General features: G+C 65.6%; 51 protein-coding genes and 1 pseudogene (2 of these 52 only partly in view). 25 read left to right on the forward strand and 27 right to left on the reverse strand.

The features are described from left to right. Positions 1–239 precede the first annotated feature (239 nt). Complete coding sequence (locus tag FHJ30_RS01980) at positions 240–803, forward strand: dihydrofolate reductase family protein (protein WP_139027603.1); 564 nt, start codon at positions 240–242, stop codon at positions 801–803. 309 nt (positions 804–1,112) lie between these two features. Here the strand turns inward: FHJ30_RS01980 and FHJ30_RS01985 are convergent, their stop codons facing one another. Further along, a complete protein-coding gene (locus FHJ30_RS01985; RefSeq protein WP_139027604.1) occupies positions 1,113–1,412 on the reverse strand; it encodes a DUF4193 domain-containing protein in 300 nt (99 codons plus the stop codon). A gap of 220 nt (positions 1,413–1,632) precedes the next feature. On the opposite strand from FHJ30_RS01985, the gene FHJ30_RS01990 reads away from it, so the two are divergent. Beyond that, the gene (locus FHJ30_RS01990) at positions 1,633–2,184 is read left to right on the forward strand and encodes a TetR/AcrR family transcriptional regulator (protein WP_171058887.1); all 552 of its coding nucleotides are present in this window, start codon (positions 1,633–1,635) and stop codon (positions 2,182–2,184) included. Continuing rightward, entirely contained in the window at positions 2,181–3,245 is a 1,065-nt protein-coding gene (locus tag FHJ30_RS01995; RefSeq protein ID WP_139027606.1) for a DMT family transporter, read from the forward strand. Before FHJ30_RS01990 ends, FHJ30_RS01995 begins: the two co-directional genes overlap by 4 nt. Here the strand turns inward: FHJ30_RS01995 and FHJ30_RS02000 are convergent. After that, a complete protein-coding gene (locus tag FHJ30_RS02000) occupies positions 3,231–4,289 on the reverse strand; it encodes an aldo/keto reductase (protein ID WP_139027607.1) in 1,059 nt (352 codons plus the stop codon). The two genes, FHJ30_RS01995 and FHJ30_RS02000, sit on opposite strands and share 15 nt — an antisense overlap. 181 nt (positions 4,290–4,470) lie before the next feature. Between FHJ30_RS02000 and FHJ30_RS02005 the strand changes: the two genes are divergently transcribed. Continuing rightward, complete coding sequence (locus tag FHJ30_RS02005; protein WP_139027608.1) at positions 4,471–5,205, forward strand: GAF and ANTAR domain-containing protein; 735 nt, start codon at positions 4,471–4,473, stop codon at positions 5,203–5,205. Between the two features lie 221 nt (positions 5,206–5,426). After that, the gene (malQ, locus tag FHJ30_RS02010) at positions 5,427–7,622 is read left to right on the forward strand and encodes a 4-alpha-glucanotransferase (protein WP_240793544.1); all 2,196 of its coding nucleotides are present in this window, start codon (positions 5,427–5,429) and stop codon (positions 7,620–7,622) included. Between the two features lie 115 nt (positions 7,623–7,737). Here malQ and FHJ30_RS02015 read toward each other — a convergent pair whose 3' ends face one another. Both FHJ30_RS02015 and FHJ30_RS02020 read right to left on the reverse strand, forming a co-directional pair. Continuing rightward, complete coding sequence (locus FHJ30_RS02015; RefSeq protein ID WP_139027610.1) at positions 7,738–10,812, reverse strand: alpha-amylase family glycosyl hydrolase; 3,075 nt, start codon at positions 10,810–10,812, stop codon at positions 7,738–7,740. Positions 10,813–11,026: 214 nt separating this feature from the next. Then, positions 11,027–12,085, reverse strand: coding sequence for a beta-propeller fold lactonase family protein (locus FHJ30_RS02020; RefSeq protein ID WP_139027611.1), 1,059 nt, complete (start codon positions 12,083–12,085; stop codon positions 11,027–11,029). Between the two features lie 122 nt (positions 12,086–12,207). Between FHJ30_RS02020 and FHJ30_RS02025 the strand changes: the two genes are divergently transcribed. Further along, positions 12,208–13,029 carry a putative protein N(5)-glutamine methyltransferase gene (locus FHJ30_RS02025; RefSeq protein WP_139027612.1) on the forward strand — a complete coding sequence of 274 codons (822 nt, stop codon included), beginning with the start codon at positions 12,208–12,210 and terminating at the stop codon, positions 13,027–13,029. A 67-nt stretch (positions 13,030–13,096) separates the two neighbouring features. On the opposite strand, the pseudogene FHJ30_RS21950 reads toward FHJ30_RS02025, so the two are convergent. Further along, positions 13,097–13,282: pseudogene (locus tag FHJ30_RS21950) on the reverse strand (HNH endonuclease); the annotation flags it as partial. Positions 13,283–13,421: 139 nt separating this feature from the next. Here FHJ30_RS21950 and FHJ30_RS02035 point away from each other — a divergent pair. After that, the gene (locus FHJ30_RS02035; protein ID WP_205677027.1) at positions 13,422–14,699 is read left to right on the forward strand and encodes a recombinase family protein; all 1,278 of its coding nucleotides are present in this window, start codon (positions 13,422–13,424) and stop codon (positions 14,697–14,699) included. A 164-nt stretch (positions 14,700–14,863) separates the two neighbouring features. Here the strand turns inward: FHJ30_RS02035 and FHJ30_RS02040 are convergent, their stop codons facing one another. The 10 genes from FHJ30_RS02040 to FHJ30_RS02085 all read right to left on the reverse strand — a co-directional run bounded on the left by FHJ30_RS02040 (position 14,864) and on the right by FHJ30_RS02085 (position 24,378). Beyond that, on the reverse strand, positions 14,864–15,643 hold the full coding sequence (locus tag FHJ30_RS02040; protein WP_139027613.1) for a hypothetical protein: 780 nt from the start codon (positions 15,641–15,643) through the stop codon (positions 14,864–14,866). A gap of 427 nt (positions 15,644–16,070) precedes the next feature. Then, positions 16,071–16,337: a hypothetical protein gene (locus FHJ30_RS02045; protein ID WP_139027614.1), complete on the reverse strand. Its 267-nt coding sequence runs from the start codon at positions 16,335–16,337 to the stop codon at positions 16,071–16,073. A 125-nt stretch (positions 16,338–16,462) separates the two neighbouring features. Beyond that, positions 16,463–17,137, reverse strand: coding sequence for a DUF4145 domain-containing protein (locus FHJ30_RS02050; protein WP_139027615.1), 675 nt, complete (start codon positions 17,135–17,137; stop codon positions 16,463–16,465). A gap of 133 nt (positions 17,138–17,270) precedes the next feature. Then, positions 17,271–19,097 carry an HNH endonuclease signature motif containing protein gene (locus FHJ30_RS21560; protein ID WP_240793545.1) on the reverse strand — a complete coding sequence of 609 codons (1,827 nt, stop codon included), beginning with the start codon at positions 19,095–19,097 and terminating at the stop codon, positions 17,271–17,273. Positions 19,098–19,637: 540 nt separating this feature from the next. Continuing rightward, positions 19,638–20,123, reverse strand: a complete 486-nt coding sequence (locus FHJ30_RS02060) for a hypothetical protein (RefSeq protein WP_139027616.1) — start codon at positions 20,121–20,123, stop codon at positions 19,638–19,640. Positions 20,124–20,234: 111 nt separating this feature from the next. Further along, positions 20,235–20,501 (reverse strand): GlsB/YeaQ/YmgE family stress response membrane protein, encoded by a 267-nt coding sequence (locus FHJ30_RS02065; RefSeq protein ID WP_104996554.1) that lies wholly within the window; start codon positions 20,499–20,501, stop codon positions 20,235–20,237. Positions 20,502–20,634: 133 nt separating this feature from the next. Next, on the reverse strand, positions 20,635–21,468 hold the full coding sequence (locus FHJ30_RS02070) for an aldo/keto reductase (RefSeq protein ID WP_139027617.1): 834 nt from the start codon (positions 21,466–21,468) through the stop codon (positions 20,635–20,637). A 70-nt stretch (positions 21,469–21,538) separates the two neighbouring features. After that, the gene (locus FHJ30_RS02075) at positions 21,539–22,567 is read right to left on the reverse strand and encodes an SDR family oxidoreductase (protein WP_139027618.1); all 1,029 of its coding nucleotides are present in this window, start codon (positions 22,565–22,567) and stop codon (positions 21,539–21,541) included. Beyond that, positions 22,561–23,532: an aldo/keto reductase gene (locus FHJ30_RS02080; RefSeq protein WP_139027619.1), complete on the reverse strand. Its 972-nt coding sequence runs from the start codon at positions 23,530–23,532 to the stop codon at positions 22,561–22,563. The genes FHJ30_RS02075 and FHJ30_RS02080 overlap by 7 nt, the downstream gene beginning before the upstream one ends. Before the next feature lie 24 nt (positions 23,533–23,556). Next, complete coding sequence (locus tag FHJ30_RS02085) at positions 23,557–24,378, reverse strand: aldo/keto reductase (RefSeq protein WP_139027620.1); 822 nt, start codon at positions 24,376–24,378, stop codon at positions 23,557–23,559. A 194-nt stretch (positions 24,379–24,572) separates the two neighbouring features. Between FHJ30_RS02085 and FHJ30_RS02090 the strand changes: the two genes are divergently transcribed. Together FHJ30_RS02090 and FHJ30_RS02095 are read left to right on the forward strand one after the other, a co-directional pair. Beyond that, positions 24,573–25,475, forward strand: a complete 903-nt coding sequence (locus FHJ30_RS02090) for a helix-turn-helix transcriptional regulator (RefSeq protein WP_139027621.1) — start codon at positions 24,573–24,575, stop codon at positions 25,473–25,475. A 128-nt stretch (positions 25,476–25,603) separates the two neighbouring features. Next, positions 25,604–25,819, forward strand: a complete 216-nt coding sequence (locus FHJ30_RS02095) for a hypothetical protein (RefSeq protein ID WP_139027622.1) — start codon at positions 25,604–25,606, stop codon at positions 25,817–25,819. Positions 25,820–25,912: 93 nt separating this feature from the next. On the opposite strand, the gene FHJ30_RS02100 is transcribed toward FHJ30_RS02095, so the two are convergent. Both FHJ30_RS02100 and FHJ30_RS02105 read right to left on the reverse strand, forming a co-directional pair. After that, positions 25,913–26,125, reverse strand: coding sequence for a dodecin (locus FHJ30_RS02100; protein ID WP_139027623.1), 213 nt, complete (start codon positions 26,123–26,125; stop codon positions 25,913–25,915). A 120-nt stretch (positions 26,126–26,245) separates the two neighbouring features. After that, positions 26,246–26,950, reverse strand: coding sequence for a FadR/GntR family transcriptional regulator (locus tag FHJ30_RS02105; RefSeq protein ID WP_139027624.1), 705 nt, complete (start codon positions 26,948–26,950; stop codon positions 26,246–26,248). Positions 26,951–27,107: 157 nt separating this feature from the next. Here FHJ30_RS02105 and FHJ30_RS02110 point away from each other — a divergent pair, with 157 nt between their 5' ends. From FHJ30_RS02110 to FHJ30_RS02135, 6 genes are all read left to right on the forward strand, one after another. Continuing rightward, positions 27,108–28,586, forward strand: coding sequence for a four-carbon acid sugar kinase family protein (locus tag FHJ30_RS02110; RefSeq protein WP_139027625.1), 1,479 nt, complete (start codon positions 27,108–27,110; stop codon positions 28,584–28,586). A 19-nt stretch (positions 28,587–28,605) separates the two neighbouring features. Next, positions 28,606–29,505, forward strand: a complete 900-nt coding sequence (locus tag FHJ30_RS02115; protein ID WP_139027626.1) for an NAD(P)-dependent oxidoreductase — start codon at positions 28,606–28,608, stop codon at positions 29,503–29,505. 213 nt (positions 29,506–29,718) lie between these two features. Further along, positions 29,719–31,185 carry a GntP family transporter gene (locus FHJ30_RS02120; protein WP_139027627.1) on the forward strand — a complete coding sequence of 489 codons (1,467 nt, stop codon included), beginning with the start codon at positions 29,719–29,721 and terminating at the stop codon, positions 31,183–31,185. Continuing rightward, on the forward strand, positions 31,185–32,036 hold the full coding sequence (locus FHJ30_RS02125) for a class II fructose-bisphosphate aldolase (protein ID WP_139027628.1): 852 nt from the start codon (positions 31,185–31,187) through the stop codon (positions 32,034–32,036). Before FHJ30_RS02120 ends, FHJ30_RS02125 begins: the two co-directional genes overlap by 1 nt. A 149-nt stretch (positions 32,037–32,185) precedes the next feature. Further along, positions 32,186–33,496, forward strand: a complete 1,311-nt coding sequence (locus tag FHJ30_RS02130; protein WP_139027629.1) for an acyltransferase — start codon at positions 32,186–32,188, stop codon at positions 33,494–33,496. Positions 33,497–33,729: 233 nt separating this feature from the next. Then, the gene (locus tag FHJ30_RS02135) at positions 33,730–34,053 is read left to right on the forward strand and encodes a GNAT family N-acetyltransferase (RefSeq protein ID WP_139027630.1); all 324 of its coding nucleotides are present in this window, start codon (positions 33,730–33,732) and stop codon (positions 34,051–34,053) included. A gap of 46 nt (positions 34,054–34,099) precedes the next feature. On the opposite strand, the gene FHJ30_RS02140 is transcribed toward FHJ30_RS02135, so the two are convergent. Then, a complete protein-coding gene (locus FHJ30_RS02140; RefSeq protein ID WP_139027631.1) occupies positions 34,100–34,417 on the reverse strand; it encodes a hypothetical protein in 318 nt (105 codons plus the stop codon). Positions 34,418–34,669: 252 nt separating this feature from the next. On the opposite strand from FHJ30_RS02140, the gene FHJ30_RS02145 reads away from it, so the two are divergent. After that, positions 34,670–35,476: an SDR family oxidoreductase gene (locus FHJ30_RS02145; RefSeq protein ID WP_139027632.1), complete on the forward strand. Its 807-nt coding sequence runs from the start codon at positions 34,670–34,672 to the stop codon at positions 35,474–35,476. Here FHJ30_RS02145 and FHJ30_RS02150 read toward each other — a convergent pair. Together FHJ30_RS02150 and FHJ30_RS02155 are read right to left on the reverse strand one after the other, a co-directional pair. After that, complete coding sequence (locus FHJ30_RS02150; protein WP_139027633.1) at positions 35,426–36,535, reverse strand: FUSC family protein; 1,110 nt, start codon at positions 36,533–36,535, stop codon at positions 35,426–35,428. The two genes, FHJ30_RS02145 and FHJ30_RS02150, sit on opposite strands and share 51 nt — an antisense overlap. Before the next feature lie 289 nt (positions 36,536–36,824). Continuing rightward, on the reverse strand, positions 36,825–38,441 hold the full coding sequence (locus FHJ30_RS02155) for an MFS transporter (RefSeq protein ID WP_139027634.1): 1,617 nt from the start codon (positions 38,439–38,441) through the stop codon (positions 36,825–36,827). Positions 38,442–38,961: 520 nt separating this feature from the next. On the opposite strand from FHJ30_RS02155, the gene FHJ30_RS02160 reads away from it, so the two are divergent. Then, the gene (locus FHJ30_RS02160; RefSeq protein WP_139027635.1) at positions 38,962–39,222 is read left to right on the forward strand and encodes a hypothetical protein; all 261 of its coding nucleotides are present in this window, start codon (positions 38,962–38,964) and stop codon (positions 39,220–39,222) included. A gap of 175 nt (positions 39,223–39,397) precedes the next feature. On the opposite strand, the gene FHJ30_RS02165 is transcribed toward FHJ30_RS02160, so the two are convergent. After that, positions 39,398–41,968, reverse strand: a complete 2,571-nt coding sequence (locus FHJ30_RS02165; RefSeq protein WP_139027636.1) for an ATP-dependent DNA ligase — start codon at positions 41,966–41,968, stop codon at positions 39,398–39,400. 40 nt (positions 41,969–42,008) lie between these two features. Here FHJ30_RS02165 and FHJ30_RS02170 point away from each other — a divergent pair, with 40 nt between their 5' ends. The 3 genes from FHJ30_RS02170 (at position 42,009) to FHJ30_RS02180 (ending at position 44,681) form a co-directional block, all read left to right on the forward strand. Further along, complete coding sequence (locus FHJ30_RS02170; protein WP_139027637.1) at positions 42,009–43,187, forward strand: Ku protein; 1,179 nt, start codon at positions 42,009–42,011, stop codon at positions 43,185–43,187. A gap of 218 nt (positions 43,188–43,405) precedes the next feature. Continuing rightward, positions 43,406–44,260 (forward strand): class I SAM-dependent methyltransferase, encoded by an 855-nt coding sequence (locus FHJ30_RS02175; protein WP_139027638.1) that lies wholly within the window; start codon positions 43,406–43,408, stop codon positions 44,258–44,260. Continuing rightward, positions 44,253–44,681: an SRPBCC family protein gene (locus tag FHJ30_RS02180; RefSeq protein WP_139027639.1), complete on the forward strand. Its 429-nt coding sequence runs from the start codon at positions 44,253–44,255 to the stop codon at positions 44,679–44,681. The genes FHJ30_RS02175 and FHJ30_RS02180 overlap by 8 nt, the downstream gene beginning before the upstream one ends. Before the next feature lie 173 nt (positions 44,682–44,854). On the opposite strand, the gene FHJ30_RS02185 is transcribed toward FHJ30_RS02180, so the two are convergent. The 5 genes from FHJ30_RS02185 to FHJ30_RS02205 all read right to left on the reverse strand — a co-directional run bounded on the left by FHJ30_RS02185 (position 44,855) and on the right by FHJ30_RS02205 (position 49,695). After that, a complete protein-coding gene (locus tag FHJ30_RS02185) occupies positions 44,855–45,133 on the reverse strand; it encodes an HPr family phosphocarrier protein (RefSeq protein WP_013599585.1) in 279 nt (92 codons plus the stop codon). 65 nt (positions 45,134–45,198) lie between these two features. After that, a complete protein-coding gene (locus tag FHJ30_RS02190; protein ID WP_139027640.1) occupies positions 45,199–47,286 on the reverse strand; it encodes a fructose-specific PTS transporter subunit EIIC in 2,088 nt (695 codons plus the stop codon). 2 nt (positions 47,287–47,288) lie between these two features. After that, on the reverse strand, positions 47,289–48,296 hold the full coding sequence (locus FHJ30_RS02195; RefSeq protein ID WP_139027641.1) for a 1-phosphofructokinase family hexose kinase: 1,008 nt from the start codon (positions 48,294–48,296) through the stop codon (positions 47,289–47,291). After that, positions 48,293–49,099: a DeoR/GlpR family DNA-binding transcription regulator gene (locus tag FHJ30_RS02200; protein WP_139027642.1), complete on the reverse strand. Its 807-nt coding sequence runs from the start codon at positions 49,097–49,099 to the stop codon at positions 48,293–48,295. The genes FHJ30_RS02195 and FHJ30_RS02200 overlap by 4 nt, the downstream gene beginning before the upstream one ends. A 338-nt stretch (positions 49,100–49,437) precedes the next feature. Continuing rightward, positions 49,438–49,695 (reverse strand): DUF6458 family protein, encoded by a 258-nt coding sequence (locus FHJ30_RS02205; RefSeq protein WP_133349335.1) that lies wholly within the window; start codon positions 49,693–49,695, stop codon positions 49,438–49,440. A gap of 243 nt (positions 49,696–49,938) precedes the next feature. On the opposite strand from FHJ30_RS02205, the gene FHJ30_RS02210 reads away from it, so the two are divergent. The 3 genes from FHJ30_RS02210 (at position 49,939) to FHJ30_RS02220 (ending at position 54,208) form a co-directional block, all read left to right on the forward strand. Then, the gene (locus FHJ30_RS02210) at positions 49,939–50,583 is read left to right on the forward strand and encodes an alpha/beta hydrolase (protein WP_139027643.1); all 645 of its coding nucleotides are present in this window, start codon (positions 49,939–49,941) and stop codon (positions 50,581–50,583) included. A gap of 397 nt (positions 50,584–50,980) precedes the next feature. Next, entirely contained in the window at positions 50,981–51,733 is a 753-nt protein-coding gene (locus FHJ30_RS02215) for an HAD family phosphatase (RefSeq protein WP_139027644.1), read from the forward strand. A 132-nt stretch (positions 51,734–51,865) separates the two neighbouring features. Next, positions 51,866–54,208 carry a glycoside hydrolase family 65 protein gene (locus FHJ30_RS02220; protein WP_139027645.1) on the forward strand — a complete coding sequence of 781 codons (2,343 nt, stop codon included), beginning with the start codon at positions 51,866–51,868 and terminating at the stop codon, positions 54,206–54,208. 14 nt (positions 54,209–54,222) lie between these two features. On the opposite strand, the gene FHJ30_RS02225 is transcribed toward FHJ30_RS02220, so the two are convergent. Then, entirely contained in the window at positions 54,223–55,548 is a 1,326-nt protein-coding gene (locus tag FHJ30_RS02225) for an MFS transporter (protein WP_139027646.1), read from the reverse strand. 168 nt (positions 55,549–55,716) lie between these two features. Between FHJ30_RS02225 and FHJ30_RS02230 the strand changes: the two genes are divergently transcribed. Next, positions 55,717–56,513, forward strand: partial view of a hypothetical protein gene (locus FHJ30_RS02230; protein ID WP_139027647.1) — the 5' portion only. It continues 16 nt past the right edge of the window; the window shows 797 of its 813 coding nt (coding positions 1–797); its start codon is at positions 55,717–55,719; its stop codon lies beyond the right edge, outside the window. Next, position 56,513 carries a 1-nt sliver of a LamB/YcsF family protein gene (locus tag FHJ30_RS02235; RefSeq protein WP_139027648.1) on the forward strand. 749 nt of this gene lie beyond the right edge of the window, so only 1 of the gene's 750 nt is visible here; the start codon is cut by the window's right edge — 1 of its three bases falls inside, at position 56,513; the stop codon falls past the right edge of the window. Before FHJ30_RS02230 ends, FHJ30_RS02235 begins: the two co-directional genes overlap by 17 nt.

Consider the following 56,513-nt stretch of genomic DNA (forward strand, 5'->3'; position numbering starts at 1 on the left):
CGACAAGCCCGGGATCGGCGTCGAGTTCAACGAGGAAGCCGCAGCCGCGTTCCCGTACCAGCAGGCCTACCTGCCCTACAACCGCCTCATCGACGGAACGGTCCACGACTGGTAGTTGGCTGGCCCAAAGGCCCGCAGATTACCGGACTGGGCGGCATTGGCCCGGTGTTGCCTGGCCGATGATTTTCCGCCCCGTGCCGGCCTGTACAACGGATACCGACTCACGGGAGACTGGCGCCATGCGCACCCTGACCTTCGGCATGAACGTGAGCCTGGACGGCTACATCGCCGCGCCCGGTGACGACCTCGGCTGGAGCGTACCAAGCGATGAGCTGTTCCAGTGGTGGTCTGACCGGGTGGGGGCGACGGGCCTGGCGCTGTACGGGCGGAAATTGTGGGAGACGATGAGCTCCCACTGGCCCACCGCCGACCAGCAGCCCGGCGCCACGCCGGCGCACATGGAGTTCGCCCGCCGCTGGCGGGACATGCCGAAAGTGGTGTTCTCCTCAAGGACCAGCACAGTCGACTGGAACACCCGCCTGGTCACCAGCAACGCGGTCGCCGAGATCACCCGCCTCAAGGCGGACGACGGCGGCTCCATGGACATCGGCGGCGCCACGCTCGCCGCGGCAGCCATGCGGGCCGGGCTGATCGACGAGTACCTGATGCTCACCCATCCGGTCCTGGTGGGCGGCGGCACGCCGTTCTTCACCACCCTGGACAACTGGGTAAACCTGGACCTGGTGGAGTCCCGGATGTTTCCCGGCGGCGTGGTCCTGACCAGGTACAAGACCCGGCGCTGACTGCGGGAGGGCCCCAGGCGAGGAACCGTTACCGAGACATAGACGGTTCAGCTATGGCCAAGGGGATGAGCTACAGTAGCGCGCGATCTCTATCGGCCTGCTTAGCCGCAAGGATGCCATCTCGTGTCGCCGCCCGGATTACTCGCCCTTTGATTTGAAGTGAAGCCCATCCATTGCCGCGTAACTGCCGTTTTCAACGTTCAAAACGACACCTACGGAGCAATCGATGGGGTTTTTGGAGGCACTAGGAGATTTCCAGGCCGGGGCGGAGGCGGTGGAGCGCCAGCCTCCGCCGGACTGCCCGGCCCCCTACGACTCGCACTCCCTGCAGTACTTCTTGCCGTCCTTCTCCCTTGCCAGCTGGCTGCGGTGGTGCACCAGGAAGCAGGACATGCAGGTGAATTCGTCGGCCTGGACCGGCACCACCTGGATTAGGAGCTCCTCGTTCGAAAGGTCCGCCCCGGGCAGTTCGAAGCTGTCCGCGAGCTCGGCCTCGTCTACGTCGGTTGTCGCCTCCCTTCGGCCCGACTTCTCGGTCTTCAGCTCCTCAAAGCCGCTGTTCGGCTCTTCCTCGGGCGTCACCCGTGGAGCGTCATAGTCAACTGTCATTAATGCGTTCTCCTGTCGGCTGGTTGCAGTTCGTTCTGAACAGAGCAACAACATGGACGCGGGCACGGATATTCCCGGCGTGGCACCTTGCGCTGCGGTAGGTAGACTGATCTAACTACTTACGAAGCAAGGAGCCGCGTTGCCCCTCCCGGATGCCGCACCAGCAAGCGCTGAGGCAAGCGCGCCTTCCGCCGCAAAATCACCGAAGCGCCCGGCCCGGGTGCTGCTGCTTGAAGCGGCAGCCCGGCTCTTCTATGCCCAAGGCGTGGGGGCCACCGGGATCGATGCCATCACCGCTGGGGCCGGCGTTGCCAAGAAGAGCCTCTACAACAATTTCGCCTCCAAGGCGGAACTTGTGGCCGCCTATTTGGAAGCGCGGCACGCGGAGTGGCTTGGCCTGTACGGCAAGCGGATGGAGACCGCCCAGACTCCGCGGGAACGGGTGCTGGCTGTTTTTGACGCATATATGGACCACGCCAACCTCGCCTACCAGGACGGGTTCAGGGGCTGCGGGCTGCTTAATGCAGCGGCGGAACTTCCCGCGGGGGCGGCCGGGCGGGTTGCGGTCCGGAAACACAAGGAAGAGGTTGAGGAACTGCTGGCCCGGCACGTGGCCGAGCTCCTGCCGGGAGAGGATGGGCGCGCCGCCGGGCTGGCCAGGCACCTGGCCTTCCTGCTCGAAGGTGCCATGGCCAGGGCCGGGCTGGAGGGGAATGACCAGCGCCTGAAGGACGGCCGGACCATCGCCGCCCGGCTGTTGGAGGGGCTGTGAACCCGGACGCCGGAAACCACAGAGTGCCGCTGTGGGGTGCTTTATGCGTTGCCGCCGCATCCGTGCTCTGGGGAACCACGGGAACGGCTGCCACCTTCGCCCCGGCCGTGAGCCCGTTGGCTGTTGGCGCAGTTGCCATGGGCGTCGGCGGCCTGCTCCAGGCCCTCTATGCCGTCAACGCCATCACCGGGCAATGGCCGGGCCTGCTGGACCGCTGGCGCCTGGTGTCCTTGGGTGCGGTGGCGGTGGCGGTCTACCCACTGGCCTTCTACAGCTCGATGCGCTTGTCCGGCGTTGCGGTGGGAACCGTGGTTTCCATCGGTTCGGCGCCGGTGGCAGCTGCACTCATCGAGCGCTTCGCGGATGGAAAGCCGCTCAGCCGCAGGTGGGCGGCCGGAGCTTTCCTGGGTGTCATGGGCGCGGCACTGCTGTCCTCGGCCGGGCAGGGGCACGAACAGGCCGCCACTTCCGGCTCTCCTGGTGAGACGTGGACCCCGTTGGCGGGGATAGCCCTGGGTCTGGTGGCCGGTGCCACATATGCCCTGTACTCCTGGGCGGCCCACCGCATTATCGGCGGCGGCATATCTTCACGGGCAGCGATGGGAACTGTCTTCGGCCTCGGTGGGCTCCTGCTGATGCCCGTGCTCCTGGCAACCGGCGCGCCCCTGCTGGAATCCTGGACCAATTTCTCCGTGGGAGCCTACATGGCCCTGGTCCCGATGTTCGCCGGCTATGTGCTGTTCGGCTGGGGACTGGCCAGGGTCCGGGCCAGCACTGCCACCGGTATTTCCCTGCTTGAAACGGTAGTGGCTGCGGTGTTGGCGGTGCTGGTGGTGGGAGAGCGGCTGCCGCTGCACGGTTGGCTTGGCGCCGCCGTCGTCATTTTCAGCCTTTTCATCCTGACGCCGGGCAAGTCCGCCGGTGTCCTGCCCGCGCCGCCCGCCCCGGCCGTTGACATGCGCGACGGGCAGGACACCCGCAGCGGGCAGTCAACGCCCGCCGGGCAATACACGCCGCCGTATCAGGAAAGTTCCGCGCGAAGCCCGCTACCGCCGTCGTAATTCCGCGAACTCAATGGAGGGAACGATGGTCCCCGCGTCCCGCTCCACAAAGTTGGTTCCGGGCGGCACCACGTCATCGATGGCGTCCAGGACGGATTCGCTGAGCCGGACTTCCGCTGCCTGCAAGTACGCCTGCAGGTGTTCCTCGCTGCGTGGCCCGATGATGACGCTGCTGATGGCGGGGTGGGTGAGGGCGAAGCCGATGGCCAGGTCCACGAGCGAGAGCTCCAGTTTGTCCGCCAGCCGCGCCAGGGCGTCCGCGGCGTGCAGCTTCCGTTCGCTGGAGGGGCCTGAGATGTCGTACCGGCCGGGCAATGAATGCACGCGGGTGGGCGCCTTTCCGGATTCGAGGACGAAGCTGCCGGACAGCCAGCCGCCGGCCAGCGGCCCGTACGCGAGGACGCCCAGCCCGTACTGCTGGGCGATGGGCAGCACGTCGCGTTCGTTGCCGCGCACCAGCATGGAATACGGCACCTGGTTTCCCAGGGGCGGGATCAGGTGGTTTGTGGTGGCCAGCCACTGCGCCTCCACAAGCTGCGCCGGGGTGAAGACGGACGTGCCGTAGTAGAGGATCTTGCCTTGGCGGATCAAGTCGTTGAGCGTGGTGATGGTTTCGAGGACATCGGTGTTGTAGTCCGGCCGGTGTGCCTGGTAGAGGTCGATCCGGTCTGTCTGGAGCCTGCGGAGGCTGCCCTCCACTGCCTGGGTGATCCAGCGGCGGGAGTTTCCGGAGTGGGCGGGGTTGGCGCTCATCTGCCCATGGAACTTTGTGGCGAGGAAGACGTCGTCGCGCCGTCCCCGCAGCGCGCGGCCCACTACCTGCTCCGACTCGCCCTGCGAGTAGACATCGGCGGTATCGACGGCGGTGATCCCGGCGTCCAGCGCCGCCTGGATGATCCGGATGCTCTCATCGGCGCCGGTGGGGGAGCCGTGCGCGCCGCCGTTGGGGCTGCCGTTGCCCTCGCCAAAATTCATGGTGCCCAAAGTGAGCGGGCTGACCGGGGTCCCCGACCGCCCGAATACCCGCAGTTCGCTGAGGCTCATCCCCGGTCCCTCCAGTTGCGTTGCCACTGATGCCTTCGATCGTCATGAGGCTACACAGCTTCGTGTGGGGGCGGCAGGTTTATGCCTTAGTCCTTCGCTTTTCTTCGCACGGAGTAACGCAGGGGCCCGGCGTGACGAATTGTGGCGGGCGTTTCCCCGGCGGTAGCGCCTATATTGAGGCATGGGCACTCCAGGCGATGACGAACAATTCGTTAGGTTGCACGACCTGATAATTGGCAGCAGCAACGTGAACGACTTCCTCACGGAGCTCTCCGGAGTGGCAGCTTCGGCCCTGAGTGAGTCTGCGGGCTCGCGGGTTGAATGCGGTGTGACACTGCGCCGGCGCAAGCGCAGCATGACCGTGGCGGGCAGCAGCGACCGGGCCAAGGAGCTGGACAGGCTCGAGCAGGTCCTCGGTGACGGGCCGTGCCTTGCCGCGCTGGAGACCATGCGGCCTGTAGTCCTTGCGGATGTATACGCCGATACCCGCTGGCCGGAGTTCCAAAAGATCCTGGCCGCCAACGGCTGCAGGAGCGTGCTGGGCGTACCCCTGGCCCTCGACGACAGCCAGGCGGCCGCCTTGAACTTCTTCTCCTCCGAACCTGATGTCTTCACGGGAGCGGTCATCAGCAAGGCACAGGGGTTTGCCGACCAGGCCGAGCGGGCGCTGCGGCTGGCCCTGCAGATCGCTGACGCCCGGAACGTTGCCGACGACCTTTCGGCTGCCATGGAGAACCGCACCACCATCGACTTGGCGTGCGGGGTGATTATGGCCCAGAACCGCTGCTCGCAGGAGGAGGCCATGGCGATGCTCACTAAGGCGTCCAGCCACCGGAACCAGAAGTTGAGGGACCTCGCGGCGGACGTCCTGAGCCGTGTGAGCTCGGGCTCGGTCAGCACGCACTTCGATCCGTAGGCTGCGGGCATGACCTGAAGGCAAGTCAAAGTTGTTGCTGGGACGATCCGGTTTCGTCTCCGCGCCGCCCTGCAATAATCTGAACCAACGGTTGTGCGCGGGGGTGCAGGCGCCCGGTACACCATGCAGCAACAGGCAGCACGTAAGTTCGGGCCACATCACACCAGACGAGGCGGACACGCATGACGGCTTCAGACCAGCAGCATTCATATAGTCCAGGGATGCCAACAGATCCTCCAGGCCCTGCGGCCGCTGCGGTGGAAGCTGCCGACGGCGAGGCCGTAGACCCCCACCTGCTCCAGAAACTCGCGGACGCGCACGGTGTGGGAACCTCCTTCCAGGGCTGGGACGGGCTGCCGCACACCGTGGCCGAAAGTACCCTGATCAAGGTCCTGGCCGCCCTTGGCGTAAAGGCGGACACCAACCCGGCGATTGAGGCCGCGCTGGCGGAAGCGGAACTGGCGCCGTGGCGGCGCATGCTGCCTCCCGCCGTCGTTATCCAGCAGGGCGAGCCGGCGCTGGTCCCGGTCCATGTGCCGGACGGTGCCGCCGTCCAGCTAAGCATTGCCCTCGAGGACAGTGCAGGCACTGTGGACGCCGTCCAGCAGGACGTCTGGGAACAGCCCAAGGATATCGGCGGCGTGTCCATCGGCCGTGCCACGTTCGCCCTCCCGCAGGACCTGCCGCTTGGCTGGCACACCCTGACCGCCGAGTCCGGTGGCACCACTGCCGTGGCCACCCTGGTGGTGACGCCGCGCCAGCTGACAACCGCCAAGCCACTTGAACAGCGCCGAGGCTGGGGGCTTGCCACGCAGCTCTACTCCGTCCGCTCCCGGCGGTCCTGGGGTATTGGCGACTTCGCCGACCTGGCCGACCTTGCCGCCCTCAGCGGTGAGCGCGGGGCGGACTACGTGCTGGTGAATCCGCTGCACGCCGCAGAGCCCGTGCCGCCGGTGCAGCCCTCGCCCTATTCCCCCTCCACCCGGAGGTTCTTCAACCCGCTCTACATCCGGGTGGAGGCGATACCCGAACTGGCCTACCTGAAGCCGCGCCGGCGTGCAGCGGTGGAGAAGCTTCGGGAGGAAGTCGCGGGGCTCAACAAGGACGCAGGCAGGCTGGACCGGAACGCCGTCTATGCCGCCAAACTCCAGGCGCTGGAACTGCTCTACCACGCGCGCCGTTCCCCTGCCCGTCAGGCTGCGTTTGATGAGTTCTGCCGGATCTCCGGGACCGGACTGGACGATTTCGCGCTCTGGTCCGCCATCCGTGAAGACGTTGCGCCGGACGATCCCCTGTGGACGGATCCGGCCACTTCCCTGGGGACACCCCAGGCCGAGGTGCTGCGGGAAAAGCTTGCGGACAGGATCGGGTTCCACCGCTGGCTGCAGTGGATCTGCGATGAGCAGCTTGAGGAGGCCCAGAAGGCTGCGCTGCGGTCCGGCATGCGCCTGGGTGTGGTGCACGATCTCGCCGTCGGAGTGGACCACAGCAGTGCCGACGCCTGGACCCTCCGCCACGTGCTCGCTCCGGCCACCAGCGTGGGCGCCCCGCCGGACATGTACAACCAGCAGGGCCAGGACTGGGGACAGCCGCCGTGGCACCCCGCCCGCCTGGCCGAGGCCGGCTACCAGCCGTTCCGGAACATGCTGGCCACGGTCCTGCGGCACGCCGGCGGCATCAGGGTGGACCACATCCTCGGCTTGTTCCGGCTCTGGTGGATCCCGGTTGGCAATGCCCCGGGCGATGGCGCCTACGTCCGTTACGACCATGAGGCGCTGATCGGCATCCTTGCTTTGGAGGCCCAGCGCGCCGGAGCCGTGGTGATCGGGGAGGACCTGGGAACTTTCGAACCGTGGGTGCGTGACTACCTTGCCGCCCGCGGCATCCTGGGAACGTCCATCCTTTGGTTTGAGTACGACGGCGATTCGCCCCTGGCGCCGGAAAAGTACCGGACGCAGGCACTTTCCAGCGTCAACACCCACGACCTTCCGCCCACGGCAGGCTACCTTGCCGGCGATCACGTGGCACTGCGCAGCCGGCTCGAGCTCCTGGAGCGGTCCGAGGAGGAGGAGCGGGCCGAACACAACGCCTCACTGGAGAAAATGCTGGCCCTGCTGCGCGAACGCGGCTACCTGCCCGGTGACGCGGGCGCGCTGGCGGAGACCGAGGAACGGACCATCGAGGCGCTCCACCTCCTGCTCACCCAGACGCCGTCGGTCCTGCTGGGCGTTGCGCTTGTGGATGCGGTGGGCGAGCGGCGCGTCCAGAACCAGCCCGGCACCACCGAAGCGCTGTATCCGAACTGGCAGGTTCCGCTGGCCGGGCCGGACGGCAAGCCCGTGCTCCTTGACGACCTTCCCGCCAACCCGCGGTTCAACTCGCTGCTGGCCGCCGTGGAAGGTGCCCTGCGCAGCTAGCCCGCCGCCGGGGGATCGGCTGGCACAGCAGCGCGGGGCCCCTTCCCGCCGTCCGATGATTCGGGACGGGCTGGAAGTGGCCCCGCGCTGTCCGCTTTTTTCGCGGAGGACTCCGCTAGCCCGCGGTGATCAGGTGGGTGACGTGGTCATAGCGGAAGGTGACCGGGCCGCCGTCGTGCTTGAACACAATGTCGCCACCGGGGGAGGCTCCGCCTGCGCCGTAGTTAACGTTCCAGGACCGGTCAAGGGCGGCCTTGAACTCGTAGGTGCCCGCGTCCAGGTTCGGCACGGCCAGCTTCCAGATGAGGTCGGCCGGGTCCAGTGCCAGCTGCGCCTGGTCGCAGGCGGGATCCCAGTCCGAGGCGCAGCCCATTTCGGTGTTCATGCTCCCGGCAGCCGCAACGGCGCCGGGCTGTTGGGAGGCGTACACGGCCGTGATCAGGTGGGTGGTGTTGTCATAGCGGAACGTCACCGGGCCGCCGGGATGGTCCAGCGTGATGTTCGGCCCGTTGGCTGCGCCGCCGGCTCCGTAGTTCTCCGCCCAGCCGCCGTTCAGCGCGGCCTTGTACTCGTACTGGCCCGGGTCAAGATCCACCGTGAGCCGCCAGACCTTGTCGGCAGGGTCCAGCGTCATCATTGCCTTCGGGCAGGTCGGATCCCACTGGCCCGTGCAACCCATGGCCTGGTTCAAGGACCCGACCACGGTCACCGAATTCGGCTGCGGGGCGTCGCCCACCGTGACGGTCCGGATGTCACTGGCCACGCTGAAACCGGGGCCGGCCATCGTGGCCCGGTACGCCACCTTGGTGCCATCCTCAAGGCTCGAGATGTCGTCCGAGGCCGAGTAGACGGGTGAGGACTCGTCGGTGGCAACCGTGGTCCACGCGCCGCCGGCGACGCTGCGTTCGAAGGTAACCACGTGGCTTGCCTTCTCGGGATCGGCTGTGGCGCTGAGCTCCACCGAGCCTTTCACGTTGCTGCCCTCTTCCGGTTTCTGCAGCGTGAGGACGGGCGCGGGAACGCTTGCCGCGCGGGACTGCGACGTGGCGGTGTGCCCGCCGTTGTCCAGGACGGTGGCGCGGTACTCCACCGCCGTGCCGGCGTCGAAGGCCGCGACGTCGTGGAACACCTGGTACGGGGCAGTGTCGTCAGTGCCGATGGTCGTCCAGTCCCCGCCTGCTGCCTTGGCTTCGAAGGTGACCTCGTAGAACGAGGAGCCGTCGACGTCGGCCGTCACCTTGAGGCGCCCGTTGTCACCCTGTGCAGGCGCCGGCTCCTGGAGGACGACGGCGGGCGCCGCCTTGGAGTGCGGGATCCTCCCGGACGACTCGTACACCACGGCGGAAAGCGGCGGGACGGTGACGGTCAGCTTGCCGTCCGCCGAGGTTTTGGCCTCGTCCGCGCCTTCGCCGTAAATCCGGGTATAGGTGCGCTTGGCGATGTACGTGGGCACCTCGGCAGTTTGTGGCTGTTCGCTGTTGTTCAGCGCCACAACGTACTCGCGCTGGTCTTCCGCATCCGTGCGGGAGAAGGCGTAGATGCCGGCGCCGTCGGAGGCGTAACGGTGCTGGTGGGCGCCGTCCCGCAGGGCCGGGTGCTCCTTGGTGAGTGCGGCAAGCTCGCTGATCTTCGTGTACAGCGGGTGCCCGGGATTGAAGTTGTCCTGGGCGTGGGTGGCGTCGGTGCCCAGTAGGTCGTCGTCGAGGTATGCCTCCACCCTGCTGCGGAAGAGGGTCTGGCGGGCGTCCTGGTCCCCGCCAGGGCCGGTGAAGCCCTGCTCGTCTCCGTAGTAGATCACGGGGTTGCCGCGGGAGAAGTACATCAGTTCGTGGGCCAGCTGGTCGCGGGCCACCTTCTCGGCGTCCGTTGCTCCGGGGTTGTCCGCTGCGACGAAGCTGCCGATGCGGCCCATGTCGTGGTTGCCCAGGAACGTGGGCAGCTGGTACACGTTCGAGTCTGCGTCCGTGTACCAGTCATCGCCTGCGAAGAAGGTCTCCAGCGTCCGGGTGTTCTGGCCCTTGGACGCGAAGCTCCGCGCTGCCTCCTGGAACGGGAAGTCCAGGACTGCCTGCATCTGGTTGCGGGTGGTGAACTGGGAGGTGAAGCTCTTGGTGGTATCAAAGACCTCGCCGAACATAAAGAACTCGTCCTTGCCCTGGGCCTTTGCATAACTGAGGACGTCCGGGCCGAAATCCTGCCAGAACTCGTTGTTGACGTGCTTCATGGTGTCGATCCGGAAGCCATCCACGCCGAAGTCCCCGATCCAGGTCTTGTAGATGTCCTTCATCCCGCTGACCACCTTGGGGTGCTCGGTGAAGAGGTCATCCAGGCCAAAGAAGTCGCCGTAGTACGCGTCCTCACCGGCGAAGGTAGTGTCGCCCCGGTTGTGGTAGAGCGTGGGATCGTTCAGCCAGTCCGGAACCTTCAGGTTCTGCTCTTCGCCGGTCAACTCGGGAATGTAGGGGAATGATACTTGTGGATCGAGTTTCGGGAAGCTTTCCGAGCCGGCGTAGTCGCGGTCATCGAACTCCACTCCGTCCGCAGTTTTGTACGGCGCTTCGTCCTTGGAGACGTACCCCTGGCGTGCCTTGTCCTGATAACTGATGACATCCGCGGTGTGGTTGGTGATGATGTCGAAGTACACCTTCATGCCGCGGGCGTGAGCCTCGTCGATGAGGGCCTTGAGCTCGGCATTGGTGCCCAGGTGCGGGTCTATCTGGGTGAAGTCCGTGATCCAGTAGCCGTGGTAGCCGGCCGAGTTGTCCTCCTTCTGTACCGCCTTGTTCTTGAAGCTGGGGGTGAGCCAGATGGAGGTGGTGCCCAGGCCCTGGATGTAGTCGATTTTGTCCAGCAGGCCCGCCAGGTCTCCGCCGTTGTAGAACCCTTTGTTCGTGGGGTCGAAGCCGGACACCATGGGATCGCTGCCCAAGCCGCCCTGGTCATTTGCGGTGCTTCCGTTGCTGAAGCGGTCCGCCATCACGAAGTAGAAGTTCTCGTCCGTTACGGGGGCCCGGAGTGAGTGAAGGGCCGACGCCGATCCTGGGTCTTTCGGGCCAGGCGCGGCTTGGGCGGGGAGGACTGCGGCCGAGACGGCGACGGCGGCTGCCAGCAGCCCGGCGGCGTAACGGAATGCGGGAGTAGGACAAGTTCGGGCGCGTGGGGGCGCGCTGGGACGGGTGCGGTGTATCAAGGCTGAGACCTTCCTGGGAGCGGCGCTGCTGTACAGGCTTGCCGCCGGGGAAACAGGCGGCAATCGTTGCGTGCCTCAAACAGGTAAGCGTGCTTCCTGTGAGTCACGCCACAACTGTAAGCGCTTGCACCGAATAACTCCAGCGTTTTGGCCGCGCGATCCTTGATCCGCCGCCACCGCTTGGATTACGCCCGCTGGCCCCTTCTCGGAACGTTTAGCTGGCGGGCGCCAAGGCAGGGACCAAGGCAGTCGGTGAGGGGGTCTGCACGTCGTCGATCATCCTGGCGGGAATGCCGGTCACGTCATCAAGGGCGAACGTTGCGACGTTGTCCGACCGCTCGTGGGCGACATGCAAACAGGTCCCCCTGACAAGGTGGTGGCGCGGCCAGTTTCCGCCGCTGGGCGTGTCCTTGACCGGGACCAGTTCCGTCCCACCGGACACCACTTCGAGGGTGCTGATGATGTTGGAGCCGCGAACGCCCACATACGCGAAACGGCCGTCATGGCCAAGGCAGATCTCGGCGGCGGAGTCGCCCGGAGCCTTGCCGCCGAAGGTGGCCGGACCACGGAAGATCAGCTCGAAGGTCCCCGCGTCCGGCCGCACGACGAACACCTCAACGGAGTATTCGGACACCACGAACACGTTGCCGTTCTGGTGCTGCACAAGATGGCGCGGACCGTTGCCGAAGGGGAGGGCTACCTGGTGGTCAGCCACCAGGCCGGTGCCGGGCACGTAGTTCCAGACCCGAAGGGTGTCATGGCCCAGGTCCGTCGTCATGACGCGTCCGTCCGCCAGCATCAGGCTGGCGTGGGCACGGCTTTGCCGAGGTTCACCCGGGGTGAGACTGGCGTGCGGATCCACCGATGGTGCCGCCGGGAAACAGCCGGTCATCCCGCCGTCGCCATCCAGTTCGTAGAGCAGGACCTGGCCGTCACCCCAGCAGGCTGCAGTGATGAAGCGGCCCAGGGGGTCCACAGCTACGTGGCACGCCGCTTCCCCGGCTGGTTGTGGATCTCCCAGTGGTTCCAGGCCAAAGTCGCCGGTGCGGCGGAAAGCCCGGACCATCCCGCGCTGTTCCCCTACCGCGTACACCACGGGCAACGTGGGATGAACGGCAAGGAACGACGGCGAATCTGCCTTCACCGCCGTCCCCAGCCATCCGAGGCTTCCGTCCTTGTGCGCGGCGAGGGCACCGATGCCATCGGCGCGGCCGCCTCCGTCGGAGGTGTAGGTGCCGGTCCATATAAGGCCGTACTGGGCAGGTGAAGTCATAGGTCCATACTGCCAACAAGGTGCTGCCGTGCGGTGTAATTGCGGATTAGCATTGGACACCATCCGCCCCAGGTCCGCCGGCCCAGAGAAAGCCGGCTCGTAGCTCGTAGATCGGAGTGCCTATGCCGGCTTCCGGGACATCCGCACCCCTCACTCTTGCCGCCATAGTTTCCGCATTGCGGGCCGCCGGTTGTGTTTTCGCCGAGGATGAGGCGGGGCTGCTGGTCAATGAGGCGTCCAGCGCTGCGGCACTTGCTGGTTGGGTTGCCCGGCGCACCTCCGGCGAACCCCTGGAGTACATTATTGGCTGGGCCGACTTCGACGGACACCGCATGGCGGTGAATCCGGGGGTTTTTGTGCCCCGGCGCCGGACCCACCTGCTGGTCAATGAGGCAGTGGGACTGCTGCAGGCCGGCCGCTTTCCTTGTCCCCGAGTTGTCGTTGACCTGTGTTGCGGGTCTGGAGCAGTTGGTGCGGCCATTGCCCGGCGGGCCCCCGGCGCCGAGCTGCATGCCGGGGACGTGGACCCGGAGGCCGTGAAGTGCGCCCGCGTCAACGTGGGAGCGGTGGGCGGACACGTGTACGAAGGGGACCTGTTCTCAGCGCTCCCGCGCAAGCTCCAGGGCCGGGTGCATGTCATGGCCGTTAATGCCCCCTATGTCCCCACAGATGCGATACGAACCATGCCGCCGGAAGCCCGTCTTCATGAATCGCGGACAGCACTCGACGGCGGCGCGGACGGGCTCGACTTTCACCGTCGCGTGGCAGCCGGTGCCCTGGACTGGCTCTCCTCCAACGGGCATCTGCTCATTGAGACCAGTGAGCAGCAGGCTGAGGGAACAGCATCCATTGTGGCTGCGTCAGGCCTAACCGTCCGGATAGTCCACTCGGACGAACTCAACGGCACGGTGGTTATTGGCAGCGCCGGTTTCGGCGCCTCTTAAGCTTGGCTGTGCCGGCGTTGGCACCTCTTAAGCTTGCCCCACCGGAGTGATTGCGCCCTTGGGCTCCTCATGCCCGGGGCGCCGCAGGAGGCGGGGGTAGTTTGAAGTATCGGTTCTGTTGGGGTTTCTGGTGAGGATCGATGTGGCGTGGGGGTATGAACCAGGGGGTGCCATGGCGGGTGGCGATGGTCCACTGCTCCTTGTGTATGAGGTGGTGGTGATGTGCGCATAGGAGTGCGCCGTTACTGACGCTTTGTTAGTCTGACCCCATGAAGAAGCCCCGCTCGGCCGCGATCTACGCCCGCATCTCCTCAGACCAGACGGGGGAGGCCCTGGGCGTGACGCGCCAGCTGGAGGACTGCCGAAAGCTCGCCGCCGATCACGGCTGAACTGTGTGCGAAGAGTACGTCGACAACGACATCAGCGCTTTCAAAGGTAAGCCCAGGCCGCAGTACCAGCGGATGCTTGATGATCTCGCCGGAGGCTACCGGGACGCCGTGATCGTCTACAACATGGACCGGTTGACCCGGCAGCCGATGGAGTTGGAGCAGTTCACCCGGCTGTGTGAGCAGGCCGGGGTGACACAGGTTAAATCCGTGACAGCGGACATTGATCTCGGCAACGATGACGGCCTGTTCATGGCCCGCATTCTGGCAGCGATTGCCTCCAAAGAATCCGGCCGGAAGTCCCAGCGACTCCAACGCAAGGCCCGTCAAACCGCGGAACAAGGACTACCGAACGGTGGACACCACCGCCCGTTCGGATACGAGCAGGACCGTATGACGGTCATCGAGGCCGAGGCGGAAATTCTTCGGCAGGCTGTGGCCCGGTTCCTGGCCGGGGAATCATCACGTTCCATCTGTGTCTGGCTCAACGAGGCAGGGGTGCAGACCACTGCCGGTGGCCAGTGGCAAACAATGACACTGAACGCGATACTCAAATCCGGAAGAATTGCAGGGCTGAGGGAACACAAAGGAGTCGTGGTCGCGACCGCTCAATGGCCAGCGATCATCACGCCCGAACAACGCCAGCAGATTCTTGGCCACTTCGAAACCAAAAGGCGCACGAACACCCGAGCACCGCGCCGGTATGTGCTGTCCGGGCTGTTGAGGTGCGGCAAATGCGGAAATAAGCTGTTCTCCGCTGTTCGTGTCGACACCCGCCGTTACGTGTGTCTCTCTGGACCTGACCATGGAGGTTGCGGCGGGATTGCTATCGTTGCCGCCCCACTGGAAGAGTTCCTTGCCGCGGGGGTGCTTATGCGTCTCGATACGACCGAGATGTCCGAAACGCTGCAAGGCCGCCGCGCAGCCGACGACCGACAAAGCACATTACTGGGGTCGCTGGAAGAGGACCGAAACCAGATGAAGGAACTGTCTGAACTTTGGGCCGCGAAAGAAATCTCGAGCGCGGAGTGGAAGGCCGCACGAGGCCCCATTGAAACCAGAATTAAGGCCACCGAGCGGCAGCTGGCGCAGGCGTCAAACTCGACAGCACTAGACGGCCTGATCGGCACCGGTGGCCAGCTGAAAGAGAAGTGGGAGACGCTGAACCTTGACCGGCAGGCTGCGATCATCAAAGCCGTCCTGGACTATGCGACCATTCTGCCCGGAACACCCGGGGCACGGTCACTGGACCCGGCACGGATCCAGCCCGTGTGGCAGCTATGACGCCGCGGCGGTACTCCGGCCGCTGCCGCGTCCGTCCGTTCCGGGCGCGGCGCCCATAAGTACGCCAACCCGGGCAAGAACACCGGGATCAGTCACCCGAACCGGAACACCCTGGGCAGCGCACGTGGCCTCCACCCACTCAGCAAGCACCCGCTGATCGACCATCATGCACCCCACTGCGCCCAGATAGCAGGGGCACCCGCCCAGTCCTCCACGGAGGCCGAAGACCATTGCGTCACCGGAGGCCCGTTCAAGTAGTCAGAAGCCTGGGTGAGAACATCGCCGGGGGAGTGGCCGCTCAGGGCGAGCTTGACCGGTTGGAATCCCTGCGCCACGTCGTAACGGTGCAGCCCAAACACGCGGGAAGACGGTTCCGTGAAGCTCTTGGAGACGTACTTGGACAGATATCCGGCAGCTCTTCGTGCCTCCGACAACGCCCCGGAACCGACCGGCAAGTCACCCAGCAGCTTGATATGTACATGTCCGCGGCCCCAAGCCTCCTTGATTAGCTTGCGGTGGATATACCGGCCTACAGCAAAGTGAGCGTGCAGGCCATGATCCGTCTTATGCCACTCAGGAACCCACGCGTACGGCAACGCTTCACCACCCAGACCAGCGCGCAGGTCCCGGAAAAACTGACCCAAATGTGAGCGCAGTTCCTGCGGATCATGACAACCACCACCGCCATAGGTCAGCGTCCCAAGACGGTTGAGACGGTTCGCCGCGCAATAGCGCCTGAGCTTGGACCCCGCACGTCTCCCGGCCTCGGCAGCTGCACGCTCAGGATCGGCAGCAGCACCTTTTGCCACGAAGGCCCGGTTTGGTTTGTACGACGACCGGAACCCGCCGCCGCCCTCGCCGGCATCCGGATACAACGAGAAGAACCAGCCGGCATCAGCAGCGATAAGTCGGCCAAGAGAAGTATTGATTGCTGACGAAGACATGGGACCCCAAGAGAACGAAACCGACAAAGGAATCGCCAAGGTCCACTGACAAAAATGAGTTGATGATCGACAGGGGCCTCAGCATCCGGTCTCGCTCCGGCGGGCCCAACTCTGTCGTTTAACCGTGAGCATTCCTAATGGACGCGGGCCTACCACGCTGCTCGACCCCTCAGGAAGGCCACCTGCTAAGTATCTATACCGGCCCTGAGTTGGTTCTGCCGGGTCCTGCAATGCGCCCATCTTGCCACACGAATTACACGGCTGTCACTACCTGCCGCGGAACCGTTCGTCCTCGGACGCTAAGCGTCCTCCGGGCGCTGCGTCCCTTGCCGCGGACACCCGCTGCCGCCGCGTCGCTGCCGAGGGGAACACCAGAACCCCAGTGCAACGGTGGTCGTAGGTAGCTAGGGCGCCGGATCAGCTTCGCTTATGTAAAGAAGTCATCCGCTGCTTCGGCGACGGCCCATTTCATGTTCTCGACAGTGACTACCTCAATAACGAGCAAGCGCCTAATTGTGAATAGACGATCAGACTCGATGTCGTCCGCAATTTCTTGTTGCAAGCGGACTGGGTCATAGAAGCTCACAGGTATCAGCGAATCGCCGAGACGCACAGCGGCGTCGAAGTAACCTTTCGACTCAACTTCCCAGGCGTAATCACTGAAGTCCTGGGGAAGCACGAGTTCTCTAGTCATGGCAACTATTCTCCCCTAAGCCCCACCCGGGCAGTTGCTGTGGCTCCCATACGAGGAGTCCGAGTTATGTTGCTATTTCAAGTAAAGAGGCGCCGCTTTCGCGGCGCCTCCTCGCCTCTCCTTATTTAAACCTCAGCGGTCGCATTTGCTGCTTCATCACTCGCGGATTCAGCAACGAGAAGCTCGAGTTCGCCGGGCACCTCAAATACATTTCTCAAGAATTGAGTTGTAAAACTTAAAGCCCTGTCTACCTCGGTGGCTGTTAGCTTCTCGTCCGAAGCATGAGCGCCGATATTACCCAGTTTTCTAACGTGTGTGAGGACGTCTCGAAAATCTCGTGTTACCAGCCCGTCCGCCATCATCTGCTCAACACTTTGAACAAGCGTCTTCTTACTGGCGCCTTTATGCGCCGCTGCGGCTTCAAGCGTGCGCCTGAGTTGTACGGCTGCCGCGTCCGGAACGCCAGCTTCCATCACTACAATTGCATCGGAGAAGAATCTGGCAACGTCCTCTGGCAAATGGTTGATCTGATACTGCTTTCGGTCCAGTTCAGGAACTGCCCGAACTTCATACCCATCAAGTTCGTCAGGGATCGGCTGATTATCGGACAGGTGGTGGAACGAAGTTACCTGCACCTCAACGGTTATAAGACCACCGCAGCGCGGACAAGCCATAGCGACCCAAGACCGCTGATTGTTATTTGCATCTCGAACTGCCATTCGGGACCACATAGGGGACATGGCTGCGTGCTTAACACCGCACCATGGACAATCTCTAAAAAACACGGCTTTTATACTCATGTCGGCAAGCGTACCCGGCGCCGACTATGTAGTCGGTTTCGACAGTCTGTTGAGTGAGGCCGTTCATCTCGCCCCCAGTGACAAACGTCGGATGAGACGTTCGATCCTACCCATGGGCTTTTTAGAGGTCCTATTAACAATTTGTCCCGTTATCCAGGTTTGTGGGTCCGCCTTGTGACCAGTAGGTGATGTGGTGGGCTTCGCACCACGGCGCCGGGATGGTGCAGTTGGGGAAGGTGCAGCCTTGGTCGCGGGCGATGAGTGCGAGGCGTTGGGCCGCGGTGAAAAGCCGGGTTTTCCGGCCGAGGTCCAGGATCTCCCCGTTGGTGCCGAGGAGCGCGGGGATGATGTCGGCATCGCAGGCAATTTTGCGCAGCGTTTCGGCGGCGACGGGACCTGTGAAGGCGAAGTTTCCCGTCCCTGACAGCTGCCCCGTGCTTAACCTACTGCCTGTCCCGGACCCACTGCCTGTCCCGGACACCTTGCGGGTTCCTGACGAGTCTCCCGGCCGGGACAGCGTGCGTGGTCCTTCGCAGACCTTTGGGTTGGTTCCCTCTCCTGTTCCCGTTCCTGCAGCGCCTGCTCCCGGGTCTGTTGTGCTGGCTCCTTGCTCTGCGGAGGGGAGGTGGGGGAAGAGGTCTTTGTAGTTGATGGTGGCGATGATTTGGGGCCGGTTGCCGCCGGTGGCTGGCAGGGCGTTGGTGGTGAGGCCAGCTTTGACGGTGCCGATGATGCCGTCGAGTTGTTGTTGGGGCCTGGTACGCCGTTCCAGGTCCGGGCCGGTGCCTTCGCGGGTGTCGTTCCAGACGGCACCATGGCCGGTGCTGTCTCCAGCCAACCCCACACTGTTGGCAGTACAGGAACCCGGCCCCTCTGTGCTTTCCTCGCCCATGCTGCTCTCCGCGCCCATGCTGCTCTCCTCGCCCATGCTGCTGGTGGTGCCTCGGCTGGTTGCGGCGCCGGGGCTGGTGTTGGCGGCGGTGTGTGTGGCCGTGCCCCTGGAGTTGGTTGTGGTGCGGGGGTTGGTGGCGGCGTTCATGGCGGTAAGGAGGTGTTCGTATTGTTCGGTGGTCGCGAAGATTTCAACGTGGTGCAGGCCGTGGCGCGGCTTGCGGAGGAAGGCGCCTTGGTTGCGGCGGAGGGCTTCTTCGCTGGGTTCGGCGCCGTCAGCGCCGATGGCCTCAGTCCAGCGTTGGACGAGCCTGGCCAGGAAATCGGGGTCGGCGGTAACTGCGGCGCTGGTGAGGTCCCTCTCGATCAAGTCCAGGGCCTCGGGTGTAGTGAACCGCTCGAGCCGGTCCAGTGCGGTGGCAATAATGGTGCTGGCGTAGGAGGACACCACCGGCGAGGAGGACTTTCCCTGCTCGGGGACGCGACCGGTTACTGGGGTGAGGGCGGTGGCCAAGCGTGGCCGTGCCGGTGCGAGGGGTTCGCCGGTGAGGCTGGTCCCCGGCAAAGTCTGGTGGGCCAGGGCGAGGCGGCGGCGGGCTTCACGCAGGGGGATACGGAGCCGAAGACGGAGGAATTCGGCCGTGTTCCTGCACCCGTCGTCGGCCGGGGAGGTCACGACCTGCCCGGCGCTGCTTGCAGGGCCGGTCGCGTCAGGGCAGGCAGCCGGGGTGGCAGGTGCCGGCCAGTCGGCGTCGGTTTCGTCCAGGGTCTCGGCGCCGTTGTTCCAGCCGGTGACCCACGAACGGGAACGGTTGGCACGCGCAGCTGCGGCTGCGGCGATCGCTTCCGTACGCGTCCGGTCCACGGCGCCGACGGCAAGCAGCTGAAGGTGCTCAATAGTCCGCGCGAACTCCTCAATGTGACCCGCGAACTGAGCAACCGCCGGGTAGCTGGCTCCTCGCAAGGCCTCTGCGGCCTCCGCGGCGACGCCGTTGAGCCGATTCCCGAGGCCGGCGAGGCCCAGCGATGACAATTCGTTCGCTTCCGCACCACCGGATATCGGGAGCATTTCCGGGCCTGCGGGAGCCGGGAGTATTTCGGAGCCGACGGGAGGCGGGGTGCTGTCCGCGGGTACGGCCTGAAGGCGACCATGCCTCGCAGGGAGCCTTCCGGCTGTAGATGTGCTGCCGCTGGTTTGAATCTTTGTGCCCCGAGGAAACGAGTCAGCGCGGGCACGAATACGAGTGCCAGGAGGCAGGGGATCAGCGCTGGAGGGCAGGGCAGCTAAACCGCCGAACTCCTCAAGGTGCTCCCCAATGGCCTCCATGGGATAACTCTGCCAACGACCACTGACAAAAAACGCTGCTGAATGCGCTATGTGGAAAAACCGGGGGAGGTGCGTCACCCGGACGCTTAAAGCAAGGGGGAAAAAACCGCTAAGGAACGGGAAGGAGGAACCCCCTGACTGGCAAATTCAGCCGAGACGTCGCTGGCCGCCGCGTCCCCCAAGGATCGCGACGGCCAGCAAAGCCATTCAGTTGTAGCACAAACCTGCCAGTTTCCCGCTGTCAAGTGCTACCGGCCACTGCAGGCCGGACGGGATGCCGGGCTAGGCTTTCGAATCGGTCTCGTCGGAGGTGCCGAGGTTCAGGGTTTCCGGGTGGGTGGAATGCGCGGGGATGTGGTCCTCGCCAAGGTCGTCGCCACCCAGGGTGCCTGAAGTGCCGGTGCCTGAGGCCCCGGCCGAAGTACCCGGAACTGAGGTGCCGAAAGCACCCGCCGTCGTGGCGCCGTCGGACGTTGAGGGCGACGCCGAAGACTTTGCCTCACCGGAGGAACCGGAGGAGCCTTCACGGTGCACTGCCGAGCCAATCACCGTACCCGCCCGCCGGGCGGCTTCACTCAGCTGATCCGCGACCTCGGGAGCCTTTTCCTTGATGGCCTCCGTGGCAACGGCAACCTTGTCCTGTACAGGCTTACTGTCCCAAATGCCCGCAGCACGGGCCTTGAGCTTGTCGTAAGCGGCGCGGCCGGAACGCGAACCAAGCACATATCCGGCGGCAATTCCAACGCCCAAAAGAAGTTTGTTTTTCATGCTGAACTCCTGCTCACTGAGAAGGTTTCACTTCCGGCCAGAGAGGCCGGGAGATAGGAAAACCGGCCTGGGGATGTTGTCCCCGGGCCGGTTTCCTGGCTAGCGCGGGATTTAGCCGCGCGCGCCGCGCTTGGTGACCATGCCGTAAACCAGCAGCACGATAAGCGCACCGCCGATGGCCAGCAGCCACGTCTGCAGGGAGAAGAACTCCTGCAGTCCGCTGCCGAAGATCATTCCGCCGATCCAGCCGCCGAGGAGTGCTCCAACGACGCCCAGGACGAGGGTGATGATCCAGCCGCCACCCTGCCGGCCCGGGAGGATCGCCTTAGCGATCGCACCAGCAATAAGTCCGAGAATCAGAAATGCAAGAAATCCCATTTTTCGTTCCTCTTCCTAAGTAAAGGAGGCCTCCGGATCCCGGAAGCACTTCATCCTTCTGCCTCAATAGTAATCATGCTTACTATCTGTTTGCCAACCCCGGGTTCATGGAAAGGCCCTCTTCAGGCCCCTTTCAGTGCCCCGTCACGTCGGAATCATTGCCTGCACCGGGACCTTCATCCAGGACGGATAATTCCGCTAGATCCTGCGGATCCAGGGCGAAATCGAAGATGTCCAGGTTTTCCCTCATCCGGTCCGGATTCGCCGTTTTCGGAATCGTTACAATTCCGTTCTGAACATGCCAGCGAAGGACCAGTTGGCCGGGCGTTTTTCCGTGCTTTTCGGCAAGTTGGGAAAGGATGGGCGCACCGAGGAGGTTGGCCCCGGCGCCTCCCAACGGGCTGTAGGACTCCGTGACAATGCCGTGTTTTTCGTGGAATTCCCGCTCGGCAGCGCGGGTGACCGCCGGAGTCAGCTGGATCTGGTTGACGGCGGGGACCACTTCCGTTGCGGCCATCAGCCGCTCCAAGTGGGCGGGTTTGAAGTTGGAAACGCCGATGGAGCGCACTTTTCCCTCCGCCTGGAGCCGCTCGAAAGTTTTCCACGTGGAGATGTACTCGTCCCGGGCAGGCAAGGGCCAGTGGATCAGCAGCAGGTCCACATAATCGAGCCCCAGCCGCCTCAGTGACCCTTCCAGTCCTTCCACCGCCCTGTCGTTCCCCTGGAACTGGCCATCCAGCTTGGTGGTGATGAACAGCTCGGCACGGTCCACGCCGCCGGCCCGGATACCGTTGCCCACGCCCTGCTCGTTGCCGTATTTCACGGCGGTATCGATGTGCCGGTATCCGGCTTCCAGGGCCTGCACGACGGCGGTGGCCGCCTGGTCGTCGTCCAGCGGCCAGGTGCCAAGGCCCACCTGGGGAATGGAGTAGCCGTCATTGAGTTTGATCAGCGGTGCAAGTGTCATTCCAACAGTCTCTCCCGGATCGTCCCGTCCTGGCCCTTGAATACGCAGAATAGTGGAAAGCGCCGCCTGCTTAGGCACCCTGCCTGGCCCAGCCGGTCAACCGGTCGCTGAGGTCCATGAACTGCCGGTCCACCACCTGGAGGCCAGGGTTCCTGTCGTGCCAGTCCACGATTTCCCGGGCACCGTCGGCGAAGGGAATGGTGGCGCAATAGCCGGGGACCAAGGACTTGATCTTGGTGTTGTCGAATATCACTGAGTGGGAGCGGTCGCCCAGCAGGTTCGCGCCCAGGTCCTCGCTGTGCGCGGCGATGGTTTCGGAGGCAACGTGCACCAGCTCCGGGTCCGCAACACCAGCGGCGCGGGCGAACAGCCGGTAAATCTGGTTCCACGGCATGTACTCGTCGGAGGTGATGGTGTAACTCTCGCCTACCGCCTGCGGCAGGCCAAGCAGCCCCACAAAAGCCTTCGCAAAGTCCTTGCTGTGCGTCAGCGTCCACAGCGAGGTCCCGTCACCGTGCACCATGACCGGCAGTCCCGCCCGCATCCGGTGGATGTCCGTCCAGCCGCCCACCATGGCGATCTTGGTGCGGTCATAGGTGTGGGAAGGGCGCACCACGGTGAGCGGGAAATCCTGCTCCCGGTAGGCCTGGTAGAACAGTTCCTCACAGGCTATTTTGTCCCGTGAATACTGCCAGAACGGGTTCTTCAGGGGCGTCGACTCGCGGATCGGAAGCCGGGTGGGCGGCTTCTGGTAAGCGGAGGCGGAGCTGATGAACACGTACTGCCCGGTACGGCCCGTGAACAGGTCCAAGCTGGCCTTGGCATGGTCAGGGGTGTACGTGATGAAGTCCGCGACGGCGTCGAAATCGCGTCCGGCCAGCACTGCGCGGACCGCGGAGGCGTCCCGCACGTCCGCGGTGAGGGTTTCGGCCCCCTCCGGGACCGGCGTTGTGGACCGGCCCCGGTTGAGGATGGTCAGCCGGTGTCCCAGCTCGACGGCGCGTTGTGCCGCCGCCGCGCTGATGACGCCGGTGCCGCCGAGGAAAAGGATGCTCCTCGGCGCCACCGTGCCGGCGTCAGGGATGGGTGGGTTCACCACGCGTAGTCTTCCGGTGCCGTGCGGTGCCCCGGGAAGATGTCGTCCAGCCGCTTAAGGGTGTCGGCGTCCAGGGTTACGTCCAATGCCCGGACGGCGGCGTCGAGCTGTTCCTGGGTCCGCGGTCCCACGATGGGTGCCGTGACGGCAGCCTGGTGCAGGAGCCAGGAAAGGGCAATGTCGCCCGGCTCGTGGCCCAGCTCATCGGCGAAATCCTCGTACTGCCGGATCTGGTCTTCGTGCTTCTTCAGCGTTTCGGCCGCGCGGCCCTCGGTGCGGCGGACGCCGTCGCGCTCCTTTTTCAGCACACCGCCCAGGAGGCCGCCCTGCAGCGGCGACCAGGGGATGAGCCCCAACCCATACTGTTGTGCGGCCGGAATTACTTCCAGCTCCACCTGGCGCATGAACAGGTTGTAGATGGACTGCTCGCTGACCAGGCCGGTGTAGTTGCGCCGCCTGGCCGCTTCCTGGGCCTGGGCAATGTGCCAACCGGCAAAGTTGCTGCTGCCCGAGTAGAGGATTTTGCCTTGCTGGACCGCCACCTCGATGGCCTGCCAGATTTCGTCCCAGGGGGTGTCCCGGTCGATGTGGTGGAACTGGTAGATGTCGATGTAGTCCGTCTGAAGGCGCTTCAGGCTGGCGTCAAGGGCGCGGCGGATGTTCAAGGCGGAGAGCTTGGACTCGTTGGGCCGGTCCGTCATGGTCCCGTAAAGCTTGGTGGCCAGGACCGTGTGCTCGCGGCGCTCGCCCCCCTTGGCGAACCAGCGGCCAATGATTTCCTCCGTCCAGCCGCGGTGGCCGGCCCCGCCATAGACGTTGGCGGTGTCGAAGAAGTTGATGCCCTGCTCATGGGCCGAATCCATGATGGCGTGCGCATCCGCTTCCTCCGTCTGCGGACCAAAATTCATGGTGCCCAGGCACAGGCGGGAAACTTTCAGGCCGGAACGGCCCAGGTGGGTGTATTGCATGACTGGATCCTTTGGTCTGGGGTGCTACAGCTGGGTGAAGGCGGCGACGGCGGGATCGGCGCCGACGCGGGCACCGGACTCAAGGGCGCTGATGGCGGCAAGCTCATCCTCAGAGAGGGTAAGGGCGGACGCCGCGAAGTTCTCCCGGATCCGGGCGGACTGGCTGGACTTGGGAATCACGATATTGCCCTGGGCCAGGTGCCAGGCAAGCACCACCTGCGCCGGGGTGGCGTTGTGGGCGTTGGCAATGCCCGTCACCGCATCGCCGTTAAGGTCGCCGCCCTGTCCCAGCGGGCTGTAGGCCTCCACTGCGATGCTAAGGCCGCGGCACTTGGCCGCGAGGTCTGCCTGCTGGTAGCTGGGGTGCAGCTCGATCTGGTTCACGGCCGGGACGATCTCCGAGGACTTCAGCAGGTTGTCCAGGTGCTCGGCGAGGAAGTTGGAGACGCCGATGGCGCGGATCTGGTTGTTCTCGTAGAGGCGCTCCATCTCCTTCCAGGCCTGGACGTACAAGTCCTGCGACGGGACCGGCCAGTGGATGAGGTAGAGGTCAACGTAGTCGAGGCCAAGGGCCTTGCGGCTGTTCTGGAACGCTTCCTGCGCGCGGTCCTGCTCGCCGTTCCGGAGCTTGGTGGTGACAAAGATGTCCTCGCGGGGAATGCCGGTGGCCGCGATCGCCGCACCCACGCCGGCTTCGTTCCGGTAAGCAGCGGCCGTGTCGATATGGCGGTATCCGGCCTCGAAGGCGTCCTCCACCGTCCGCTGCGTGTCCTCCGGCGGTACCTGGAAGACGCCGAAACCAAGCTGCGGGATGGTGACGCCGTTGTTCAGTGTCAGCTCTGACATTGGGACTCCTTGAAACATGCTGGGGTGGGGGTGCCGGTGGCTCGACGGGAGAAAGCGGTTTCCGCTGGCTCGCTTTCGAGCCTATGCACTTTTGGCCGGGAAATCAGCAGGGGAACCTGATTCTGTTTTTCCTAGGACTCGCAGTCCTACCTTCGTTGTAGAAGAGAACCACCATGCCGGGCACAATGGTCTGCATGGGTCAAAGCGCCGAGTTCGGAAAATTCCTCAAAGCCATGCGGTCCCGCCTGAGCCCTGAGGATGCCGGGGCGGGGCCCACCTCCGGTGCCCGCAGGGTTCCCGGCCTCCGCCGCGAAGAAGTCGCCCGGCTGGCAGGGGTCAGCACCGACTACTACGTCAGGCTGGAGCAGGGCCGGAACATCCATCCGTCCCGGACCGTCCTTGAAGCAGTGTCGAGGGCACTGAGGCTGGACGGCAGCGAGCATGCGCACATGATGGACCTGCTGGAAAACTGTGCAGGATCCGCGCGGTCCAGCGCCCCGGGCGCCCAGGCTGTCCGTCCGGCGCTGCGCCAACTCCTTGACGCGATGGGTGACGTGCCGGCCATGGTGCTGGGCCGGCGCAGTGACGTCCTGGCCGGCAACAGGATGGCCTTCCTGCTGTTTGCGGATTTCCCCGCGCTGCCGGCCGCCGAGCGGAACCTGACCCGCTGGCTCATTCTTGATCCTTCCGCCCGTGAGCTTTTCCGCGACTGGAAAACCGTGGCGGCCGAAGCGGCCGGAGCGTTGAGGCTGGACGTAGGCCGGCACCCCAACGATGCCCAGGCCAACCAGCTGGTGGGCGAACTTGCGGTCCACAGCGAGCATTTCCGCCAATGGTGGGCCGGGCACCGGGTGGCCACGCGGTCGGCGGGAAACGTGCGGCTGCACCATCCCGCCGTCGGGGACCTGGAGCTGAACTTCGAAAACCTTGTCCTCCCTGACGATCCCGCCCAGGCGCTTCGGGTGTATTCGGCCAGGGCCGGTTCGCCGTCCGCCGACGCCCTTGCACTGCTCGGCAGCCTGGGAGCGCACGGGCCGGCGGCCGAGCGGGAATCCGGCCGCAGCTCCGCCCCGGCCACGGCCGAAACCAGGGAGTGACAGCGGCCGGAGCCATTGGACTTTTGGCCAGTGAGGGCACGGGTTTCTGGCCACGAGCCCATTGGGGAAAGATTGCGCTTTTCCTAGGCTGGAGGAACAAGGTTTCTCCTCCAAGGATGGTCTCAACGATGAAACGCATCGCACTGCTCAAGGAACGCCAGGCTGCCGCCGCCGGCGCCCCCTCCACGGCCACTGGCTCGCACTGCCCGGCCTCGGGCCTCTGGAGCCCGGACCATGACCCGCACACCGTGCTGTCCTTCTTCGAAGGACACGTGTTTCCAGCGTTCGACGGCGTTCCAACCGCTTGGCGGCGGCGCTCGGCCGGCGCGGTCTCGGCGAACTAGTTAAAGGCGAAGTGGCTACAAGCGGACCGGCCCGCAGCCAACGTCTCCAAGATCGGGTTTGTCGACGTTAACTGCGGGCCAGCTGAGCGGGACTTAATGTTCTTCGAGTCGGAAACCGATCTTGATGGTGACCTGCCAGTCCGCGATCTTGCCCTCTTCCAGATGGCCCCGGATTTCCTTGACCTCGAACCAGTCAAGGTTGCGGAGTGTCTGGGAGGCCTTGGCGATCCCGTTGCGGACGGCGTCGTCCACTCCCTGGTCCGATGTGCCGACGATTTCAGAAATGCTGTACGTGTGGTTGGACAACTTCGCTCCTCGTGATCAACGGTGCTCCCGGTTGCGGGCGGTCCTTGAAGACTAGTGGCACCGCCGGAACGTTGACCAGCCCTTATCCGGATGTTCCGCACCGCCCCCAGGCTGGACTGGCTACTTCGCCTCGAGGACCAGGTTCCTGAGGTCGTCCAGGGTCTGTTGCATATGGGCATCCATGGCCTGCCGCGAGCGCACGGGATCGCGGGATTCCAGCGCCTCGGCGATGTTCTGGTGATGGCCGATCGCGTGCTCCTGGATCTCGCGGAAAGCTGAGGTTTCGGTGCGCCGCTTTTCCAGGACCCGGTGCAGCGGCTCGAACAGCACAGCCACAAAAACGTTCCCGGAGGCATGCAGGATCAGGTCGTGGAAGGCCAGGTCCGCGTCCACGAATGCAGCCACGTCGTTGACATCATGGGCGGCACGCATCGCAGCCACGTAGCCATACAGGGCCTGGATGTCAGCGTCGCTGATTCGTCCCGCCGCCAGTTCACATGCGCCCGTTTCCAGCATCCGCCGCAGCTCGATGAGCTGGATGGAGGCATCAGCCTCATTCTTGCCTTCGGAAGCGGCCCGCAGCACGGCTTCCAGCGACGCCCAGCGGTTGAGCGGGTTCACAAAGGTGCCCCGTCCCCGCTCGACGCTCAGGATCCGCTGCGCCTGGAGCGTCTTCATTGCCTCGCGGACCGTCATCCGGCTGACCTCATGCCGGGCGCTGAGCTCATGCTCTCCGGGGACGGTGGCGCCGGGCGGGAACTCACCGGCAATGATGCGGTCCAGGAGCTCGTCCGCCACCTGGCCCACCAGTGATTGCCTCGCCATGCTGCCCCCGTTGTTTCCGTCATTGGATATGTCTGACAAGTCTACTTGCGCGTCGTTATGTCCTGTGCCACACTAGCAACCAAATGCAAGATGTCTGACATCTTACAGATACCTTTACATCAGGATCCGCGAGGATCGATACACAACGGAGTGCATTGTGACGCTTGAAGCAGACGTCCTGGCCGCGTACCCGGCCGAGGTCCCGATTCCCGCCGAACTGGTGGCCAGCACCTTGGCCGCCGCCAACGCGGAAACCCCGCGCGTACTGGTCGTGCTCGACGACGACCCCACCGGAACGCAGTCCGTGGCAGATCTGCCGGTGCTCACCCGCTGGGACGTGGAGGACTTCATCTGGGCCTTCGGGCAGTCCAAGCCAGCCGTTTATGTCCTGACCAATACCCGCAGCCTGGACCCTGCTGAAGCCGCTGCCCGCAATGAAGAAGTGGTGCGCAATGCGCTCACCGCGGCGGGGTCTCCCGGGGAGCTAAGCCTTGGCTTCGTCAGCCGCAGCGATTCCACCCTCCGCGGCCACTACCCGCTGGAACCGGACGTCATTGCCGTTACGGTGTCAGAGGTCAGCGGGGAAAAGACCGACGGCGTTGTGCTGGTCCCTGCCTTCCCGGACGCCGGGCGGGTCACCATCGGCGGCGTCCACTACATGCGCGGCACCGGGGACGCGGCCGGCACCCTCATCCCCGTGTCCGAGACGGAATTCGCCAAGGATGCCACCTTCGGTTTTTCCACCTCCGTGATGGCCAAATACGTCGAGGAGAAGTCCAAGGGCCGGTTCCCAGCGGACACGGTCATCGTCCTGGACCTCAACATCATCCGCGCCGGCGGGGCTGCCCAGGACCCAGCCATCTCCGCCCACGCCATCGCCGACGCCATCGAAGCCGCCACGGATTCCACCCCGATCGTGGCGGACATCGTCACCGAAAACGACCTCCGTGCCCTGTCCCTCGGCCTGGAAGAAGCGGAGCGGCGCGGCAAGAAGCTCCTTTACCGCGTGGGCCCGCCGTTCGTCCGTGCCCGGATCGGCCAGGAAATCCGCACCGAACTCAGCGGCGCCGAGGCCTACGCCGGCAACACCCCCTCCGAGGCCGGCGGCCTCATCGTCGTCGGATCACACGTCGGCGTCACCACCCGCCAGCTCAAGGCGCTGACGGAACAGCACAGCTCCGCCCGCATCGTTGAGATCGACGTCGAAAAGCTCCTCGGCCCGGATGCGGACGCCCACCTGGACCAGACCGTGGATACGGTCGTCGAGGCCCTTCACAGCGGCGACGTCATCGTCCACACCAGCCGGCTGCTCATCAAGGCGGACGACCCCGCCGAAAGCCTGCGGATCGCGCGCACTGTTTCTGCCGCCGTCGTCGCCGTGGTGAACCGGACGCTGAAGACCTTCCCGCCGCGGTTCGTCATCGCCAAGGGCGGCATCACCTCCTCGGACGTCGCCGCGCACGGCTTGGAAATCCGCCACGCCATTGTCCGCGGCCCCATGCTGCCGGGCATCGTCTCCCTCTGGGAGCCCGTTGACGGCCCCGCCAAGGGTATCCCGTACATCGTCTTCGCCGGCAACGTGGGGGATGACCAGTCACTCGCCGCAGTCACCCGCAAGCTCAGCGCCACTTTCTAACCGTTCACAGGAGAACACCATGACCAGCAACTACACCGTCACCGTCCTGGGCCTGGGCGCCATGGGCCTGCCCATGGCCACGCGCCTTGCTTCCCAGCTGACCGTCCACGGCTTCGACATCGCCGAGCCGCGCCTGAAGCTCGCTGAAGAGGCCGGCATCGCCACCTTCGCCTCGGCCCGCGAGGCGGCCAAGGGTGCCGACGCGGTGCTCTTGGCGGTCCGCAACGGCGAGCAGCTCAACGACGTCCTCTTTGGCGAGAACGGCGTGGCCTCCGTGCTGGAGCCCGGCGCCGTCGTCATCCTGGGCAGCACCGTGGGCACCGAAGCCATCCCCGCCACCGTGGCCAAGCTGGCCGAATACGGCGTGGACCTCGTTGACGCACCTTTGTCCGGCGGCCCCAAGCGTGCCGGCGAAGGCGACCTGCTGATCGTCGTCGGCGCGTCCCTCGAAGCGCGCGAAAAGGCAGCCCCCGCGCTGGAACTGCTGGCGTCCACACTGACCGTCGTGGGCGACAAGCCCGGCGACGGCCAAGCCCTCAAGACCGTCAACCAGCTCCTCTGCGGCGTCCACATCGCCGCCGCCGCCGAGGCCCTGGCCCTGGCCGACGCGCTGGGCCTGGACCAGGCCAAGACCCTCGCCGCCCTCGAGGCGGGTGCTGCCGGTTCATTCATGCTCTCCAACCGCGGCCCGCGCATCCTCGAGGCCTACAATGAGGAAGGCGCCGAGGTCCTCTCCCGCCTGGACATCTTCGTCAAGGACATGGGCATCGTGGGCAAGGCCACCCGTGCCGCCGGCCTGGCGGCCCCGGTTGCCGCCGCTGCCGAGCAGCTCTACCTGCTGGGCCAGGCCCAGGGCCTCGCCGCCGCCGACGACTCCGCCGTCATCAAGGTTGTCGCCCCCACCAAGCGCACCAGCTAACCCTTCCCCTCCCTCCGGAGTTTTTGTCCAGATATGCCGGCTCAAGGGCCCTCCAGGCCTGCATAGCTGGACAAGAACTCCCAAGCGAAGGTGCGACGACGGCGGTCCCCCCTCCGCCGTCGTCGTGCCCCATGCGATTCCCCGACTAAGAAACAACCAGCGCCTGATGGCCCGTCTTCTGGAAGACTGGCTTGTCAAAGGAGACACTCCCTAATGAACCACCTGATGTACCCGCTGATCGTGCGGGCGGCTGAAACTCCGGCCATCAAACCCGCGGTGGAGCTCGGCACTCCGCTGCTCCTGACCATCGCAGCACTCGGCATCGCCCTGCTGCTGGTGATGATCATCCGCTTCAAGATCCAGGCCTTCGTTGCCCTGCTCACCGTCAGCATCCTGGTGGCTGTTGCCGCCCAGATCCCGCTCAAGGACGTCTTCACCGTTGTGGCCAACGGCGTGGGCAGCACCATGGGCAAGGTGGCACTGTTGATTGCACTCGGCGCCGTCCTGGGCCGCATGATCGAGGTTTCCGGCGGCGTCCAGTCCCTCGCCGCCCACTTCACCGAAAAACTCGGTGCCAAACGCGTTGCCGTGGCCCTCACCGCCGTCGGCTTCCTGGTGGCCATCCCGGTCTTCTTTGAAGTCGGCGTCATTGTGCTGGTGCCCATCGTCTATGCCTTCGCCAAGATCGCCAACGTGCACCCGGTGAAGTTCGGCCTGCCCATGGCCGGCATTATGCTCGCCATCCACGTGGCCGTTCCGCCGCACCCGGGCGTCGTGGCAGGTGCCGGCGTCTTCGGTGCCGACATTGGGCTCATCACCCTGATCTCCCTGGCCATCTGTATTCCCCTGGGCTTCCTGTCCTACTGGGTTGCCAGCATCATGAACCGCAAGGACTACGAACTCCTCCCGTCCGTCAAGGCGCAGGTTGAGGAATTCGGCTCCGACTCGCTGGTCAAGGTGGGCCACGACGGCCCCGGCGCCATGGCTGTTGCCCCGCCCCGTCCCGGCCTGATCATCTTCCTCATCGCCGCCCCGATTGTGCAGATCCTGCTGGGCACCCTGGGCACCCTCTCCATCCCCAAGGACAACTCCTGGTACGGCCTGGCGGCGTTCATCGGCAACCCGTTCTTCGCGCTCCTGGTGGCTGTCGCGCTGTCCTTCTTCCTGCTGGCCGTCCGCCGCAACTGGTCGTTGAGGGAAACCGGCGAAATCTTCGAGGGCGCGCTGCCTCCCATCGCCTCCATCCTGATGGTGGTGGCCGCCGGCGGCGTGTTCGGTGAAGTCCTGCGCACTTCCGGGATCGGCGCTGCCCTGTCCCAGACCCTGGACCACCTGGGCCTGCCCGTCATCGCACTGGGCTTCGTGATCTCGCTGGCCCTCCGCGCCGCGCAGGGTTCGGCCACCGTTGCCATCGTGACCACCACCGGCCTGCTGACCTCGGCCGTGATGGAAGGCGGCTACACCCCGGCCCAAATCGCCGTGATCGTGATCGCCATCGGCTTTGGTTCGCTGGGCCTGTCCCACGTCACCGACGCCGGATTCTGGACGGTGGTGCGCTACTACGGCCTCACCGTTTCCGACGGCCTCAAGACCTGGACCGTCCTCACCACCATCCTGGGCCTGGCCGGCTTCGTGCTGACCTTCGTGGCCTGGATCCTGGTGGGAGGCCTGGGCGTCTGATGCGCACCCGACTCGACCACCTGGTTACCTCTGCCCTCCAGCACGGTTCCGCGGTCCCGGCCTTCACCTGCTACGACTTCACCACGGCGCTGGCCGTAGTGGCGGCGGCGGAAGAATCCGGCCGCGGCGCCATCCTGCTGGTGGCCCCCAAGACTGCCGCCACGTCGAACGGCCTGCGCCTCATCGGGGCCCTCCGCGGCCTCGCTGACGCTGCCTCCGTCCCGGTGGCCGTGCAGCTTGACCACGCAACGGACCTTCACGTGATGGCCGACGCCGTCGCGGCAGGGGCGGATTCCGTCCTCGCCGACGGTTCCTCCCTTCCTTACGAGGACAACATTGCGCTGGTCCAGGCGGCCCGCGCGCTGCTGGGCCCGGACGTGGTGCTGGAAGCCGAGCTGGGCGGGCTCGCCGGCGACGAGGACCGCGCCTTCGGCGCGGACCAGTCCGGCGTCGCCGTGGCCGGCCTGACCGACTCCGCCGTGGTGGAGGACTTCGTGGCCCGGACCGGGGCGGAACTGCTGGCTGTCGCCGTCGGAAACGTCCACGGCAAGTACAAGGGCGAGCCGCAGCTGCGCTGGGACGTGTTGCAGGACATTGCCGTGCGCACCCACATTCCGCTGGTCCTCCACGGGGCCTCCGGCATCCCGGCGGAGGAGTTGGTGAAGGCGGCCTCCATGAACGTTGGCAAGGTCAACTTCAACACAGAACTCCGCACCGGCATCCTGGCAACGCTTGAGGAGCAACTTCCCGGACACCGCGCCGACGGCGAGAACCTGCAGGCCCTCCTGGGCCACTGGAACAGCTCGGCCCGCGACTTCGCAACTACGGCGCTGGCGACGCTCACGCGTTGACTTTGTTCCCGCCGGAGGAGGCCAGGATCAACCCATGATCCTGGCCTCCCTTCGTTGCGCCGGCCCTTCACAGGCGCACCCTTAACCTGTGCCTGCTTCCGGGCGCACAATGGAGCTGTATCAAGCAGTTTCCGCAAAAAGGATTGAACGTGGGCGGCGTACAGGAGCAGGGGACATCCCCGCAGCCCGGACCGGCAGCCAGCCGTGACGAGGTGATCGACCTTGTCCGGTTCATTTGCCTGGCACTGGTGGTGGTTGGCCACTCCATGATGGTCAGCCCCGTCCTCCATCCGGACGGAACAGTCACCACCCATAACACCCTGGCCGAGCAGGACTGGTTCGAGCCCGTGATCTGGGTGTTCATGGTCATGCCGCTGTTCTTCGTAGCCGGCGGCGCCACAGGGCTGCAGTCCTGGCAGCGGCTCAAGGCCCAGGGCGGCACCGCCGCCGAGTTCCTCCACGCACGGCTCCTGCGGATGGTGCGGCCCGCCGTCGCCCTGCTGGCGGCAATGTTCCTTGGGCTCTGGACGGCCGGGCTGCTGGGCGTGCATCCGCAGGCGGTGCAGCTGATGGCTGCCGGTGCGGGAATGCCGCTCTGGTTCCTTGCGGCGTACCTGGCGGCGCAACTGGCCATTCCGCTGCTGGCCGCCTTCCATGCGCGGAGCCCCTGGCTGGCAATGGGGGTCCTCGCTGCCCTGGTGGTGGCCATTGACTGCCTCCGCGGGACCCTGCCCCTGCTCGCGTATGCCAACCTGGTGTTCCTGTGGTGCGCGGTGCAGCAACTGGGGTTCCTGGCGGCTGACGGCCGCTTCGCCAGGCTCTCCAAGTCGCGCCTGCTTGCGCTCATCCTCGCCGCGAACCTCCTGCTCGGCTTTGTCGCAGCCCTGGGCCTGTATTCCGGGAACATGCTGGTGAACCTCAACCCGCCGAACCTGACCCTCCTCCTCCTGGGCATTTCGCAGGCCGCCCTGATAGAACTGGCCCGGCCTGCACTCGTGCCGCTCTGCTCCCTCGGCTGGGTGCGGACGATGCTGCGGGTGGCGGGCGGCCGCTCGCTGACCGTGTACCTGTGGCACCTTCCGCTGCTGGTGGGAATGTCAGGACTGCTCCTCCTCACCTCCGTCCCCAAGCCTGCCGCCGGAACGGCGGAGTGGTGGTGGGCACGGCCCCTTGTCCTGCTGGCCTTGCTCCTGCTGCTGCTGCCGGCCGTGGCGGCATTTGGCCGCCTGGAGGACCGGCCGACGACGCCCTTCCGCGGCCGCCGTCGGCCCACCCTGGCGGTGGCGGCCGCCGTCGTGGTTGTCTTCGCCCCCGCGGTAGGGGCCGCGATCAACGGGCTGACGCTGGGACTGCTGGGTGCGGGGGCGGCCTGTTTCCTGGTGGCACTGGTGCTGCTCCACGGCATGCGGCGCCCGCTGCGGACCGGATCCGCTCCCACAGCCAAGGAACTGTTCCGGTAGGCAACCCGTTGGCCGGCTCACCGCCTTGGCTTGGTGCTGGTCATGCCGTTGGCGGGATAACCGGTACCCGTTCAACACGGTTCTTGTTGCCGGCGCTCCAGCTGGCGGGGGAGTCGGTGAAGCGGGAGCTGACATTCAGTCCTGGCATCACCGCCCCCGGCCACTTCCGGTTGGGTAGGACACTGGGGGCCCGGGGCATTGCCAGCGGAGTGAAGTAGTGCCAGTGTCGAACCATGACCGAGAACATGACTTCCACCGAAGACCAGTTCAGCCCGGACGTCTCGCTGGCACGCAACGATGCAGAGGGCTGGTATGAACTGCGGGTGGACGGGAAACTGGCTGTTCGATCCTTCTTTGACGACAAACCCGGGCACATCGACTTCAGCCACACCGAAACTTCCGAGGGCTTCGAAGGCCAGGGCCTGGGGAAGGTGCTGGCCCATTTCGCCCTCGACGACGTCGTAGCCACCGGCAAGCGGATCATTCCCCATTGCCCCTTCATTGCAGGCTACCTGCGCAAGCATGAGGGGTACGAACAGTTCGTCGACTGGCCCTGAGCCTTCGGCGCCCTCCCGATCCGGAGCTCCCTGCCCCTGGCCGGAGTCAGCTGGCCAGCGCGTGTCCGCTGAGGACCGGGACGTCGATGGTGAATCCGCAGGCGCAACGGTAGGTTTCCACGTGCTCGGAGACCGCACCCATGCCCACGCCCACCGGGACCACCGTGGTTCCGTCCACATACACGGGAAGCCGAACGGGGAGGGCTTCCGGATCCACCAGCTGCATCGGGGCACGGCAGTGCATGCGTGAATTCAGCGTCACCAGCAAGCCCATATCTGCGGGCCTGGTGAAGCCCAGCGGAGTTCCTGCTGCTGCGGCGGGCTCCCCGGGCACCGTAAGCTGGTTGTCTGTAGCGGTGGTCATGATGTTCATCCTTGGGCTTCTTCACGAAGCTGCCGGCGTTGGCAGCCCCGCCGCGAACTGCTTGCGGAGGTTCATTTACCCCATAAGCAAAGCATGCTTACTAATTCTTCGGCAAGTTGGGTGTCACGTCCCCGGCTCGCTGGCCGCCAGCGCCGCCACTGCAGCCTCCACCCGCCGGGCCGGCCAGGAGCCACAGGAGCCTCAACGCCGCCAGCGGCGCAAGAGCCGGCGGGGCCTCGCTAGGCTTGCAGCATGACCACGCCGCACCCACAGCAGGATCTTTCCGGGAACACAGCCCTGATCACCGGGGCCAGCGCGGGCCTGGGGTCCGAGTTCGCGCGCCAGCTCGCCTCCCAGGGCTGCAACGTGGTGCTGGTGGCGCGGAACCGGAAACGCCTCGAGGAAACCGCGGCGGGCCTGGAACGGCGCTACGGAGCCACTGCTGAGGTACTTCCCGCCGACCTGACGGACGACGCCGGCGTGGCCGCCGTCGTCGAACGTCTTTCCGACGCGCGGCGGCCGGTGGGGATCCTTGTCAACAACGCCGGGATCGGCTTGCTGCACAACTTCGAGGACAACCACATCTCCGAGGAGAAGAAACACCTCAAACTGCACGGGGAAACGGCCATGGAGCTTACCCATGCTGCCCTCAAGGGCATGCTGGAGAGGGGGGAGGGCCGGATCATCAACGTGGCCAGTATCGCCGCGTTCCTGCCGCGCGGCACCTACTCCGCCGCGAAGGCCTGGCTGGTGAGTTTCAGCCGCTGGGCCAACCTTGCCTATGCGAAGCAGGGCATCAAGGTCACCGCGGTGTGTCCGGGCTTTACCCACACGGAGTTCCACGACCGGATGGGCATGGACAAGTCCGTGGCGCCGTCGTGGGCCTGGCTGCACGCGGAGCGGGTGGTGCGGGAAGGCCTGGCGGACAACGCCCGGGGCAAGGCGGTCTCGGTCCCCTCCAAGAGGTACAAGGTAGTGGCGGCCGTGGCCCGGGTGGCGCCGGCAAGGCTAGTGGCGGGGCCGCCGCGGAAACCGAAGCAGGGGCTGAAGCCCCAGTAGAGCGGCCGGCGAGCGTGACCCTGCCCGCCGTACAACCACCACAACGCCGATTCCCACCAGCGCCCCCACGAGGGTCTCCACGCCGCGCTCCAGGATCAGGACCAGTGGATCTGCGGGGGCTGCGAGCTGGGTCATCAGCAAAATGACCGGCGTGAAGGAAACCATGGCCAGGCCGTAGTGGCGGGCCATGAACAGCTCGGTGGTGAACTGGAAGAGAATTACCAGCAGGGCGAGCACCACGGCCTCCCGACCCGGGAACAGGCCTGACAGGGACCACGGCCCGGGAATGATCACGACGCCGGTCACGGCCAACCCCACGAATGTCCCCACGATGCGGTGGATTCCGCGCCGGACGCTGCTGGGAAGGTCGGCTCCCGCCAGCGGCACGGCGGCGGCAGCCATTGCCCAGTGCGGATGGCCGCTGCCCGTGAGGACACCTACGGTGCCCGCGGCCCCCACAGCAAGGATGTACCGGGAAGCATGCGCCAGCACCCCGCGGTGCCCGGCAGGGCTCACGGCCGGGGCAGCCCGGACGGCGCCAGGCTGCCAGGACCTGGTGCGGATCCAGCCGCCGAAGCCCACCAGCATGGAGAACGCGGCGGACCCTGCGGCGATCAGCATGGCCACCTGCCACGGAACCACGGTGGGCACCGAAGCGCAGGCCCCCAGCGCCAGGATCCCAAAGAAAGGTCCGTTGGGCTTGAGCCGCACACGGTCCGCGAAGACCGATCCGACGCCGGCGAGAAGGGCCTCTACGCCCACCAGCCACCACGAGTGGAGATGGTTGGCGGAGAGGAATACGCCCACTGCTACACCGCCCAGCAGGACGACGGCGGCCTGGGACTGGTGCCGGAGCCGGAGTTGGTGCGGCTCCGACCGTCCGTACATGCCGGTCAGGGCGCCGAAGACGGCGTAGATCATGAGGTCTGCGCGGCCCATTGCCAGGAGCAGGAGCGACGGAACCGCAACGCTGAGGGCAACGCGCAGCGCCGCCAGGTGGTCGTTGTTGGCCGGTCCCAACCGATGGAGCGCGCGCACCTGCAGGAGGACGCGTTCCATGGCTCATCACCCCTTGCTGTTCATTAGTGGCCTTTTGGAAGTTATCACCGCGGGGTTGGGCCGGTCATGTCCAGTGCCCGCTGCAGGACTTGGAACGTCATTATGGCCGGCGCGCCAAAGGCCCGCCCCTTCGTGCTTCCCCCATGGGAAACACGCGGACGGGCCTTCTGAGCGTGGGCTGCAAGACGTGCCCCGGACCGGGAGGACCTGTTCCCCCGGGTGCGCAACCAGGCGCCTGGTCGACTAGGCGCCTGGTCGACCAGGCGCCGGTCAAGCAGGCGTCCATCAACTAGGCGCCAGCAGGAACCTTTTCGGCTTCGCGTGCGTCAGTGATGTCCTGGGTCTCGAACGGGAGTTCGTCCAGGTTGATCAGCGGGTTCTCGTCCTGCGTGGCAACCAGTTCGCGGGCTTCGGCCTGGGTATCCACGCTGGGCATGGATCCAGGCAGCGGGCGCTGGGCCGACTCCTTGAGGAAGTAGATGGCCACGGCACCCACCAGCGAGGTACCCATCAGGTAGTACGCCGGCATCATGTCGTTGCCCGTGGCGCTGATGAGGGCTGCCACGATGAACGGCGTAGTGCCACCGAAAATGGCCACCGAGAAGTTGTACGCGATGCCCATCGCCCCGTACCGGCTGGAGGTGGGGAACTGCGCCGGGAGGGCGGAGGCCAGGTTGGCGACGTAGAACGTCACCGGGAATGCGATCAGCGCCAGGCCGGCCAGGGTGGACCAGATCTCGCCGATGCCGATCAGCAGGAACGCCGGAGTGGCCAGGACCACTGTGCTGACTGCGCCGATCCACAGGACGGGCCGGCGGCCGATCCGGTCCGACAACTTTCCAGTTAGCGGAATGCAGAGGCTCATGACCACCAGTACGGGGATGGTCAGGAGGGTGCCGTGCACCGGATCGTAACCCTTGGACTCTGTGAGGTAGGTGGGCATGTATGACGTCAGCGCGTAGCCGGCGGTGTTTGCTGCGGCCACCAGGATCATGGCAACAATAATGGAGCGCCAGTAGGCCTTGACGATGCCCACCGGGCCCTTCGCCGTTGCCTGGTCGGAAGACGCCGCATGCTTCGCGAGATCCTCCTGGGCGTCCAGGGTGGCCTGGAACTGGGGGGACTCCTCGATCTTGCTCCGGAAGTAGACCGCGATCAGGCCCAGGGGCCCGGCCACCAGGAACGGAATACGCCAGCCCCACTCCTCCATGGCTGCCTGCCCGAGCGTCAGCTGCAGGACCGAGACCAGGGCGGCCCCGATGGCGAAGCCCAAATAGCTGCCCAGGTCCAGGAAGCTGGCGAAGAACCCGCGGCGCTTGTCCGGGGCGTATTCGCTGACGAACGTGGTGGCGCCGGCGTATTCACCGCCGGTGGAGAAGCCCTGGACGATCTTCAGCAGCACCAGGAGGCCTGCGGCCCACAGCCCGATCTGGGCGTAACCGGGCAGGAGGCCGATGGCGAACGTGCTCGCAGCCATCAGCATCAGCGTGGCAGCGAGGATCTTCTGCCGGCCCATCTTGTCGCCCATCCAGCCGAAGATCACGCCGCCCAGGGGACGGGCAATGAACGTGGCGGCGAAGGTGCCCAGCAGGAACAGCGTCTGGGTGGTGGGGTCGGACTCCGGCAGGAACACCGGACCCATGGTGGTGATGAGGTAGCCGAACACGCCGACGTCGTACCATTCCATGGTGTTGCCCACGATGGTTCCGCCGAGGGCTTTTTTCAGCATGGGCTGGTTGACGACATTAACGTCCGACTCCTTGAGTCGGCGGCGCGCGAGCAGCTTCGGCTTGCGCGGGCTCTTGGAATGAGCCGACGACGGCGCGCCAGGGGGTGTAGCTTGGTTGGTTCCTGAGGCGCTGGTAGCGCCTGCGGAAGAGTCGGTCGTGCTTCGGTCTGTGGGCATTTGGGCAACTCCTGTGGAGGTCATTTGCTTGCGACTTGTAGCTGCCCCGCTCCGGGCAGGCCTTCAATTTTACGCGAATGCCGTAGCGCCTGCGTGGTTTATGCCGTAGGATCACCCGTTTGGCAGCCGTATTCAGCAGGTTTGCCCGAATTCTTTTCCCGGCTTTTCCCGCGCCATCACTGGCATGCGGCGGGACCAGGCCCATCGTTACCTAATCTTTTCCGTTGAACGCGCCACACCCCCGCATATTTGCCCTGAAACAGCGCCAAAAGTGACCGCGACCACGCCGTTGCAGAAGCCGCCGGGCGTGGATCCGGCCGCCGTTTCAGGTGCACTTTGATGGCCCAGGCGGAGGGGGTTCACAGGTGCCGTGAGCGTCCCTAAGGTTGTTCCATGGAAACACTTTCTTTCAAGTAGGGGCGCCTGCGGCCATGCCACTGCGGGCCGCTTCGAAAGTTCTTAATGGGGGCCCAGCTCTGGTCACTCTCGATAGCACTTCATCTGTGGAAAGGAAGAACAAATGGCTGACGAAAAACGTGAATCCCACATCAGTCCAGAGGTTGCGGACCACCTTGCGGCGGCAATGGAAACTCCGGACCTGCCGGGTGCGGCAGCACCGCTTTCCCCCGCGGGGGCTGGCGGCCAGCAGACCTGGCCGGACGGCAACGGAAAGCGGCGGCACCCGAAGGAGCGCGGATCCGCCCACGGCCGGATGGGACAGGGCGCCGCAGTAACGGCGATCCACCGCACCAGCCGGCCGCAGATGCCGCACTCGTCCTAGGAGCGGACCGCTTCCAGGACGCGCATCCGCCCTGGCGACGCGTGAATGGCCTGGTGACACCCGAATACCCGTGTCGCCAGGCCTTTTCCGTGTCCCGGGACAATATGCGCGTCCAGGACTGCCATCCAAGTCGGTTGCCGGGAGCTGGAGGCAAACGTGCGTGCGGCCCGTCGGTTCAGTCTTCGCGCACTACCTCTGCCGGGTCCTTGTCCAGCCGCCAGCCCCTCCAGCGCGGGTGGCGCAGGCGTCCGGTCCCGGTCCATTCGCCGTACGTCACCTCGCCCACCAACTGCGGCGCCACCCAGTGCGCGTCCGCCGCGTCCGGCCGCGGAACGTCCAGGAACGGCGAGGTTTTCCGGGCCAGGCGGTCCACGGTCTGGCGGAGCTCGGCGAGTTCCCGGCCGCTGAATCCGCTGCCCACCCGGCCCACATACTGGAGCTTGTCGCCGTCCGGGATTCCCACCAACAGCGAGCCCACAGTGTCCTGGCGCCCGCCTTTGCCCGGACGCCAGCCGCCCACCACAACCTCCTGCGTCTGCTCCACTTTCAGTTTGATCCATGTACGGGTCCGCTGCCCGCTCACGTACCGGCTGTCCGTCCGCTTTGCCATCACTCCTTCAAGGCCAAGTTCCCGGGCGCTTTCCAGGATGTGTTCCACCTTGTCCTCGAGGACCGGGGATAGCCCGGCGGGGCAGCCTGATGGGGTGAAGAAGTCCTCCAGCCGTTGCCGGCGCTTGGCGAGCGGCAGCCTCCGGAGGTCCGTTCCGTCGTGGTGCAGGAGATCGAAAAGCATCAGCTGCACGGGAATGGCAGTCCGGGCCCTTGCGACGTCGGCTGGCCGGGTGAGCTTCATCCTTCCCTGCAGGAGCCCGAAGTCGGGCCTGCCTGCCGGGCCGATGGCCACGATCTCGCCGTCCGCAACGAACGGCTGGGCCGGCCAGCAGGTCCGATCCACAAGTTCGGGGTAGGTGCTGGTGACATCATTGCCGTTGCGGCTGAAAATCCGTACCGCCTTTTCGTCTCCCACAAGGATGGCGCGAACCCCGTCCCACTTGAGTTCGAACTGCCAGTTGCTGCCCTGCAGGTCCGCTGCATCACCGGAGGTCGCCATCATGGGCCGGTACTCCTCAGGCGAGGCAGCCGTGCCCGTCGCTGCCCGTGCCGCCTGTTCTTCCGCCGTCGTTGCCCTCTTTGCCGTCGCCGTATTAGTGGGTACTGCCTTTGTCGGTACTGCCTTCGTCGGTACGGCCTTTGTCGGTACTGCCTTCGTCGGTACGGCCTCCTTGGGCGCCTCTTCCGGGGCCTCCTTCCCGTCCGGCACTTCCTCCTGCCCTTCCCTCGGCGGTGCGTGCCGCCGTCGTCCGCTCCGTGGCTCCTTGTCCATGAGGTGGATGAGCCACTGTCCTTCGGCATCCTTGCCCTGCCCCCGCCCCGTGTGGATCAGGGCGAACTTCCTGCTGCCGCCCAGCCCGCCGCCCTCGGAGCCGTTCAGGGTAACGATGACTTCCCTGCCGTTGATCCACTTGTGCAGTTCATACGTTCCGGTGTCCCAGATGGTCATCTCGCCGGCGCCGTACTCCCCCTGGGGGATGGTGCCGTGGAAGGTGAGGTAGTCCATCGGGTGGTCCTCGGTCTGGACGGCGAGGTGGTTCTTCCCGCCGCTGTCCGGGACGCCCTTGGGAAGCGCCCAGGACACCAGGACGCCCTCGTGTTCCAGCCGAAGGTCGAAGTGGAGCCGGCTCGCATGGTGCTCCTGGATCACAAAAGCGTCGCCGGTGCCGGCTGCGCCGCTGAACGGCTCCGGCGTGGCCTGGGGATCACGCATGGAGCGGTACTTCTCCAGCTTGGGGTCATTGCCGGCGTTGACGACGGCGGCGAACGGGTCCCTGCCCTCCTGCACCCGCCGGATCACCGCCTTATAGTCCAGATGCGTGAGGCCGGGGGAGCCGATCTCCTCCCAGGTCCGGGGCGCAGCCACCATGGGGGTGGGGCGGCCGCGCAGCGAGTACGGCACAATGGTGGTCTTGGCCGCGTTGTTCTGGCTCCAGTCCACCAGGACCTTGCCTTTGCGCAGGGTCTTTTTCATGTCACTGACGGCCAGGTCCGGGTGGTCGGCCTCAAGGGCGCGGGCAAGTTCCCGGGCGAAGGCGGAGATCTGGTCAGAGGTCTGGCTTCGGTCCAGGGCAGCATACAGGTGGATGCCCTTGCTGCCGCTGGTCACCGGGACAAGGTCCAGGCCCACGTCCTGGAGGATGGTTCGCGCCAGGAGGGCTACTTCCACGCACTCCTCGAGGCCGGCGCCGTCGCCCGGGTCCAGGTCCAGTACCAGCCTGTCCGGATTCAGCTGGTTCCCGTGTGAATCCACCTGCCATTGCGGGACATGGACTTCCAGCGAATTGATCTGGCCGAACCACGCGAGCGTGGCGGGGTCGTTGACCATGGGGTAGTAGATGGTGCGGTCCTTGTGGGTGATGGCTGCACGGGGGAGCCATCCCGGGGCGGAATCCTCAAGGTTCTTCTGGAAGAACACTTCGCCCGGTTTCTCGGCGGTCCCCACTCCGTTCACCCACCGTTTCCTGGTGGCCGGCCGGTTGGCTGCAGCGGGGATCAGGACGTGGCCCACTGCAGCATAGTAGGCCAGGACATCCGCCTTCGTGGTGCCCGTGGCCGGATAGATGACCTTGTCCAGGTTAGTGAGGGTCAGTTCCCGGCCGGCAACCCGGACACGCTCCTTAGCGGCGGGCACGGGGCTTCACCTCCGGCGCTGCGTGATGTTCACTTGAGGGATGAGAGCCATCTGGAAAGGTGCCATCGCGTTCGGCCTGGTCAACGTGCCCGTGAAGGTCTACAGCGCCACTGAGGATCATGACATCAGTCTGCACCAGGTCCACAATGCCGACGGCGGCCGGATCCGCTACCAGCGCCGGTGCGAGGTCTGCAGCCAGGTCATCGATTATTCGGACATCGAGAAGGCCTACGAGGAAGACGGCCGGACGGTGGTCCTGTCCAAGGACGAGCTCAAAGCCATTCCGGCGGAGAACAGCCACGAGATTGAAGTGGTGCAGTTCGTCCCGTCCGAGCAGCTTGAACCCATGATGTTCGAGAAGAGCTACTACCTTGAGCCGGACTCCAAGTCTCCCAAGGCCTACGTTCTGCTGCGGAGCGCCCTGGAGGACACGGACAGGGTGGCCATTGTCCAGTTCGCCCTCCGTGAGAAGACCCGCCTGGGCGCCTTGCGGATCAAGGACGATGTCCTGGTGCTCCAGTCCCTCCTGTGGCCGGACGAGGTGCGCGAGGCGAAATTCCCTTCCCTGGATGCCTCGGTCAAGATCTCCTCGCAGGAGCGCGATATGTCCGCGGCACTGGTGGAGTCCATGGCGGCTGATTTCGATCCCGCCTCCTTCACGGACGATTACCAGGTCCAGCTCCGCCAGCTCATTGAGGCCAAGCTGGAGCAGGGTGAATCGCTGGACACCGAGGAAACGTTCGGTGTGGAAGCCGGAGAAGGCGGCAAGGGCGAAGTCATCGACCTGATGGAGGCGCTGAAGCGGAGCCTGGACCGGAAACGCGGCGGCGGGTCCGATGCCTCTGCCGGCGCTTCCGGTGATGAGGCTGGCGCTGAAGCCGGCGGGGAATCCGGCGCGGAAGCCGGCGGCAGCCAGGCGGAGGGCGAAAAGCCGGCGGGCAAGCGGTCCACGGCGGCCGCCAAGACGGGTACCGAAAAGGCCAGTACCGCCAAGACCAGTGCCGCCAAGACGGCTACTGCCAAGACCGGCACTGCCAAGACCGGCGCCACGGCGAGGTCCGCTGCCGCGAAGTCCACGGCAGCGAAATCCGCCGCTACAAAGTCCACGGCAGCAAAATCCACTGCTGCCAAGCCGACGGCGGACAAGGCCGCCGCCAAACCTGCGGCCAAGGCTTCCACCAGTAAGGCGGCGGGCACGCGGGCGCGCAAGCCCGCGTGAAGGGCTGCGTGATGGTCCCCATGGTTGTCCCCGGGCCGTGGTGCCTGCCCGTGCTGTGAATGCCATGTACATGAAACTACTAAGCTTGCTTGCTTTCCGGTAGCGGGTACGTCTTTACAGCCGACACCCGGGCGTCCACAATGAGTCATCACAGCCTCCGCTGTGCCCAGCAGCGTGCTGTCACTCACGCTGACATGCCACCGGAGAGGGGCGCGGAAATGAACGATCGGGCGCAAACAGCCGAGGCGGACCTCGCGCTCAAGCAGAAACACCGGGCCATGTGGGCGTCGGGGGACTATCCCGCACTGGCCAGCGAACTCCTCCTTGAGCTGGGGGCCATCCTGGTGGAAGCCTGCGGCATCACTTCCCGCCACCGCGTTCTGGACATCGGCGCCGGAGCGGGCAACGCCGCCATCCCCGCCGCCATGATGGGCGCGAAGGTGGTGGCGAGCGATCTCACCCCCGAACTGTTCGACGCCGGCCGCCACCAGGCGGCCGACCGGGGCGTGGTGCTTGAATGGAAGGAAGGGGACGCCGAGGCCCTGCCATTCGGCGACCATGAGTTCGACACCGTGATGTCCTGCCTCGGCGTCATGTTCGCTCCCCACCACCAGGCCGCCGCTGATGAGCTGCTGCGGGTCTGCAAACCGGGCGGCACCATCGGACTTCTCAGCTGGACCCCGGACGGGTTTATCGGCAAGATGTTCGCGGCCATGAAGCCCTTCGCCCCGCCGCCTCCGCCGGGCGCCCAGCCGGCGCCGCTGTGGGGGAGCGAGGACCACGTCCGTGAATTGCTGGGAAACAGGGTCACGGACGTGCACACCCGCAAGCAGGCGCTCGTCGTCCGGAGCTTCCACCAGCCGGAAGACTTCGTCCGCTACTTCAAGTCCCACTACGGCCCCACCATCTCGGTCTACAAGTCCATTGCCGAGGACGTGGACAAGGTCAAAGCCCTGGACAAGGCGCTGACAGAGCTGGCGGACTCCTTCGGCGATGCCCACGGCGACACCCCGTTCCAGATGGAATGGGAATACCTGCTGTTCACTGCGAAGAAGGCCAAGGAAAATGGCTGATCATGTGGCCACATCCTCGGTAGCTGTGGATGCCCCTCCGGCGCGCGTATGGGACGTCATCACGGATCCGGCGGCCACGAAGGAGTTCATGTTTGGTGCTGAACTCGCCACGGACTGGAGCGTGGGCGGACCCATCACGTGGACCGGCACCTGGGAGGGCAAGGATTACCGGGACAAGGGGGTAATCCTCGAGGTCGAGCCGGCCAAGAAGCTGGTCTATACGCATTTCAGTCCCCTCGCCGGCCAGGAAGACAAGCCGGAAAACTACCACACGCTCACCTGGACACTCCAGGACCAGGGCGGCCGGACGCTTTTGACGCTGACCCAGGAGAATAACCCCACCGCCGAGGCGGCCGACCACTCAAAAGGTATGTGGGACAAGCTCGTGGCGGACGTCAAGAGGATTTCCGAGCGCACCTAACCCCTGCGTTCCTCCGCTCAAGTAGGTAGCGCTAAGTGTCGTTTTGGAGGCTCAAAACGACACTTAGCGCTACCTAGTTGGGGAGGGGGGGCACTTAACGCGAGCGGCCGCCGTCGGGCGTTTCCCACGGAGGGAAGGCCCGACGGCGGCCGTGCGGCTTTGGTGCCGGACTGCTACTCGGCGTCGTGATCCGTTTCCAGGATCTGGACCAGGTGGTCCAGCGCGGTGTCCGCACCGTCACCTTCTGCGCGGAGGACCACCACGTCGCCGTGCGAGGCGCCCAGGCTCATGAGGGACAGGATGCTTGCAGCGTCCATCGCCTCATCCGCCGGCTCGCCTTCGCGGGCGATGGTGATGTCCAGGTCGTACTCTCCTGCTGCCTCGGCAAAGATGGCTGCGGGGCGTGCGTGCAGGCCCACGCGGCTGGCGACGGTTGCTGTGCGTTCTGGCATTTTTGCTCCTTTGTCTTCCGGCGGCTGGTTGAAATGCCGGGTAGAGGTAGTGGGTGAGGCAGGGGTCAGACGGTTGCTGGGACGGGTTCCACCGTAGCAGCGGTCTTGCGGGCTGCCCAGCGCTTCAGGGCCACGACGGCCAGTGCGGTGACGATGGTGCCGGCGATGATCGAGAGGACGAACATCAGCACGTTGTTGATGGCGAAGAACACGAAGATACCGCCGTGGGGTGCCTGCGATGTGACACCGAACGCCATGGTCATCGCCCCGGTAACGGCACCGCCCAGCATGCTGGCAGGAATGACGCGCAGCGGGTCTGCAGCGGCGAACGGGATGGCGCCTTCGGAGATGAAGGAAGCACCCAGCAGCCAGGCTGCCTTGCCGTTTTCACGCTCGTTCAAAGTGAAGAGCTTCTTGTCGAGGACCGTGGCCAGGGCCATGGCCAGCGGGGGAACCATGCCGGCAGCCATGACGGTTGCCATGATCTGCCACGGTGCCTGGTTTGTGGCGCTGCCGGCGCCGAGGCCGGCGACGGCGAAGGCGTAGGCCACCTTGTTCACAGGACCGCCGAGGTCGAAGCACATCATGAGGCCCAGGATGATGCCCAGGACCACTGCTGACGCGCCGGTCATGCCGGACAGCCAGCCGTTAAGTGCCGCGGTGAGGCCGGCGATGGGGCCGCCAAGGACCAGGAACATCAGGCCGGAAGCGAAGATCGAAGCCAGCAGCGGGATGATGACGACGGGCATCAGGCCTCGAAGCCAGCGGGGGACAGACCACGTGCCGATGAGGTGGGCCATGTAGCCCGCCAGGAGGCCGCCGACGATGCCGCCGAGGAAGCCCGCGCCCATGAACCCGGAGACAGCACCGGCAACGAAACCGGGGGCAATGCCGGGCCGGTCAGCGATGGCGTAGGCGATGTAGCCGGCCAGTGCGGGGACCAGGAAGCCCATGGACAGGGCGCCGATCTTGAACAGGACTGCGCCCAGGTATGTGGCGAGTCCGCCCTCGGGAAGGTTGCCGAAGTTGTTCTGCACAACCACTTTGTCCGCGACTTCGGTGATGTCGTAGCCGCCCAGCAGGAAGCCCAGGGCGATCAGGAGGCCGCCGCCGGCAACGAACGGGATCATGTAGCTCACGCCGGTGAGCAGCGCCCTCTTCAGCTTCTGGCCGATGTGCTCGCCCTTTTCGGCTGCTGCCTGCTCGGCCTGCTCCTCGGCACCGAAGTGTGGGACGCGCCGCGCGTTCGGGTCCGAGGCTGCTGCGAGCGCTTCCTGGACCATCTTGGCAGGTTCGTCGATGCCGCGCTTGACGGGTGCGTTGATGACGGGCTTGCCGGCGAAGCGCTCTTTGCCGCGTACGTCCACGTCCACCGCGAAAATCACGGCGTCGGCGGCTGCGATGACAGCGGGATCCAGCGGCTTGGCGCCGGAGGAACCCTGGGTCTCCACCTGCAGGTCGACGCCGGCCTCCTGGGCAGCTGCCACCAGGGAATCAGCTGCCATATAGGTGTGCGCGATGCCGGTGGGGCAGGCAGTCACGGCCACGAGGCGCTTGGGGCCGGACCCGGCAGAGCCTGCCGAAGCCGTGCCCGCCGCAGCGGCGGGGGCAGTGCCTGCCGCAGCCGTGCCGGCGGAAGCCCCGGAGGCACCCGAGGAAGCAACAGTGTCAGCAGGTACCGCCGCTGCGTGGGCTGCCGGCTTTTCGGCAAGTGCGCCGTCCACCAGTTCCACGATCTCCTCGCGGGAGGAGGCGTTGCGCAGGGCTGCGGTGAAGTCCTTTTTAATGAGGGACCGGGCCAGTTTGGAGAGCAGCTTCAGGTGCGCCTGATCGGCTCCGTCCGGGGCCGCGATGAAGAAAATCAGGTCCGCCGGGCCGTCCTTGGCGCCGAAGTCCACCTTGGGGTTAAGGCGGGCCATGGCCAGGGTGGGTTCCGTGACGGCGGCCGAGCGGCAGTGCGGGATGGCGATGCCGCCGGGGATACCCGTGGCGGTCTTCTGCTCGCGGGCGAAGGCGTCGGCAAAGAGGCCTTCAACTTCTGTTGCGCGTCCGGCGGCAGCTACTTTGCTTGCCAAGTGCCGGATCACCGCCTCGGGCGCGTTGCCCAGGTTCTGGTCGAGCTCGACCAGGTCCGTGGTGATGAGCTGGGTCACTGTCAATCCTTTCGAAGGGCCGTGATGGTTACGGCATCCGGGGTGGTTTGGTGTACTGCCGGAACCGTTGAACCGGGCAGGGAGGCGGCTGCGGCACCGTGGGCCACAGCCTGGCGAAGGCAGTCGGCCGGGGCGGCGCCCTGGCCGTGGGCGAGCAGGTAGCCGGCCAACGCGGAATCGCCCGCGCCCACCGTGCTGACCGCGGCGACCGGCGGATGCGTGGCCAGCCACGCGCCGTCGGCCGTTACCAGGACAGCTCCCTTGGATCCGAGAGTCGCCAGGACAGCACCCACGCCTGAACGTACGACGGCGGCGGCGGCTGCCGCTGCAGCCTTCGGATCCGCTTCAAGTTCGTCAGCGGTGGCCGCGGCGAAGCCGGCTGCAGCAGCCAGTTCCGCCAGTTCTTCGGCGTTGGGTTTGAGGAGGTCCGGTTTCCCGGAACCGTTGCCGGCCAAATCGGCACCGGCATCGCCTCCGGACATTGCCGCGGCGAGCGGCGCACCGGAGGAATCCACGGCGATGAGCGGTGCACTGCCGTTGCCGGCTGCGCGGATCCGGCGGGCCGCCGTCGCGTAGAAATCAGAAGGAAAGCCTGGCGGGAGCGAACCTGCGAGGACCACCCAGCTGGCGCCGCGTGAGCTCTCCAGCAGCAGTTTGATCAGGGCTTCCTGCTGGTCCGCATCCATGACCGGGCCGGGCTCATTGATCTTGGTGGTCACGCCGCCGGGTTCCGTGAGGGCCACATTGGTCCGGAGTGGTTCGTTGATGGGCAGCGAGACAAACGGCACCGCGTTTTCCCGCAGCCCGGCCAGGACGGGGTCGCTGTCCGCGCCGGGGAGCACGGCAACAGATTCCAGGCCGGAGGCGACCAGTGCGCGGGAAACATTGACGCCCTTGCCGCCTGACTCTTGGCTGACGGAAACGGCGCGCTGCACTTCGCCCCGCGCCAACGGGCCGGGCAGTGCAACCGTGCGGTCAAGGCTGGGGTTGGCGGTGAAGGTGACGATCATGCGATCACCACGTCAACGCCGGCTTCTGCCAGGGCTGCTGCCAGCTCCGGGCCGGGTTCGCTGTCTGTAATCAAGGTGTCCAGATCTTTCAGGGAGGCGAACTGGACCAGGGTTTCCGTGTCCAGCTTGGAGGAGTCGGCCAGCACCACAATGCGGCGGGCCGAGTGGACGAAAGCTGCCTTGACGGCGGCTTCCTCGGGATCGGGCGTGCTCAGCCCAAAGCTTGCATGGATTCCGTTGGTGCCTATGAAGGCGATGTCCGGCCGCAGTTTGCCGGCGGCCTCCACGGTTGCCTGGCCCACGGCAACCTGGGTGATCCCGCGCACCCGGCCGCCCAGGACCTCGAGGGCGATCCCTGGAGAGCTGGAGAGTTTGCCGGCGATGGGAACGGCGTGGGTGATGGCCACCAGTTCGGCCCGTGGTTCCGCTGGGTCGGACGGTTCGGCGGCGGCGCGGCGCGACAGCATGTCCGCCAGGACTTCCGTGGTGGTGCCGCCGTCGATCAGGACGCTGCCGGCGGAGTTGCGCGGGATGAGTGCCAGGGCCACCTCTGCGATCCGGATCTTCTCGTCAGGCCGCTGGATGGCGCGCTCAGTGACGCTTTCCTCAGTGGTGCTGAAGCGGTCTGCTGCAACAGCCCCGCCGTGGACGCGGCGGACGGTGCCGGCGTTCTCGAGGGTGGCGAGGTCGCGGCGGACGGTTTCGGTGGTGATGCGGAAGCGCTCGGCCAGGAGGGTCACGCTGACCCGGCCGCTGCCGGCAACAAGCTCGGCAATCTTTTGCTGGCGCTCCTCGGCGAACACGTACCCTCCGTTGCGTAGGTCTGCTGGTGCTGTGGATCGTTCGGTGGACGCCGTTGCTGAGTGACTGGCATCACATGATGTTGAGTTACTTGACTTTATCTTTGCTTGTGTTGGTTTGTCAATGGAAACCCACATGAAACAAAATCCCACGGGGCGGGCGTCCCGTGACCGTTCGGAGTTTTTGGCCAGATAAGCCGACTTTTCGGCCCGGGAACCCTGCATGCTGCCCAAAACTCCCGGGTGGGGAAGCGAAAAGCCGGGCCGGACCACGAATGGTCTGGCCCGGCTCCTCGGGTCAATGCCTTGTCCTGCACTGCAGCAGGGTGGACTTTGTAGTGCTACAGCCCGCCGTCGCGGCTTTCGTTCCGGGTGATGCGTTCCCCGGTGTTGGGATCAACCACGGACCGCGTCTCGCTGACCCGCCTGCTGCGGCCGGGGGAGGCGAGGATGAGGGAGGCGATAAGTCCAATGACGCCGACTGCCATGAGGATGTAGCCGATGAGCACCTGGTCAACGAAGGGGATGAGGCCTGGAGCGACCGCCCAGGCGAGGATGGCGCCGAGTGCGATGAGGAAAATGGAGGATCCGATTCTCATGAGTTGCTCCTTGTTAATCACGGATGGGCGTCTTCTTAGCCCGCGGACGATTGGTAAGCATGCTGTCCGTTAAGCGTCACGCTACAGCCCGAAGTAGCGGTATTCAATGGTGGGCGCCGGCACGTAACCCATTCGTTGTGGTGTGGCGCCTGTGAAGAAAGGGGCCGGTGAGCCCGGTGTGGTGGGGTTGGTGGACCGGCACGGCTGGGGCGGCGGGCTGCGCAGGATGGCTAGGCTGATCCGATGGAAACAGTTGTGTGGTCTAAACCTGAAGGTGAGCGGGCGGGCACCCCGCTGCTTGTGATGATGCACGGCTACGGCACCGATGAGTCCCGCATGGTCCGCCTTTTTGAATACCTGCCGTCCGAGTTCACGTGCGCGGCAGTGCGTGCGCCGGTGGCCATTGGTGACCACTGGGGATGGTTCCTGCTGGACTACTTCCTGGCCAACGACTTCGCGGACGTCATTAAGGCCTCGAGCGCCGTCCAGGCCTGGATCAACAGCGTTAAGGGCCAGCACAGCAGCGTGAGCCTGCTCGGCTACTCGCAGGGCATGGCAATGGCGAGCACCCTGCTGCGCCTGCATCCCAAGGACTATGTGGCGGTTGTGGGCCTTTCCGGTTTTGTGCTCCAGAATGAGCTGCTGTCCCTCACGGAATCCTTCGACACCAAGCCGCCCTTTTTTTGGGGAAGGGACAAGGCGGACCTGGTCATTAACGAGGACGCGATCGCCTACACGGAGGAATGGCTCCAGCAGAACACGCTCCTCACCGCCAGGACCTACCCCGGCATGGGCCATGCAATGTCAAAGACGGAAATGGTGGACGTCAGCGTCTTCCTGCGCCACTATGTGCTCCGTCCGGACGGGACCATAAAAATCCAAGCCTGACGGTCCCGGATGCTGAGACGTGCCTCACGTCAGGTTCCGCTAGAAAAAACAGTTGCCAGCTAAATTTGTAAGCGCTTACACTCTTCTTCGGCCGCTATCGCGGCCCTGAGCTGGGCGGACAAGGAGATCAGCGCGGTGCCGAGGGTTTACTGCAGCCGGATACTGTCCCACGTCCTGCATCCGGCCTGCGCCTTTGGAGGTGCCGCCGGCTTGTCCGACGCCGGGCTCCGTGTCCATGATGGTAGGGATACAACGATCAGCGAGGCCAGGGCCGCCGCGCTCCCTTCGCGGACCGCCGCCTCCCCTGGCCGCCGATCATCCGGGCATCGATGCCTCCCCACTCCAAGCATCCAGCCTTCAAGGCTGCCCGCCGTCCTGGAAGGACAACGCACCGCTGATGAATGAAAATACCGCAGCAGACCACGCAACGGCCGAGGTGTCCGCCTGGGCCGATGCCTCTGCCATCCTCTTCGACCTGGACGGCGTGCTGACACCCACGGCAACCGTCCATGAGCAGGCATGGCAGGAACTGTTCGAGGACTACCTGGCGGCTCAGCCGCAGGTGCCCGGATACAGCGAGAGCGACTACTTCGACCACATCGACGGCAAGCCGCGCTTCGACGGCGTCCGGGATTTCCTGGCCTCGCGGGGGATCAAGCTCCCCGAGGGCCCCACTGATGACGACCCCGCCAACACCACCGTGCAGGGCCTGGGCAACCGGAAGAACCGGATTTTCAACGACATCGTGAGCGCCGGAGTGGAGCCCTTCACCGGCTCGGTGCGTTTCCTCGAAGCCGCGCTTGAACGCGGGCTGAAGGTCGCCGTCGTCTCTTCCTCCCGGAACGCCCCGGCCGTCCTTGCGGCGGCCGGGCTCAGCGAGCGCTTCCCGGTGGTGGTGGACGGTGTGGTCGCGGCAAGCGAAGGCCTGCCGGGCAAGCCCAGCCCCGCCACCTATGAGTATGCCGCCCGCCTGCTGGGCCTTCCCAGCGGGGAATGCGTGGTGGTGGAGGACGCGGTGTCCGGTGTCCAGGCCGGCGACGCCGGATCGTTCTATTCGGTCATCGGCGTGGACCGCGGCGCCGGGCGGCAGGCGCTGCTCGACGCCGGAGCCACCCTGGTGGTCAATGACCTCGAGGAACTTCTTCCCTAAAGAAGGCAGCCTTCCCCGAGGCCGCCCGCTGCTACCCCCGGCAGCTCCCATCAGTACCAGTTACCCCCCGAAAAGTATCCCCAGGCCGGCAGCAAACCGGTTGCCCGGCCAAACGCCAAAGGACCCAACACCATGTCCCTGATCTCAGCGGACCGCGAAAGATTCCCCAACTCCCCCTGGCAGCTCGTGGAAACCCGCCACGAACAGGGCAATGAAGGGACACTGGAAACCCTCTTTGCCCTAGGCAACGGACATTTGGGGATCCGTGGCGCCCACTGGGCCTCCGCCGACTCCGACCTGCCGGGCAGCTTCATCAACGGGCTGCACGAAATCTGGGACATCAAGCACGCGGAAAACGCCTTCGGGTTTGCCCGGACCGGCCAGCGAATCCTCTACATCCCTGATGCCAACAACTTCACGGTGGTCATCGACGGCGAGTCCCTCAGCCTCGCCGAGTCCGAGGTGCTGGATTACCGGCGCTCCGTGGACTTCTCCACCGGGGTGTACGAATGCCGCGTCACCTGGCAGTGCCGCTCCGGTGCCGTCGTCACCACCACTGAACGCCGGGCTGTGGGTTTCGCCTCCCGCGGAGCCCTCGGCATCTCCCTGGACGTGGTGACGGACCGCGAGGTTTCCGTGGACGTCACCTCCTCGGTGATCAACCGCCAGGACCAGCCGGTTGAGGACCACTCCGCCCACGATCCCCGCCGGGCCGGCCGCCACGCCGGACGCGTGCTGCTGCCCCTGCGCCTTGACGGCGGCGACGGATCGCTCCGCCTGGCCTGGGAGGCCGCTGAATCCAAGCAGCGGGTGGGCGTTGCGGTGGATCACTGGACCTCCGCAGGGCACCAGCCGTTCGACACGCTGGTTGACCAGGATGACAGCAGCGTCCGTTACGTCCTGGCTGTCAGCCCGGACGAGCCATTCCGCCTCGAAAAGAGCGTCAGCTATGCGGCTGGCCGGGCCATCCAGGACCCCTCGGTGGACCCCGCCGCGGCCGCAGAGGAAGGCCTCCGCCCGGTGGGTGACATCTTTGCCGAGAGCGAAGCGCACTACCGCGACTACTGGGCCACCTCGGACATCGTGGTCGACAGCCAGTCCGTGCTGCAGCAGGCCATCCGCTGGAACCTGTTCCAGCTTGCCCAGGCCACGGCGCGGGCAGACGTGGCCGGAATCCCCGCCAAGGGCGTGACGGGTTCCGGCTACGAAGGCCACTACTTCTGGGACCAGGAGGTCTACCTCCTGCCATACCTGACGTACACCAACCCCGACGGCGCCCGGCAGGTCCTCGAATTCCGCCACGGCATGCTCCCCGAAGCCAAGATCCGGGCCAAGGAACTGAGCGTTGACGGCGCACTGTTCCCGTGGCGCACCATCAACGGGCTCGAGGCGAGCGCATACTATGCCGCAGGCACGGCGCAGTTCCACATCGCCGCTGCCATCGCCTTTGCCGCCAACCGGTACGTCTGGGCCACCGGGGACACCGCCTTCCGCGACGGGATGGGCGCCGAGCTGCTCATTGAAACGGCGCGGATGTGGATCTCGCTGGGCTTCTTCGGCAAGGACGGGCTCTTCCACATCCACGGCGTCACCGGCCCGGACGAGTACACCGCCGTGGTCAACGACAACCTCTACACCAACGTGATGGCCCGCTTTAACCTGCGTGCCGCCGCGGCCCTGGAGCATGCGGGCATCACCCATGAAGAGCGGCAGCTGTGGGAGGCGGCCGCGAACCGGATGCAGCTTCCGTTCGACGAGCGGATGCAGGTGCACTCGCAGGACAACGACTTCATGCACCTCGAACCCTGGGACTGGACCACGCCCCGGTCCAAGTACCCCCTGCTCCTGCATTTCCACCCGTTGGTGATCTACCGCCACCAGGTCCTGAAGCAGGCAGACACCGTCCTGGCGATGTTCCTGCAGTGGCAGGATTTCACGCCGGAGGAGAAACAGCGCGCCTTCGACTTCTACGACCCCCTGACAACCGGCGACTCAACGCTGTCGGCATGCGTCCAGGGCATCATGGCGGCCGAGGTGGGGTACTCGCGGGAAGCGCTGGACCACTTCACGAACGCCGTGTTCATCGACCTGGATGACACGCACGGCAACACCATCGACGGCGTGCACATCGCCTCCACGGGCGGGGTGTGGAGCTCCCTGGTCTGCGGTTTTGCCGGGTTGCGGGACCAGGGGCCGATCCCGTACTTCGACCCGCGGCTGCCGTCGGAATGGGACGGGCTCACCTTCCACCTGAAGATCCAGGGCCGCCTGCTGCTGGTGGAACTCAGGGCCGGGACCATCACGCTGACGGTCCGTGACGGCGATGCCTTGGCCGTGGACGTCCGGGGCCAGCTGGTCACGGTGGGTGCCGAGCCCGTCCAGGTGGCGCTTGAGCCAGTGCCGGAACCGGAGCCCACGGTGTTCCCCAGCGGACATCCGACGGCGAGTATCCCGGTGGTGCGCGCGCGGGAGTAGGTGCCGGCGGCCGCCTAGTCTCCTGCCGCCGTCGTACGTTCCGCCTCAGGTGACCTGTCCAGGGGGTGGGCCAGTTCGTCGTCGGGCATGCCGGCGGCGGCCATGGCAATCACTGCCATGACGGGGCATACCCCGCCGGCCACCAGGAAGATCAGCCAGAGGGGCAGGACTTCGGCGGCCGGGCCGGCAAGCGCCATGGACGCCGGCATCAGCGCGAGCGAAACGAAGAAGTCCAGGCTGGACACCCGGCCCAGCAGGTGCGGCGGGACGCGCCGCTGGAGCAGGGTGCCCCAGATGACCATTCCCACGCTGCCGGTGGCGCCGAAGACAAACAGCGCGGCGGCGATGGCCCAGAAGTTGTCCATGATGCCGACGGCGGCCAGCGGCAGGCTGCCGGCACCCCAGGACACCATCATCACCGTGAGGTAGCGGCGCGGCAGCCGGAAGGACGCCGTGAACAGCGAGCCGAGCGCGGCGCCAACTCCCATGATGGCCAGGAGGAAGCCGAACATGCGGGAGTCGCCGGCCAGTTGGTCGCGCACCACGAAGGGCAACAGCACCTCGATGGGCCCGATCAGGAACAGCACGGAGATGCACGCCCAGATGAGGGTCCACAGCAGCCAAGGCGTCTGGAGCGTGTAGCGGATGCCCTCGCGCAGGTCGTGGATGAAGGATGTCCTGCCGCCCCCGCCTTCAGTGCCCGCCGGCGCGCGGCCGTCCGTCTCCGCCCCGTTGACGGGCGCCGCCAGGGCGTGCTGGCCCAGGAAGTTCAGGACGATGAATGCCAGCAGGTGGCACACGGCCACCGCCGTAACAGCGTGCGACGGCGAGAGGGCAGCCACCACCATGCCCGCCACCGCGGGGCCCGCAGCCTGCTGGAGCACGGGCCGCATGGACCCCTCCATCCCGTTCGCGGCCAGCAGGTCCTGGGCAGGGAGGATGCGGGGCAGGATGGCCGAGTAGGCAGGGAAGAAGAAGGCGGCGCCGACGCCGAGGACAAAGGAGCCTGCCGCGACATGCCACAGCTGAAGCAGGCCGGCCATGGCCAGTCCGCTGACCGTGGCTATGACCGCCAGGTTGGCTCCCTCCACCGCAATGATCAGGCGGCGCTGGGGGATCCGGTCCGCTGCGATGCCGCCGGCCAGGACGAAGGCCACCAGGCCCACGCTGCCCGCGGCCGCCACAAGGGAGAGCTCCAGCGGCCCGCCGCCCAGCTGGATCACCTGGTACACCATCGCCACGGCCCACATGCCGGAACCAAAAATTGAGATGGCCAATGCTGCGATGAGCACCCGGTACTCGCGGTGCGCAAAGGGCCGCAGGGCTTTGGGGGTGGGCATAGGGTAAGTCTAGGCTTTGGACGTATGCCGGGGAGCCGGCCCACTACCCGACAAGGCACGGCAGGTCGCGGCAGGGTGGGGGTAAGCACCGGCAGTGGCCTAATGTTAAGCAACCTTAGTATTAGGAATTCCGGCATCAGCCCGCCGGCGAGACAAACAGAGGTGACCATGGCCAAGCGCAGCAACCCCGCAGTACGAATCGCCCAGGAAACCGCCCACAACGCGGTATTCGATGCCGACGGCAAGCCCAAGCCCGGTGTCCACAACATGCTCCTGAAGGCGGTGGAGATCCAGCGCCCCCTGGTGGTGGCGTACATCCGCCGGCTCCAGAAGAAGCACCCCCGGGCAACCGCAGCGCAGCTGGCTGACATCCTGGAGCGCGACTACCTCCGCGCCGTCACCGGCGGAGGCGCGCTGGTGGGCGCAACCGCCGTGGTGCCCGGAGTCGGGACGGTGGCGTCCCTGGGACTGTCCGCTGCCGCAACCGTGGGGTTCCTGGAAGCGACAGCCCTCTACTCCACTTCCCTTGCGGAGCTGCACGGCATCCGGCTTACCAATCCCGAGAAGGCCAGCACGATGGTGATGGCCATCATGCTGGGCGAGGAAGGGACCGCCCTTCTGGGCACACTGAGCGGCCAGGCGGCGGGCAGGGAAGTGAACGCCACCAAGGCGTGGGGCAACGTCCTTTCCAGGTCCATGCCGGTACCGGGCTTCGGCAGCATCCGAAGCAGGATCCAGAAGGCCTTCCTCAAGAACTTGCTCAAGCGCCAGGGCACTGCGCTGTTTGGCCGCGCCCTGCCGTTCGGCATAGGTGCCGTGGTGGGCGGAGCCGGTAACCTCATCATGGGGCGCGCCGTGGTGGCCAATGCCAAAGAGGCGTTTGGCCCCATGCCGGACACCATCCCCGGAGAGCTCACTCCTGCGGCCGCGGCACAGGACAACCAAACGCTGGAAGGCAACACTCT

Source organism: Arthrobacter sp. BB-1 (assembly GCF_006151685.1).
Lineage (GTDB): Bacteria > Actinomycetota > Actinomycetes > Actinomycetales > Micrococcaceae > Arthrobacter.

What these genes read in the sequence shown, in the direction of transcription:
- FHJ30_RS01980 (WP_139027603.1), top strand. Translation starts at nt 240, where the DNA reads ATGCGCACCCTGACCTTCGGCATGAACGTGAGCCTGGACGGCTACATC.
- FHJ30_RS01985 (WP_139027604.1), bottom strand. Translation starts at nt 1,412, where the DNA reads ATGACAGTTGACTATGACGCTCCACGGGTGACGCCCGAGGAAGAGCCG.
- FHJ30_RS02000 (WP_139027607.1), bottom strand. Translation starts at nt 4,289, where the DNA reads ATGAGCCTCAGCGAACTGCGGGTATTCGGGCGGTCGGGGACCCCGGTC.
- FHJ30_RS02005 (WP_139027608.1), top strand. Translation starts at nt 4,471, where the DNA reads ATGGGCACTCCAGGCGATGACGAACAATTCGTTAGGTTGCACGACCTG.
- malQ (WP_240793544.1), top strand. Translation starts at nt 5,427, where the DNA reads ATGCCAACAGATCCTCCAGGCCCTGCGGCCGCTGCGGTGGAAGCTGCC.
- FHJ30_RS02020 (WP_139027611.1), bottom strand. Translation starts at nt 12,085, where the DNA reads ATGACTTCACCTGCCCAGTACGGCCTTATATGGACCGGCACCTACACC.
- FHJ30_RS02025 (WP_139027612.1), top strand. Translation starts at nt 12,208, where the DNA reads ATGCCGGCTTCCGGGACATCCGCACCCCTCACTCTTGCCGCCATAGTT.
- FHJ30_RS02040 (WP_139027613.1), bottom strand. Translation starts at nt 15,643, where the DNA reads ATGTCTTCGTCAGCAATCAATACTTCTCTTGGCCGACTTATCGCTGCT.
- FHJ30_RS02045 (WP_139027614.1), bottom strand. Translation starts at nt 16,337, where the DNA reads ATGACTAGAGAACTCGTGCTTCCCCAGGACTTCAGTGATTACGCCTGG.
- FHJ30_RS02050 (WP_139027615.1), bottom strand. Translation starts at nt 17,137, where the DNA reads ATGAGTATAAAAGCCGTGTTTTTTAGAGATTGTCCATGGTGCGGTGTT.
- FHJ30_RS21560 (WP_240793545.1), bottom strand. Translation starts at nt 19,097, where the DNA reads ATGCTCCCGATATCCGGTGGTGCGGAAGCGAACGAATTGTCATCGCTG.
- FHJ30_RS02060 (WP_139027616.1), bottom strand. Translation starts at nt 20,123, where the DNA reads ATGAAAAACAAACTTCTTTTGGGCGTTGGAATTGCCGCCGGATATGTG.
- FHJ30_RS02065 (WP_104996554.1), bottom strand. Translation starts at nt 20,501, where the DNA reads ATGGGATTTCTTGCATTTCTGATTCTCGGACTTATTGCTGGTGCGATC.
- FHJ30_RS02070 (WP_139027617.1), bottom strand. Translation starts at nt 21,468, where the DNA reads ATGACACTTGCACCGCTGATCAAACTCAATGACGGCTACTCCATTCCC.
- FHJ30_RS02080 (WP_139027619.1), bottom strand. Translation starts at nt 23,532, where the DNA reads ATGCAATACACCCACCTGGGCCGTTCCGGCCTGAAAGTTTCCCGCCTG.
- FHJ30_RS02085 (WP_139027620.1), bottom strand. Translation starts at nt 24,378, where the DNA reads ATGTCAGAGCTGACACTGAACAACGGCGTCACCATCCCGCAGCTTGGT.
- FHJ30_RS02090 (WP_139027621.1), top strand. Translation starts at nt 24,573, where the DNA reads ATGGGTCAAAGCGCCGAGTTCGGAAAATTCCTCAAAGCCATGCGGTCC.
- FHJ30_RS02095 (WP_139027622.1), top strand. Translation starts at nt 25,604, where the DNA reads ATGAAACGCATCGCACTGCTCAAGGAACGCCAGGCTGCCGCCGCCGGC.
- FHJ30_RS02105 (WP_139027624.1), bottom strand. Translation starts at nt 26,950, where the DNA reads ATGGCGAGGCAATCACTGGTGGGCCAGGTGGCGGACGAGCTCCTGGAC.
- FHJ30_RS02115 (WP_139027626.1), top strand. Translation starts at nt 28,606, where the DNA reads ATGACCAGCAACTACACCGTCACCGTCCTGGGCCTGGGCGCCATGGGC.
- FHJ30_RS02120 (WP_139027627.1), top strand. Translation starts at nt 29,719, where the DNA reads ATGAACCACCTGATGTACCCGCTGATCGTGCGGGCGGCTGAAACTCCG.
- FHJ30_RS02125 (WP_139027628.1), top strand. Translation starts at nt 31,185, where the DNA reads ATGCGCACCCGACTCGACCACCTGGTTACCTCTGCCCTCCAGCACGGT.
- FHJ30_RS02135 (WP_139027630.1), top strand. Translation starts at nt 33,730, where the DNA reads ATGACCGAGAACATGACTTCCACCGAAGACCAGTTCAGCCCGGACGTC.
- FHJ30_RS02140 (WP_139027631.1), bottom strand. Translation starts at nt 34,417, where the DNA reads ATGACCACCGCTACAGACAACCAGCTTACGGTGCCCGGGGAGCCCGCC.
- FHJ30_RS02145 (WP_139027632.1), top strand. Translation starts at nt 34,670, where the DNA reads ATGACCACGCCGCACCCACAGCAGGATCTTTCCGGGAACACAGCCCTG.
- FHJ30_RS02150 (WP_139027633.1), bottom strand. Translation starts at nt 36,535, where the DNA reads ATGGAACGCGTCCTCCTGCAGGTGCGCGCGCTCCATCGGTTGGGACCG.
- FHJ30_RS02155 (WP_139027634.1), bottom strand. Translation starts at nt 38,441, where the DNA reads ATGCCCACAGACCGAAGCACGACCGACTCTTCCGCAGGCGCTACCAGC.
- FHJ30_RS02160 (WP_139027635.1), top strand. Translation starts at nt 38,962, where the DNA reads ATGGCTGACGAAAAACGTGAATCCCACATCAGTCCAGAGGTTGCGGAC.
- FHJ30_RS02170 (WP_139027637.1), top strand. Translation starts at nt 42,009, where the DNA reads ATGAGAGCCATCTGGAAAGGTGCCATCGCGTTCGGCCTGGTCAACGTG.
- FHJ30_RS02175 (WP_139027638.1), top strand. Translation starts at nt 43,406, where the DNA reads ATGAACGATCGGGCGCAAACAGCCGAGGCGGACCTCGCGCTCAAGCAG.
- FHJ30_RS02180 (WP_139027639.1), top strand. Translation starts at nt 44,253, where the DNA reads ATGGCTGATCATGTGGCCACATCCTCGGTAGCTGTGGATGCCCCTCCG.
- FHJ30_RS02185 (WP_013599585.1), bottom strand. Translation starts at nt 45,133, where the DNA reads ATGCCAGAACGCACAGCAACCGTCGCCAGCCGCGTGGGCCTGCACGCA.
- FHJ30_RS02195 (WP_139027641.1), bottom strand. Translation starts at nt 48,296, where the DNA reads ATGATCGTCACCTTCACCGCCAACCCCAGCCTTGACCGCACGGTTGCA.
- FHJ30_RS02205 (WP_133349335.1), bottom strand. Translation starts at nt 49,695, where the DNA reads ATGAGAATCGGATCCTCCATTTTCCTCATCGCACTCGGCGCCATCCTC.
- FHJ30_RS02210 (WP_139027643.1), top strand. Translation starts at nt 49,939, where the DNA reads ATGGAAACAGTTGTGTGGTCTAAACCTGAAGGTGAGCGGGCGGGCACC.
- FHJ30_RS02215 (WP_139027644.1), top strand. Translation starts at nt 50,981, where the DNA reads ATGAATGAAAATACCGCAGCAGACCACGCAACGGCCGAGGTGTCCGCC.
- FHJ30_RS02220 (WP_139027645.1), top strand. Translation starts at nt 51,866, where the DNA reads ATGTCCCTGATCTCAGCGGACCGCGAAAGATTCCCCAACTCCCCCTGG.
- FHJ30_RS02225 (WP_139027646.1), bottom strand. Translation starts at nt 55,548, where the DNA reads ATGCCCACCCCCAAAGCCCTGCGGCCCTTTGCGCACCGCGAGTACCGG.